At 55.1% G+C, this 56,910-nt stretch carries 50 protein-coding genes and 2 tRNA genes (1 of these 52 only partly in view); 31 read left to right on the top strand and 21 right to left on the bottom strand.

What is annotated here, in order from left to right; translation table 11 throughout:
* The 3 genes from ACT3RP_RS16160 to dctP form a co-directional block, all read right to left on the bottom strand.
* On the bottom strand, positions 1-1,279 hold the 5' portion of the coding sequence (locus tag ACT3RP_RS16160) for a TRAP transporter large permease (RefSeq protein ID WP_483394162.1). It extends 35 nt beyond the left edge of the window; 1,279 of the gene's 1,314 nt are visible here — the first part of the coding sequence; the start codon lies at positions 1,277-1,279; the stop codon falls past the left edge of the window.
* A gap of 4 nt (positions 1,280-1,283) precedes the next feature.
* Positions 1,284-1,820: a TRAP transporter small permease subunit gene (locus ACT3RP_RS16155; protein ID WP_483394161.1), complete on the bottom strand. Its 537-nt coding sequence runs from the start codon at positions 1,818-1,820 to the stop codon at positions 1,284-1,286.
* A 69-nt stretch (positions 1,821-1,889) separates the two neighbouring features.
* A complete protein-coding gene (gene dctP, locus ACT3RP_RS16150; protein ID WP_483394160.1) occupies positions 1,890-2,915 on the bottom strand; it encodes a TRAP transporter substrate-binding protein DctP in 1,026 nt (341 codons plus the stop codon).
* Positions 2,916-3,058: 143 nt separating this feature from the next.
* Between dctP and ACT3RP_RS16145 the strand changes: the two genes are divergently transcribed.
* The 8 genes from ACT3RP_RS16145 to greA all read left to right on the top strand — a co-directional run bounded on the left by ACT3RP_RS16145 (position 3,059) and on the right by greA (position 12,764).
* Positions 3,059-3,730 carry a GntR family transcriptional regulator gene (locus ACT3RP_RS16145; protein WP_483394159.1) on the top strand — a complete coding sequence of 224 codons (672 nt, stop codon included), beginning with the start codon at positions 3,059-3,061 and terminating at the stop codon, positions 3,728-3,730.
* A 32-nt stretch (positions 3,731-3,762) separates the two neighbouring features.
* Positions 3,763-4,875 (top strand): isocitrate/isopropylmalate dehydrogenase family protein, encoded by a 1,113-nt coding sequence (locus ACT3RP_RS16140; RefSeq protein WP_483394158.1) that lies wholly within the window; start codon positions 3,763-3,765, stop codon positions 4,873-4,875.
* Between the two features lie 31 nt (positions 4,876-4,906).
* Complete coding sequence (gene otnK, locus ACT3RP_RS16135; protein WP_483394157.1) at positions 4,907-6,172, top strand: 3-oxo-tetronate kinase; 1,266 nt, start codon at positions 4,907-4,909, stop codon at positions 6,170-6,172.
* Positions 6,169-6,807, top strand: a complete 639-nt coding sequence (gene otnC, locus ACT3RP_RS16130) for a 3-oxo-tetronate 4-phosphate decarboxylase (RefSeq protein WP_483394156.1) — start codon at positions 6,169-6,171, stop codon at positions 6,805-6,807. The genes otnK and otnC overlap by 4 nt, the downstream gene beginning before the upstream one ends.
* A 12-nt stretch (positions 6,808-6,819) precedes the next feature.
* Positions 6,820-7,113 carry a putative quinol monooxygenase gene (locus ACT3RP_RS16125; protein WP_483394155.1) on the top strand — a complete coding sequence of 98 codons (294 nt, stop codon included), beginning with the start codon at positions 6,820-6,822 and terminating at the stop codon, positions 7,111-7,113.
* 703 nt (positions 7,114-7,816) lie between these two features.
* Complete coding sequence (gene carA / locus ACT3RP_RS16120) at positions 7,817-8,962, top strand: glutamine-hydrolyzing carbamoyl-phosphate synthase small subunit (RefSeq protein WP_444672411.1); 1,146 nt, start codon at positions 7,817-7,819, stop codon at positions 8,960-8,962.
* Positions 8,963-9,060: 98 nt separating this feature from the next.
* Positions 9,061-12,291, top strand: coding sequence for a carbamoyl-phosphate synthase large subunit (carB, locus tag ACT3RP_RS16115; protein ID WP_096276251.1), 3,231 nt, complete (start codon positions 9,061-9,063; stop codon positions 12,289-12,291).
* Positions 12,288-12,764, top strand: coding sequence for a transcription elongation factor GreA (greA, locus tag ACT3RP_RS16110; RefSeq protein WP_096276249.1), 477 nt, complete (start codon positions 12,288-12,290; stop codon positions 12,762-12,764). Before carB ends, greA begins: the two co-directional genes overlap by 4 nt.
* Before the next feature lie 118 nt (positions 12,765-12,882).
* Here the strand turns inward: greA and yhbY are convergent, their stop codons facing one another.
* Positions 12,883-13,209, bottom strand: coding sequence for a ribosome assembly RNA-binding protein YhbY (yhbY, locus tag ACT3RP_RS16105; RefSeq protein WP_096276247.1), 327 nt, complete (start codon positions 13,207-13,209; stop codon positions 12,883-12,885).
* A gap of 114 nt (positions 13,210-13,323) precedes the next feature.
* On the opposite strand from yhbY, the gene rlmE reads away from it, so the two are divergent.
* From rlmE to ACT3RP_RS16010, 19 genes are all read left to right on the top strand, one after another.
* Positions 13,324-13,971 carry a 23S rRNA (uridine(2552)-2'-O)-methyltransferase RlmE gene (rlmE, locus tag ACT3RP_RS16100; RefSeq protein ID WP_096276245.1) on the top strand — a complete coding sequence of 216 codons (648 nt, stop codon included), beginning with the start codon at positions 13,324-13,326 and terminating at the stop codon, positions 13,969-13,971.
* 254 nt (positions 13,972-14,225) lie between these two features.
* Positions 14,226-16,229, top strand: coding sequence for an ATP-dependent zinc metalloprotease FtsH (gene ftsH, locus ACT3RP_RS16095; protein WP_096276243.1), 2,004 nt, complete (start codon positions 14,226-14,228; stop codon positions 16,227-16,229).
* A 103-nt stretch (positions 16,230-16,332) separates the two neighbouring features.
* Positions 16,333-17,259: a dihydropteroate synthase gene (gene folP / locus ACT3RP_RS16090; protein ID WP_483394154.1), complete on the top strand. Its 927-nt coding sequence runs from the start codon at positions 16,333-16,335 to the stop codon at positions 17,257-17,259.
* The gene (gene glmM / locus ACT3RP_RS16085; RefSeq protein WP_483394153.1) at positions 17,256-18,605 is read left to right on the top strand and encodes a phosphoglucosamine mutase; all 1,350 of its coding nucleotides are present in this window, start codon (positions 17,256-17,258) and stop codon (positions 18,603-18,605) included. Before folP ends, glmM begins: the two co-directional genes overlap by 4 nt.
* Positions 18,606-18,698: 93 nt before the next feature.
* The gene (tpiA, locus tag ACT3RP_RS16080) at positions 18,699-19,448 is read left to right on the top strand and encodes a triose-phosphate isomerase (protein ID WP_483394152.1); all 750 of its coding nucleotides are present in this window, start codon (positions 18,699-18,701) and stop codon (positions 19,446-19,448) included.
* Positions 19,449-19,452: 4 nt separating this feature from the next.
* Entirely contained in the window at positions 19,453-19,812 is a 360-nt protein-coding gene (secG, locus tag ACT3RP_RS16075) for a preprotein translocase subunit SecG (RefSeq protein WP_483394151.1), read from the top strand.
* Positions 19,813-19,857: 45 nt separating this feature from the next.
* Positions 19,858-19,944 (top strand) — tRNA-Leu (locus tag ACT3RP_RS16070).
* A 162-nt stretch (positions 19,945-20,106) separates the two neighbouring features.
* A tRNA-Met gene (locus tag ACT3RP_RS16065) sits at positions 20,107-20,183 on the top strand.
* A gap of 313 nt (positions 20,184-20,496) precedes the next feature.
* Positions 20,497-20,958, top strand: coding sequence for a ribosome maturation factor RimP (rimP, locus tag ACT3RP_RS16060; protein WP_096276233.1), 462 nt, complete (start codon positions 20,497-20,499; stop codon positions 20,956-20,958).
* Positions 20,959-21,030: 72 nt separating this feature from the next.
* Positions 21,031-22,545 carry a transcription termination factor NusA gene (gene nusA / locus ACT3RP_RS16055; protein WP_096276231.1) on the top strand — a complete coding sequence of 505 codons (1,515 nt, stop codon included), beginning with the start codon at positions 21,031-21,033 and terminating at the stop codon, positions 22,543-22,545.
* Positions 22,546-22,572: 27 nt separating this feature from the next.
* The gene (infB, locus tag ACT3RP_RS16050) at positions 22,573-25,140 is read left to right on the top strand and encodes a translation initiation factor IF-2 (RefSeq protein ID WP_441685308.1); all 2,568 of its coding nucleotides are present in this window, start codon (positions 22,573-22,575) and stop codon (positions 25,138-25,140) included.
* 18 nt (positions 25,141-25,158) lie between these two features.
* Positions 25,159-25,593, top strand: coding sequence for a 30S ribosome-binding factor RbfA (rbfA, locus tag ACT3RP_RS16045; RefSeq protein ID WP_441685309.1), 435 nt, complete (start codon positions 25,159-25,161; stop codon positions 25,591-25,593).
* Positions 25,593-26,513, top strand: coding sequence for a tRNA pseudouridine(55) synthase TruB (gene truB / locus ACT3RP_RS16040; RefSeq protein ID WP_444625808.1), 921 nt, complete (start codon positions 25,593-25,595; stop codon positions 26,511-26,513). The genes rbfA and truB overlap by 1 nt, the downstream gene beginning before the upstream one ends.
* A 192-nt stretch (positions 26,514-26,705) precedes the next feature.
* The gene (gene rpsO, locus ACT3RP_RS16035; RefSeq protein ID WP_007111823.1) at positions 26,706-26,975 is read left to right on the top strand and encodes a 30S ribosomal protein S15; all 270 of its coding nucleotides are present in this window, start codon (positions 26,706-26,708) and stop codon (positions 26,973-26,975) included.
* Positions 26,976-27,289: 314 nt separating this feature from the next.
* On the top strand, positions 27,290-28,090 hold the full coding sequence (locus ACT3RP_RS16030; RefSeq protein WP_483394150.1) for a DUF4886 domain-containing protein: 801 nt from the start codon (positions 27,290-27,292) through the stop codon (positions 28,088-28,090).
* A gap of 163 nt (positions 28,091-28,253) precedes the next feature.
* Positions 28,254-29,177 carry a hypothetical protein gene (locus ACT3RP_RS16025; protein ID WP_483394149.1) on the top strand — a complete coding sequence of 308 codons (924 nt, stop codon included), beginning with the start codon at positions 28,254-28,256 and terminating at the stop codon, positions 29,175-29,177.
* A 57-nt stretch (positions 29,178-29,234) separates the two neighbouring features.
* Complete coding sequence (locus tag ACT3RP_RS16020) at positions 29,235-30,758, top strand: porin (RefSeq protein ID WP_483394148.1); 1,524 nt, start codon at positions 29,235-29,237, stop codon at positions 30,756-30,758.
* A gap of 200 nt (positions 30,759-30,958) precedes the next feature.
* Positions 30,959-33,127, top strand: a complete 2,169-nt coding sequence (pnp, locus tag ACT3RP_RS16015; protein WP_444625810.1) for a polyribonucleotide nucleotidyltransferase — start codon at positions 30,959-30,961, stop codon at positions 33,125-33,127.
* Positions 33,128-33,246: 119 nt separating this feature from the next.
* Positions 33,247-34,416, top strand: a complete 1,170-nt coding sequence (locus ACT3RP_RS16010) for an MFS transporter (RefSeq protein ID WP_441685320.1) — start codon at positions 33,247-33,249, stop codon at positions 34,414-34,416.
* A 75-nt stretch (positions 34,417-34,491) separates the two neighbouring features.
* Here the strand turns inward: ACT3RP_RS16010 and ACT3RP_RS16005 are convergent, their stop codons facing one another.
* The 11 genes from ACT3RP_RS16005 to dksA all read right to left on the bottom strand — a co-directional run bounded on the left by ACT3RP_RS16005 (position 34,492) and on the right by dksA (position 46,892).
* A complete protein-coding gene (locus ACT3RP_RS16005; RefSeq protein ID WP_441685322.1) occupies positions 34,492-35,670 on the bottom strand; it encodes an acetyl-CoA C-acetyltransferase in 1,179 nt (392 codons plus the stop codon).
* A 189-nt stretch (positions 35,671-35,859) separates the two neighbouring features.
* Entirely contained in the window at positions 35,860-36,240 is a 381-nt protein-coding gene (panD, locus tag ACT3RP_RS16000) for an aspartate 1-decarboxylase (protein WP_096276210.1), read from the bottom strand.
* Positions 36,241-36,268: 28 nt separating this feature from the next.
* Positions 36,269-37,141: a pantoate--beta-alanine ligase gene (gene panC, locus ACT3RP_RS15995; RefSeq protein ID WP_441685323.1), complete on the bottom strand. Its 873-nt coding sequence runs from the start codon at positions 37,139-37,141 to the stop codon at positions 36,269-36,271.
* Positions 37,142-37,224: 83 nt separating this feature from the next.
* Positions 37,225-38,016, bottom strand: a complete 792-nt coding sequence (panB, locus tag ACT3RP_RS15990) for a 3-methyl-2-oxobutanoate hydroxymethyltransferase (RefSeq protein WP_444625813.1) — start codon at positions 38,014-38,016, stop codon at positions 37,225-37,227.
* 146 nt (positions 38,017-38,162) lie between these two features.
* Positions 38,163-38,660, bottom strand: coding sequence for a 2-amino-4-hydroxy-6-hydroxymethyldihydropteridine diphosphokinase (gene folK, locus ACT3RP_RS15985; protein ID WP_444625814.1), 498 nt, complete (start codon positions 38,658-38,660; stop codon positions 38,163-38,165).
* 6 nt (positions 38,661-38,666) lie between these two features.
* Complete coding sequence (gene pcnB, locus ACT3RP_RS15980; RefSeq protein ID WP_483394147.1) at positions 38,667-40,055, bottom strand: polynucleotide adenylyltransferase PcnB; 1,389 nt, start codon at positions 40,053-40,055, stop codon at positions 38,667-38,669.
* An 873-nt stretch (positions 40,056-40,928) separates the two neighbouring features.
* The gene (locus ACT3RP_RS15975; RefSeq protein WP_096276200.1) at positions 40,929-42,317 is read right to left on the bottom strand and encodes a sigma-54-dependent transcriptional regulator; all 1,389 of its coding nucleotides are present in this window, start codon (positions 42,315-42,317) and stop codon (positions 40,929-40,931) included.
* Complete coding sequence (locus tag ACT3RP_RS15970; RefSeq protein ID WP_441685330.1) at positions 42,295-45,243, bottom strand: ATP-binding protein; 2,949 nt, start codon at positions 45,241-45,243, stop codon at positions 42,295-42,297. The genes ACT3RP_RS15975 and ACT3RP_RS15970 overlap by 23 nt, the downstream gene beginning before the upstream one ends.
* Entirely contained in the window at positions 45,233-45,409 is a 177-nt protein-coding gene (locus ACT3RP_RS15965; RefSeq protein ID WP_007111811.1) for a hypothetical protein, read from the bottom strand. Before ACT3RP_RS15965 ends, ACT3RP_RS15970 begins: the two co-directional genes overlap by 11 nt.
* A gap of 42 nt (positions 45,410-45,451) precedes the next feature.
* Positions 45,452-46,345: a tRNA glutamyl-Q(34) synthetase GluQRS gene (gluQRS, locus tag ACT3RP_RS15960; protein ID WP_441685332.1), complete on the bottom strand. Its 894-nt coding sequence runs from the start codon at positions 46,343-46,345 to the stop codon at positions 45,452-45,454.
* 109 nt (positions 46,346-46,454) lie between these two features.
* Positions 46,455-46,892: an RNA polymerase-binding protein DksA gene (gene dksA, locus ACT3RP_RS15955; RefSeq protein WP_007111809.1), complete on the bottom strand. Its 438-nt coding sequence runs from the start codon at positions 46,890-46,892 to the stop codon at positions 46,455-46,457.
* A 196-nt stretch (positions 46,893-47,088) separates the two neighbouring features.
* Here dksA and ACT3RP_RS15950 point away from each other — a divergent pair, with 196 nt between their 5' ends.
* Together ACT3RP_RS15950 and sfsA are read left to right on the top strand one after the other, a co-directional pair.
* On the top strand, positions 47,089-48,249 hold the full coding sequence (locus ACT3RP_RS15950; protein WP_483394146.1) for an aminotransferase class I/II-fold pyridoxal phosphate-dependent enzyme: 1,161 nt from the start codon (positions 47,089-47,091) through the stop codon (positions 48,247-48,249).
* Complete coding sequence (gene sfsA, locus ACT3RP_RS15945) at positions 48,246-49,034, top strand: DNA/RNA nuclease SfsA (protein ID WP_483394145.1); 789 nt, start codon at positions 48,246-48,248, stop codon at positions 49,032-49,034. Before ACT3RP_RS15950 ends, sfsA begins: the two co-directional genes overlap by 4 nt.
* Here the strand turns inward: sfsA and metW are convergent.
* The 5 genes from metW to ACT3RP_RS15920 form a co-directional block, all read right to left on the bottom strand.
* On the bottom strand, positions 48,981-49,574 hold the full coding sequence (metW, locus tag ACT3RP_RS15940) for a methionine biosynthesis protein MetW (RefSeq protein ID WP_441672411.1): 594 nt from the start codon (positions 49,572-49,574) through the stop codon (positions 48,981-48,983). The two genes, sfsA and metW, sit on opposite strands and share 54 nt — an antisense overlap.
* Positions 49,574-50,785, bottom strand: coding sequence for a homoserine O-succinyltransferase MetX (gene metX / locus ACT3RP_RS15935; protein WP_096276188.1), 1,212 nt, complete (start codon positions 50,783-50,785; stop codon positions 49,574-49,576). Before metX ends, metW begins: the two co-directional genes overlap by 1 nt.
* An 84-nt stretch (positions 50,786-50,869) precedes the next feature.
* Positions 50,870-51,463, bottom strand: coding sequence for a YggT family protein (locus tag ACT3RP_RS15930; protein ID WP_096276186.1), 594 nt, complete (start codon positions 51,461-51,463; stop codon positions 50,870-50,872).
* Positions 51,464-51,501: 38 nt separating this feature from the next.
* A complete protein-coding gene (gene proC, locus ACT3RP_RS15925; RefSeq protein ID WP_483394144.1) occupies positions 51,502-52,326 on the bottom strand; it encodes a pyrroline-5-carboxylate reductase in 825 nt (274 codons plus the stop codon).
* Positions 52,327-52,401: 75 nt separating this feature from the next.
* Entirely contained in the window at positions 52,402-53,118 is a 717-nt protein-coding gene (locus tag ACT3RP_RS15920) for a YggS family pyridoxal phosphate-dependent enzyme (RefSeq protein WP_483394143.1), read from the bottom strand.
* Positions 53,119-53,150: 32 nt separating this feature from the next.
* Here ACT3RP_RS15920 and ACT3RP_RS15915 point away from each other — a divergent pair, with 32 nt between their 5' ends.
* Positions 53,151-54,194, top strand: a complete 1,044-nt coding sequence (locus ACT3RP_RS15915; protein WP_483394142.1) for a type IV pilus twitching motility protein PilT — start codon at positions 53,151-53,153, stop codon at positions 54,192-54,194.
* Between the two features lie 47 nt (positions 54,195-54,241).
* On the opposite strand, the gene ACT3RP_RS15910 is transcribed toward ACT3RP_RS15915, so the two are convergent.
* Complete coding sequence (locus tag ACT3RP_RS15910) at positions 54,242-55,384, bottom strand: anhydro-N-acetylmuramic acid kinase (RefSeq protein ID WP_483394141.1); 1,143 nt, start codon at positions 55,382-55,384, stop codon at positions 54,242-54,244.
* Positions 55,385-55,513: 129 nt separating this feature from the next.
* Here ACT3RP_RS15910 and tyrS point away from each other — a divergent pair, with 129 nt between their 5' ends.
* Positions 55,514-56,713, top strand: a complete 1,200-nt coding sequence (gene tyrS / locus ACT3RP_RS15905) for a tyrosine--tRNA ligase (RefSeq protein ID WP_444672345.1) — start codon at positions 55,514-55,516, stop codon at positions 56,711-56,713.
* Positions 56,714-56,910: the final 197 nt, after the last annotated feature.

The raw sequence follows: 56,910 nt of genomic DNA, 5'->3' as shown, positions 1-56,910 counted from the left end.
GCGGAAAGATGATCACCAGTGCTAGGCCGACCAGTTGCAGCCCGATAAACGGTAGTACGGCGAGAAAAATCTCCTGCAAAGTAACATCCTTGGGTGCGACGCTCTTCAGATAGAAGCAGGCCGGGCCAAATGGTGGTGACAGCATGTAGATCTGGATATTCATTGCGAACAGAATGCCGAACCATACGGGATCATAGCCGAGATCGATGACTACTGGCGCGAATACGGGAACCGTAATGAAGACGATCGCGATCCAGTCCATGAATGTCCCAAGCAACATAATGATTGCCATCATGATAAGAATTACTACGATCGGAGGTACATCCATTCCTGTCAGCAGGTCGTTTAGGAAACGCCCTCCTCCCATGAGGTTATACATGCCGACCAAGCTTACAGCGCCGACGATCAGCCAGACAATAGAACCCGTTGTCACCGTAGTGCTCCACAATCCTTGGCGTAGCCCAGCCATCGTCATCTCTCCGCGCAGTATCGCAATAAAGACCGCGCCGGCCGCGCCGAGGGCCGCGGATTCGGTGACTGTCGCGACGCCAGTATAGATCGATCCGAGAACGCCACCTATTAGAATCAACGGCATGATCAGACCCTTCATATAGGCTAGGCGCTGGAGGAAGGGGAGTTGCGCTTCCGGGGCGTCATAGGCCGGGCCGAGGTTCGGGTTGAGCTTACAACGGATCAGAATGTAAGCAACGTAGAGCGACGCAAGTAGTGCGCCCGGTAGGAAGCCCGCAGAGAATAGATCCTTGACCGACACCCCCGCTTCGGAGGCGTAAACAATGAGTACTACCGATGGCGGAATCAGTGTCGCCAGCGATCCCGAAGCGGCGATTATGCCGATAGACAGTTTTCGGTCGTAGCCGAGCCGAAACATCTGCGGTAGAGCGACCAAAGCGAGTAGTACGATTTCGCCGCCGACGATGCCACTCATTGCGGCGAGTACAACCGAAACGAAGACAGTCTGCACAGCGATGCCCCCGCGCATGCGTCCACCCAAAATTGCCATGGAATTAAACAGGTCACGGGCGACCCCGCCTCTCTCCATAATGTTTGCCATCAGTATAAAGAATGGAACGGCAATCAGTTCGTACTTTTCGAAAACATGCAGAACATTGGATGAGATGAGAATCAATCCTGAAGTGCCGAAATTCAGGAGAGTAGTCACGATGGCAACGAGTAGGGTCGAGGTGCCCAAAGGAACTCCGGCCGCCATCAGGCCAAAGAGACTGACGATGATCAGAAAAGTAATGACTTCTATACCCATGGTGTCAGTTCCTATTCTCGGGGGGGAGGTTGGCATCGCATGTGCCATGATCCGGCGGGGCATCTCTCGTATCGAGTAGATTCGCGATGAGCTGGGCGGTATAGAGTAGCAGCGCTACGACGATCATAACCTTGAGGTAAGTGGGAAGAGGAGGATTAAAGGCGCTGCCCGAACGTTCAATCGAGGTGATCGCATGTAGGAACGGGTTGACGTTCGTCCAGAGCAGACCCAGAACCGCCACCAAACTGAGCACTATGGAGATGACACGCATTCGCGCCCAAGCCCGGTGTCCGACCAGCATCTCCATCACGGTGACGGTGATGTGGCGATGTTGTTGTGTGACCGCACCCACCGACAAAAGCCATGCGGTCGCACAGAGGGCGGTGATCACTTCGGTCGTCCAGACGGTCGGTGTGCCCATCGCATAGCGGGTGAAGACTTCGTAGACGGACAGCATGATAGCCACAGCGTAGAAAACACCGCATGCCTGTCCGACAAACACACTGAACCGACCGATATGTTCGACGATGATCCGTCGCATTGGGCTTCCCCTTGGTTTGAAAATTGTGAGTGATGCCGGGCTTCTCTGTGAAAGGTCACACTCAGGGTGCTAGTCCAATAAACCGATCGACTTCATGAAGGCCAGCTGCGCATCCAGCGCTTGGCGCGCCTGGGGCGACTTGGCAGCGGTTGCTTCCCAGACGTCCGCTGCAATTTCTCGGAAAGCATCGCGGTCTTCCTGGCTCCAGTCGATAACTTCAATATCTGGGTTCTCCTGGTCGCGGGCGACTAGTTTCTGATCCTCCTCATAGAGTGCTTTCATAAGATCGTCGTAGGCGGCGTAGTACCATTCCTGCAGCCCTTGTTGTGCCTCAGACGAAAGGTCATCCCAAATCCGCTTGTTGACGGTGAACTGATGCACTGCCATCGAGTGGATGCCCGGGTAAAGAGGATAAGGCGCGATTTGGTGAAATCCATTCTGGTCGTTGTTGACGTATGCCGACGCGTCGGCGGCATCAACAACACCCTTTTCAAGGGAAGTGAAGACTTCCGAGAAAGAAATATTTACAGGACTCGCGCCAGCGGCCTGAAAAACTGTAGCGGCGAGACCCTCTGGCGAGCGTATCTTTATCCCCTGTAAATCGGCCACGCCACGGATCGGGACTGCGGAGACAAGTGCTTCCTTGGAAACCGCACCGCATCCGACGACATGGATCATGTTCGGCAGCGTCGAGTCCCAGAGTTCCTGCAACGCCTCCGAGCCGCCACCCTCGTCGCAGAACTGCTGCACCTGCGCCGGCGTATCGTAGCCGGCAATCAAGTCACCAAGGATTGCGAATGCCGGGTTCCTTCCAGCGAAATAAGCGACTGATGTAAGGTCTCCACCAAGCACTCCAGCGGCAACTGCCTCAGGTGTGTCTTTGGCGGGCACGATCGAACCGATCGGCAGGAATTCCACCGTCACCTCTCCATTGGTCATCTCAGACAACTGACTGACCCAATTGTCGTTGAGATATCGAAACGAAAAGCCACCTGACTGAGTCGACGTCTGTACGCTCAGCTCTGTTTGCGCGCTGGCAATGTTGGCAAAACCGATAGCGGCAGTGGCCGCCAGAACCGTGGTTCGTGCAAGCATATTTTTCCCCTTGTCTCTTTTATTAACGGGCGAATGACTTCAGTAAAACTACTTCCTCGCAATGCATCTGTCAATGTATACATTGTTAAATTTGACAATGAATTCATTGTAAGCTAGTTTGCTAGATTAAGGAGAAAATAGCGATGCCTGAAAAAGTCAAATCGACCCGAGTTGATGACGCCTACGAACAGCTCAAGGACGAGATACGATCCAATAGGATGCCGCCAGGTTTTCAGGCGCCGGAACCCGAAATCGCCGCACGTCTGGGGATGAGTAGAACACCGATACGCGAGGCATTGATCCGGCTTGAGTCAGAGGGTCTGGTCAAGATGACGCCCCGCCGTGGGGCGTATGTGCTGCCAATTCGATTGGATGACATGAAAGAGATCTACGAGATACTGACATCCCTGGAGCCTGATGCCGCGGCGAGTCTCGCGGCTAGGCGGCCCACGGACGATGAACTTGCACCACTGGTGAAGGCTACTGAAGAGATGGAGGCGGCACTCCTGATTCCGGATCTGGAGGGATGGGCGGCAGCCGACGACCGCTTCCACAGAAAACTGCTTGATCTGCAGGGCAATCAGAGGCTGAACGCCATTATTTCAACACTCAACGACCAGGCACATCGTGCGCGTATGATTACCCTGCGAATGCGGACGTTGCCGATTCGCTCCACTGAGGAGCATCGAGAGATTCTTGAGCATCTTCGCAGTGGTGACGCCGAGGCGGCCCGATCGGCATTTCAGAAACACCGGCGTCGCGCTTCCGAAGAACTACTCGCCATTCTTCGCAACACCGGACTTTCACAGCTCTGACTACTTGACCCCAAAACAGGAGAAACTGATCTATGATCAGAAGACTGCGTGTGGCCCTCATCAAGGGCGATGGAATAGGCATTGATGTGGCCGAATCCGCTGTAAGCATAGTTGACGCCGCCCTAACTCAAGTCGGCGCGCCTGGGCTCGAATATTTCGAGGTGCTGGCCGGCGCGGGTTATTTTAGTGAGACAGGTCGCGACATCGAGCCGAACGGCGAAGAGAAGCTTCGTGAAGCTGATGCGATCTTCCTCGGTGCCATCGGTCTGCCGACAGTCCGGCACCCCGATGGTACTGAAATTTCGCCGCATCTGCGCATCCGTGATCAATTCGGTCTTTATGCTGGCGTTCGTCCAGTCAAGGCCTATCCCAATGCGCCACAGCGGCTCGCCGACCCACGAGCATCCGGGATCGACATGGTGATCTTGCGCGAATCGACCGAAGGATTGTTCTACTCCGCTGCCGCACACGGGCGGAGTGAGGTAATCGACGATAGTGAAGTGCGGGAGACGCTTAGGATCACACGCGCCACTACTGAGAAGCTGCATCACTTTGCGTTCAAGCTAGCCGAGAAGCGCAAGGCTCGCGGACGTACTGGTCATGTTGCTTGCGTCGACAAGGCCAACGTATTTTTGTCAATGGCCTTCTTCCGAAAGATTTTCGACGAGATCAAGTCAGACTATCCCAGCATCAAATCCACCTACAATTACGTAGATGCTCAGGCTCTAGATTTGATCCGGCGCCCCTGGGATTTCGACGTTATGGTGATGGAAAACATGTTCGGCGATATTCTATCTGACCTCGCAGCGGGCCTTGTGGGCGGTATGGGCATGGCTGCATGCGGTGAATATGGCGATAAGACTGCTATGTTCCAACCCGCCCACGGTAGTGCTCCCGACATCATGGGCCAAGACAAGGCCAATCCGCTTGCAGCCATCCTTAGCGGCGCGCTGATGCTTGATTACTTGGCCGATAAATCCGGCGATACGAAGTTTAGCCAAGCGGCGATGCTCATCGAGTGTGCAGTCGAGAGCGGTTTTGCCAGCAACCGGTTACGCCCGATGGAGTTCGGCGGAGATATGGGCACTAGTGCCGTGACGAACGAAGTTTTGTCACAGTTACGGTCCGGCGGACAGGCAGCCTAGAGCTAAAATTGGAATAATAGGAGAAAAATTCATGGGCATCGTGCTGGGCGTAATCGCCGATGACTTCACCGGGGCTACGGATATCGCCAACACTCTGGTTGGCGAGGGAGTACGTGTTACTCAGGTCATCGGTATGCCTAGTAAAAACACTGATATCAATGACGCCGAGGCTGTAGTTATCGCGCTGAAATCTCGCTCCTCTCCGGTCAATGAGGCTATCGATCAGTCTCTGGCCGCGCTGCACTGGCTCCGTGCAAGGGGGGCGCGACAGATACTTTTCAAATACTGTTCGACTTTCGACTCGACGCCACAAGGCAATATCGGACCGGTTGCCGATGCCCTTGTGGAGGCCCTAGGCGGAGAGTTTGTATTTGTTTGTCCGGCCTTTCCCCAGAACGGTCGGACGATCTACAAAGGCAATCTCTTCGTTGGTGACACCCCGCTCTCAGAAAGCTCGATGCAAGGTCATCCGCTGACCCCGATGCGTGACTCGAACTTGATGCGGTTGATGGCAGCACAAAGCCGCAAAACCGTAGGATTAATCCCTCTCGAAGTGGTACGCCAAGGCCCGGAAGCCATCTCAGCGCGCATGGAGAAAATCAAGGCCCTTGGGGTAGTCTACGGGGTGATAGATGCACTCACCGATGAAGATCTACGGGTGATCGGTAGCGCAGCGGCAGGCCAGCCCTTGGTGACTGGCGGCTCGGGCGTGGCGATGGGGCTGCCCGCCAACCTACGTGAGGCAGGGTGGCTGGGGAAGGCAAAACCACCGGAGTATCCAATGGTATCGGGGCGAGACCTGGTTCTGGCCGGCAGCTGCTCCGTGGCAACCCGTGCCCAGATCGCACGAGTCAAGCAGAAATGGCCGTCGACTAGAATCAATCTCGACCAGCTGGCAGCGGGCGATGATGTGATCGAAAAGATATCCCAGTGGGCTGTCGGGCAATCCGCGAAGACGCCCGTGATGATCTATGCGTCTGCCAACCCATCAGAAGTTAAGACAATGCAGGAGCGTTATGGTGTAGCCAAAGCCGGAGAAATGGTGGAAATGGCGATGGGCGATCTCGCTCGTATACTACATCGCTCAGGTTTTAACCGTATCGTCGTGGCGGGCGGAGAAACCTCCGGGGCAGTGGTTTCCGCCCTTGATGTGCGGGCGCTGCGCATAGGGCCAACCATCGCACCAGGTGTTCCCTGGACCGAAGCGGTCGGACAGGGTTCGCTCGCAATTGCGCTGAAATCAGGCAATTTCGGCTCCGATAGCTTCTTTGAAGAAGCCTTCGCGGTGCTACCATGAGCGAATACAAGATCCGTGACGATATTGTGCGCTTGTCACGCTCGCTCTTCGAGCGTGGGCTGACCTTCGGCGCATCGGGCAATATCTCTGTCAGGCTCGATGATGGTTGGCTGATGACACCAACGGGGGTGTCAATGGGAAACCTGAATCCCGCACGGCTATCCCGACTCGACAATACGGGGACCCATATTGGCGGTGACGCACCGACGAAAGAGGCTTTCCTTCACATGGCGATGTACGATGAGCGTCCGCAGGCGCGGGCGATTGTGCACCTGCATTCTACGCATTCAGTTGCGGTAAGCTGCTTGTCTAACATCGACCACAGTGATGTTCTGCCACCACTGACAGCCTACTACGTGATGCGGGTAGGGATTCTACCGCTTATCCCGTATTTTCCGCCTGGTGACCTTGATCTAGCTCTAGCTGTACGCGAGATGGCAGGTCGCCACCACGCAGTTCTGCTAGCCAACCATGGTCCAGTCGTCGCAGGCAAGAGTCTCTCCGATGCTGTTTACGCGATGGAAGAGCTTGAGGAAACCGCTAAGCTCTTTCTAGCGCTTCAAGCAATGAAGACAAGCCCGCTGAACGAAGAGCAGATCGCGGAGCTTAAACGTCGTTTCCCTAGTACTATTTGAGGAGTAGAAAAGATGTTTGCCGTCTGTGTTCTGTTTTCTGTCAAGCGCGAGTCCATGGCTAAGTTTCTGCAGCTGATGCGGACACAGGCTCATGACTCACTCAAACTGGAACCATCTTGCCACCATTTCGACATATGCTCCGGCGGGGAGGATCCCTGTGAAGTGTTTCTTTACGAGCTTTACGCAGATGCAGCAGCCTTCGATCACCATCTCGCCACCCGCCACTTCCAGGCTTTCAATGCCGCGACAAAGACAATGATTGCTCGTAAAAAAGTTTGGACCTATCCGGTAGTTCGAACCCCATAGCTATCAACTGCACTAGAACTGAGTTGTCTTCCTACTTATAAGAGCTATGAGCTTGTAGAAAATTGATTTTTCGATAGTTTATCTTTTTTTTAAAAAGAATCATTTTGAGGCCGGATATGCTCGTTTTTTATCAAAAATCGCGCGTCATTATCTCAGCAGAGCTCGTCTATGCCTGCTTGGGTGCGTTCTAAGCTATCAGGGCTTCAGCCAGTTTGAATCGACCCAAGAGTCCTAGGCGTTATGCTCTGAATTCAAAAAAACATTGCACCTCATAGCATTGAGGGTCGCTGGTCTTGCTTGGGGCGATATATATGCTACCTGCACCTCCTCTACGGTCTATCCCCGGCGTACTCAGCAAGAATTAAGCTCAATCTCAAGCCCGAGTGCTTATAAGGGCTAGTCTTTGGGCATAAATTCCTGTAACATTTCAAAAATTTTGGCCGGGTGGCTAAGAAGACTCAAACGGCGCGCTTGTTGCGTTGGCCAGCCCAAAGCCTGCCCGAGTCCGCTTTCATATTTATGTTAAGTGAGCGGCTCTGCAAGGGCATCGAACAACAAGCGGGATGAAACCGATTCTTTTTATCGGCTTCGTCCCGCTTTTTTACGGCCCTTATTTCAAAGAAGTTTTAATGCAGAAATTGCTGAGCCTGCGCCCAACAGGCTCCCACCAGCATGGGAGGATCTTGTTTTGAATAACACCGCATTGAGCAAACCCGCAATATTGGCTCTGGAAGATGGTAGCGTTTTCCATGGAATCGCCATTGGCGCGGATGGACTAACAAGCGGTGAGGTGGTGTTCAATACGGCCATGACCGGCTACCAAGAAATCCTCACTGACCCTTCCTACACTCGCCAAATCGTTACGCTCACCTATCCTCATATCGGCAATACCGGCATTAATGCCGAAGACATCGAGTCTGGGTCGATTGCGGCGGCGGGCTTGGTGATTCGTGATTTGCCGTTAATGGCCAGCAGCTTTCGCTCTGAGCAATCGCTATCGGATTATCTGAAAAGTCAGAACGTGCTGGGCATTGCCGATATTGATACTCGCCGCCTAACGCGCATTCTGCGCGATAAAGGTGCCCAGAACGGGGCGATTTTGGCGGGTGCTGACGCCGAAGGCGATGACGCGGTAGCGCGGGCGCTAGACGCCGCCAAGGCATTTCCTGGCCTGAAGGGAATGGATCTGGCTAAAGAAGTGTCGTGCAAGGCCCCTTACGAATGGACAGAAGGCGAGTGGACGCTGGGCCAAGGCTACGCGGATACCACGCAAAGCGAGCGCCCTTACCACGTGGTGGCGTTTGATTACGGCGTTAAATTCAACATCCTGCGCATGTTGGCTGCGCGCGGCTGCCGGCTTACCGTGGTGCCGGCGCAAACGCCCGCTGCTGACGTGCTGGCCATGAACCCTGATGGGGTCTTTTTGGCCAATGGCCCGGGCGACCCAGAGCCCTGTGATTACGCCATTAAAGCCATTCAGGACGTGTTGGAAGCCGATATTCCGTTGTTTGGAATTTGCCTGGGCCATCAGTTGCTGGCGCTCGCCTCTGGTGCGAAAACGCTCAAGATGAGCCATGGCCATCACGGCGCTAACCATCCGGTGCAAGATCTAGACACTGGCAAGGTGATGATTACCAGCCAAAACCACGGTTTTGCGGCAGATGAAGCGAGCCTACCTGCCAATCTGCGGGCAACGCATCGTTCGCTGTTCGACGGCACCTTGCAAGGTATTGAGCGCACTGACCGCTCAGCGTTCAGCTTTCAAGGTCACCCAGAGGCGAGCCCCGGTCCGCGAGACGTAGCACCGCTGTTTGATCGCTTTGTGGCCATGATGCAGGCGCGTCGCTAAGGCAGCGGGTTGCTGCTGAAAGCTTTCGCCTAGCACCGCTGCATCACTTTATCGCCGTCTTTTGTCGCTCATCGTCATTATTTTTTGTGGGAACCGTTATGCCTAAGCGTACCGATATCAGCAGTATTTTAATCATTGGCGCTGGACCGATTGTGATCGGCCAGGCCTGCGAATTTGACTACTCCGGCGCTCAGGCGTGTAAAGCGCTGCGCGAGGAGGGTTACCGCGTTATTTTGGTTAACTCCAATCCCGCGACCATCATGACCGACCCGGCGATGGCCGACGCCACCTACATTGAGCCGATTACCTGGCAGGCGGTGGAAAAAATCATCGAAGCCGAGCGTCCGCAGGCTATTTTGCCCACCATGGGTGGTCAAACGGCGCTTAACTGCGCGCTGGAATTGGACCACCATGGCGTGCTCGCAAAATACGGCGTTGAGATGATCGGTGCTAACGCCGATGCGATCAATATGGCCGAGGATCGCGATCTGTTTGATCAGGCCATGAAGCGCATCGGTCTAGAGTGCCCCAAGGCCAAAGTCGCGCACAGCATGAGTGAGGCCTGGGAGATTCAGGCTGAGCTGGGCTTTCCAAGTATTATTCGCCCCTCCTATACCATGGGTGGCTCCGGCGGCGGTGTGGCGTACAATAAAGAAGAGTTTGAAGAGATTTGTACGCGCGGCTTTGAGCTTTCTAACAACCATGAGCTGCTCATTGATGAGTCGCTGCTGGGTTGGAAAGAGTATGAAATGGAAGTGGTGCGCGATAAAAACGACAACTGCATCATCGTCTGCGCGATTGAAAACTTCGACCCGATGGGCGTGCACACCGGTGATTCCATCACTGTAGCACCAGCGCAAACGCTGACCGATAAAGAATATCAGATCATGCGTGACGCCAGCCTGGCCGTACTGCGCGAGATTGGTGTGGAAACCGGTGGCTCCAACGTGCAGTTCGGCATGGACCCGAAGACTGGGCGCCTGGTCGTTATCGAGATGAACCCACGGGTCTCGCGTTCCTCGGCGTTGGCCTCTAAGGCGACCGGATTCCCGATCGCGAAAATCGCCGCTAAGTTGGCGATTGGCTACACGCTGGACGAGCTGCAAAACGATATTACCGGTGGTCGTACGCCGGCGTCGTTTGAGCCGTCGATCGACTACGTGGTTACTAAAATTCCGCGCTTCACCTTTGAAAAATTCCCACAGGCCAATGACCGTTTAACCACGCAGATGAAGTCAGTGGGTGAGGTAATGGCGATTGGCCGCACCTTCCAGGAGTCGCTGCAAAAAGCATTGCGCGGCCTGGAAACCGGTAACGATGGCCTAGACCCGATCATCACCGATTTCACGCCGGAAAACATGGCGATTATTCAGGGCGAGCTTCAGGCCGCCGGCGCCGAGCGTATTTTCTACGTGGCAGACGCGATGCGCGCTGGCATGAGCGTTGATGAAGTCTTTGCACTGACCAATATCGACCCTTGGTTCTTAGTTCAACTTGAAGATTTGGTGCTGACCGAAGCCGCTGTTGCTAAGCGCTCGCTGCCCGATCTTTCTGCCCGTGAGCTTTACCAGCTTAAGCGCAAAGGCTTTGGCGATGCGCGTCTGGCAACGCTGCTGAGCGTGAGCGAAAAAGACTTCCGTCAAACGCGTCAGGCCGCCGGTATTCGCCCTGTCTACAAGCGGGTTGACACCTGTGCCGCTGAGTTCGCGTCGGACACCGCCTATATGTACTCCACGTACGAAGAGGAGTGCGAGGCAGATGTATCTGATCGTCAGAAAATTATGGTGCTGGGCGGTGGCCCCAACCGTATCGGCCAAGGCATTGAGTTTGATTACTGCTGTGTACATGCCGCTATCGCGATGCGTGACGACGGTTATGAAACCATCATGGTCAACTGCAACCCAGAAACAGTGTCTACCGATTACGACACCTCTGATCGTCTCTATTTTGAGCCGGTGACGCTGGAAGACGTGCTCGAAATTGCTGATAAAGAGAAGCCGGTCGGCGTTATCGTGCAGTTTGGCGGCCAGACGCCGCTGAAACTCGCGCGTGAGCTGGAAGCCGCTGGCGTACCGATCATCGGTACCACGCCGGATGCTATTGACCGTGCAGAAGACCGCGAGCGCTTCCAGGTGATGATCGATAAGCTTGGCCTGAAGCAGCCGCCTAATGCGACAGCGCGTAGCTTTGCAGAAGCGTTTGATAAAGCCGAGGTGATTGGTTATCCGCTAGTGGTGCGCCCAAGCTACGTACTTGGCGGCCGTGCTATGGAAATCGTTTACGACGCCTCTGAGCTTGAAAACTACATGACTCACGCGGTGAAAGTCTCCAACGACTCTCCGGTATTGCTGGATCACTTTCTGAGCGCGGCGATCGAGATCGATATCGATGCGGTGTCAGATGGCCAGCAGGTTGTGATTGGCGGCATTATGCAGCACGTCGAGCAAGCGGGCGTTCACTCCGGCGATTCGGCCTGTGCTCTGCCGCCTTACTCGCTACCTGCCGATGTGCAGGACAAAATGCGCGAGCAGGTGAAGCAAATGGCCGTCGAGCTGGGCGTTAAGGGCTTAATGAACGTGCAGCTGGCTTGGCAGGATGGCGAGATTTATGTAATTGAAGTGAATCCGCGCGCCTCACGTACCGTGCCTTTTGTGTCTAAGTGCATCGGTATTTCGCTGGCCCAAATTGCCGCTCGTTGTATGGCGGGTAAAACGCTAGCGGAGCAGGGCTTTGAACACGAAATTATCCCGCATTTTCATAGCGTGAAAGAGGCCGTCTTCCCGTTCAATAAGTTTCAGGGCGTGGATCCGATTTTATCGCCGGAAATGAAATCAACCGGTGAGGTCATGGGCTCTGGCGATACCTTTGCTGAGGCTTTCTTTAAAGCGCAGTTAGGGGCGGGTGAGGCGATTCCTACGCTTGATGGTTCGCGTAAAGCATTCCTTTCCGTGCGTGAACCGGACAAGGCGGGGATTATCGAAGTAGGGCGTTCTCTGTTAGCATTAGGTTTTACGCTATGCGCAACACGAGGAACAGCGGCTGCTTTGGAAGCTGCTGGGCTTGCCGTGGAGCACGTCAACAAAGTCTACGAAGGTCGTCCCCATATCGTCGATCTGCTCAAGAACGACGAAATTGCCTACATTGTGAACACTACTGAAGGTCGTCAGGCGATTAACGACTCTTCGGTCATTCGCCGTACTGCTCTCTCGCGCAAGGTGCCCTATGCGACCACCTTGGCGGGCGCTAATGCTGTTTGCATGGCGCTTGAGTACGGTAGGGAAATTACGGTGCGGCGCCTTCAGGATCTGCATGCAGGAGCAAATAAATGAACAAGGTCCCGATGACAGTTGCGGGGGAAAGAAGCCTTCGTGAAGAGCTTGATCATCTGAAAAGCGAAGCTCGCCCTCAGGTGATCGCGGCCATCGCTGAAGCGCGTGAACACGGTGATCTGAAAGAGAACGCCGAGTACCATGCCGCTCGCGAGCAGCAAGGATTTATCGAAGGGCGAATCCAAGAGATTGAGGGCAAGCTCTCCGTCGCCCAAGTGATTGATGTCGCTAAATTGCCAAACACGGGCAAAGTGATTTTTGGCGTCACCGTGTCGATGCAGAATCTAGACACCGATGCCGAAGTCACTTACCGGATCGTTGGCGAAGACGAGGCCGATATTAAGTCTGGGCGCATTTCGGTAACATCCCCTATTGCTCGCGCCTTAATCGGCAAGGAAGAGGGTGATATTGTGGTGGTGAAAACACCGGGCGGCGATGTCGAGTACGAAATAGGTAGCGTCGTATATATTTAATAAAAAAACGCCCCTCAGCGAACGAGTGCGCTGAGGGGCGTTTGATGTGTCTTTACGAACTATATTTTTTCAAACATAGCCAGCGGCGCGTCAATTTAACGCACTGCCCGTTTCGTGATTAATAGCGACCGTGGTGGTTCTCAAAGCGGGTGACATTAGACAGCTTCGGATTTACCTGTGGATTCCTGCGATAAAGCAGGGCCATTTTACCAATGGTTTGCACAAGGTCAGCACGGCTGTTGGTGATCAGTTCGGCTACCATGGCAGCACGTTCATCACGTTCAGGAAGGGCGAGCTTCACTTTGATCAGTTCGTGATCGGTGAGCGCGCGGTTAAGTTCTGCTAGCAAATTTTCGGAGACGCCGTTCTCAGAAACGGTGACCACAGGGTTAAGGTGGTGGCCAATGCTACGAAATGCTTTCTTTTGTGCCTGTGACAAGCTCATGGTATCTTGCGGTATCCCGGTTAGCGCTTAACGCACCATCTTACGGTGAAACGCCATCGAGTGAAAGCGATCGCGTAAACGCGCCCCTCTCTTATTCTAGTGTTAGATTTTCACATGCAGCAAAAGCCCCCAAGTCGTAAGCATTCAGTAAGCAAGACTAGTAATAACTGGAAGAAGGAGCATTTTGACGACCAGTACGTCAAGCAGAGCTGGCAGGATGGGTATCGTTCTCGCGCTAGCTACAAGCTGCTTGAGTTGGATGAAAAGGATAAGCTACTGCGTCCCGGTATGACGGTGATCGATTTGGGCGCTGCGCCCGGAGGCTGGAGCCAGATTGCTGCGGAGAAAGTAGGGCCTGAGGGTATTGTTATCGCCTCCGATATTCTGGAGATGGACGCCTTGGCCGGTGTAGACTTTATCCAGGGCGATTTCACAGAAGAGGCGGTGCTTGAAGCGATACTAAAACGCCTCGATAATCGTCGTGTAGACCTTGTGATGTCAGACATGGCCCCCAATATGAGTGGGATGGCTGCGATAGATCAGCCCCAGGGGATATATTTAGTGGAGCTGGCATTAGAGCTGGCGCGCGAAACGCTGTCACCCGGTGGTCGGTTTTTAGCGAAGGTATTCCAAGGTGAGGGGTTTGACGCCTACTTGAAGGAGCTGCGCGGTAGCTTCAGCAAAGTGGTGACTAGAAAGCCAGATGCGTCGCGGGCGCGCTCTCGTGAGGTGTATTTCCTGGCAGAAGGTTTTCGCGGGTAGCTGACCTTGTGAGCGTTCTTATGACAGGGGCAAATAACCGCGTGGTTCATAGCCAAGATTTATTAGCGCAATTGCCAGACAGGCAAATGCAATGCGTGTCACATTAGACGCAGCCAATGCGCGTGACACAGATGGCCCGAGGCAGAACACGCTTTGGCAATGGTTGAGTACTTGATGCTGATGTGCGGTCTTAACGGCAGCGTTTATTTGGCATCAGGGTTTAACTGACGGATTCTTGTAATGAGGGTAGCCCCTTGAATGATATGGCGAAGAACCTGATTCTGTGGTTGGTCATCGCGGCCGTCTTACTGACAGTGTTCAATAATTTCAGTACGGAAAGCGCACCGCAAAGCACAAATTATTCCCAATTTGTGCAGCAGGTGCAAAACCAGCAGGTGCGTAGCGTGACGATTGATGGTTACACCATCAGCGGTGAGCGTACGGACGGCTCTGAGTTTCAGACGATTCGCCCTTCGGCGGAAGACCCTAAGCTGATGGACGACCTGCTAAGCAATAACGTCACGGTTGTGGGTAAGGCGCCAGAGCAGCAAAGCATCTGGACGCGCCTGCTGATCGCTAGCTTCCCGATTCTGCTGATTTTGGGCATCTTCATGTTCTTTATGCGCCAAATGCAGGGTGGGGCCGGCGGTGGTAAAGGCGGCCCAATGAGCTTTGGTAAATCAAAGGCTAAGCTGCTCTCTCAGGATCAGATTAAAACGACCTTTGCCGATGTGGCGGGTTGTGATGAAGCCAAAGAAGAAGTGGAAGAGCTGGTCGACTTTCTGCGTGATCCGACTAAGTTTCAGCGCCTAGGCGGTATGATTCCGCGCGGCGTGCTGATGGTGGGGCCGCCGGGTACCGGTAAAACGCTGCTGGCAAAGTCGATTGCAGGCGAAGCCAAAGTGCCTTTCTTCTCTATCTCAGGCTCTGACTTTGTTGAAATGTTCGTCGGCGTAGGTGCGTCTCGAGTACGCGACATGTTCGAGCAGGCTAAGAAGCAGGCGCCGTGCATTATCTTTATCGATGAAATCGATGCCGTGGGCCGCTCGCGTGGTACCGGTATGGGTGGTGGTAACGACGAGCGTGAGCAGACGTTGAACCAGCTGCTGGTCGAGATGGATGGCTTTGAAGCTAACGAAGGCATCATCGTGATTGCGGCCACCAACCGTCCAGACGTGCTTGACCCCGCACTGATGCGTCCAGGTCGCTTTGACCGTCAGGTAACCGTGGGCTTGCCAGATATTCGTGGTCGTGAGCATATTTTGGGTGTTCACCTGCGCAAAGTGCCGCTTGCCGATGATGTTAAGCCACAGCTGATTGCTCGCGGTACGCCGGGTTTCTCCGGGGCCGATTTAGCTAACCTGGTCAACGAGTCTGCACTGTTTGCTGCGCGCCGTAACAAGCGTGTTGTCAGCATGGAAGAGCTTGAGCTGGCCAAGGACAAGATCATGATGGGCGCTGAGCGCAAATCGATGGTTATGACCGATAAAGAAAAGCTCAATACGGCTTACCATGAAGCCGGTCACGCCATTATTGGTTTGGTCGTGCCGTCTCATGACCCGGTTTACAAGGTGACGATTATCCCCCGTGGCCGAGCGCTGGGCGTGACGATGTTCTTGCCTGAGGAAGATCGCTATAGCCTTTCACGCCAACAAATTTTGGGCCAGATTTGCTCGCTGTTTGGTGGTCGTATTGCTGAAGAGATGACGCTAGGCCCGAACGGTGTGACTACCGGTGCCTCTAACGACATCAAGCGTGCTACCGAGCTGGCGCATAATATGGTCGCTAAGTGGGGTTTGTCGGACGCCATGGGGCCGATCATGTATGACGAGGACGAGTCGCATCAGTTCCTTGGTGGCCCAGGTCAGGGTGGTGGCAAGATGAAGTCTGGCGATACCACCACGCGTCTTGATAAAGAAGTGCGCAAAATTATTGATGACTGCTATGAGCAGGCACGTCAAATCTTGGCCGATAATCGCGATAAGCTTGATGCGATGGCTGAGGCGCTGATGAAGTATGAAACTATTGATGCCTCGCAGTTGAAGGACATCATGGAAGGCCGCGATCCGCGTCCGCCGGAAGGTTGGAATGATGGCGACTCGCCGGGCGGCGGCACGCCTGCCGGTGGTGAAAAGTCTAACGTTCAGGCCGGAGATAACGTTGCTTCTGGCCCACCTGACAGCGATGCTGAAGAGGATGACGACGATACGCCGCGCCGTCGCCCCTCAGACCCGCTGGGCGGTCCGGCAGGGCCATAGTGACAGCGTTGAATGAGCCAAAAGGCGCCCCGTCAAGGGGCGCCTTTTTTGTTATGCTGTGCACATACGACTGCCACGTTTTTCTTCTTGACTAGGCTGCAGCATGAAATCAACTTTGGACACATATCCTCAGCGCGTCGCTGGCAGTGATTCACAGCTGCGCTGTGGGCGTCATCTGCTGGATTTATCCTTCCCGCGTGTGATGGGTATACTAAATGTGACGCCGGACTCTTTTTCCGATGGCGGGCAGCACGTGGCGCTAGATGACGCGTTACGGCATGCCGAGCAGATGCTGGCAGAGGGGGCGGCGATCATTGATGTCGGTGGCGAATCGACACGCCCCGGCGCTCTAGCGATTGGCTCCCAAGAGGAGTTGGATCGAGTGGCTCCAGTGGTAGAGCGCTTGGTGCGCGAGCTGGATGCGCTGGTCTCTGTGGATACCAGCTGCCCGGCCGTGATGCGGGAGGCAAGTGGGCTGGGCGCCGGGATGATTAACGACGTACGTGCGTTAGAGCGCGAAGGAGCGCTGTTGGCGGCGCTGGGCAGTGGCTTGCCGGTGTGTTTGATGCATCGCCAGGGCGAGCCTCAGGATATGCAGCAGGCGCCGAATTATCAGCAGCCTGTTGAGGTCGAAGTGGCCGAGTATTTGGCGCGGCGAGTGGCCGAGTGTGAAGCGGCCGGTCTGCGTCGGAATAGACTGTTAATCGACCCGGGCTTTGGTTTTGGAAAGACCGTTGAGCACAACTTGCGCTTGCTGAAGTACATGGCGTCTCTTCAGGCACTGGGGCTTCCGCTGTTGGTGGGTATGTCACGCAAAAGCATGATTGGCAAGGTATTGGGCCGCCCGGTAGAAGAACGCCTGTTTGGCGGCGTGGCGCTGGCGGCGATGGCAGTGGAGCGGGGTGCGAATATTCTTCGCGTGCATGATGTCGCTGCAACGGTTGATGCGGTCAATATGACCTGGGCGGTGCTGCAAGAAGGCTGCGAGCCACCGTTTGAGCTGTCTATGATTAAGGGGTTTGGTGCATGACAAGGCGCTATTTTGGTACGGATGGTATTCGCGGCACCGTGGGTAAAGCCCCCATTACCGCTGATTTTATGCTCAAGCTGGGGTGGGCCGTCGGTCAGGTGCTGCGCCGTGATAAGGGCCGAACGCGAGTGCTCATCGGTAAAGACACGCGTATCTCTGGCTATATGTTTGAGTCCGCGCTTGAGGCAGGGCTTTCTGCCGCGGGAGTCGATGTGTCGCTGCTGGGGCCCATGCCAACGCCGGGTATTGCCTACCTAACCCGCACGTTTCGTGCGGATGCGGGAATTGTTATTTCAGCATCGCATAATCCTTTTGATGACAACGGCATCAAGTTCTTCTCGGCAGAAGGCAAAAAGCTGCCTGATGAAACGGAAGATCGTATTGAGGCGATGCTAGAGGCGCCATTAACCACGGCGGAGGCCGCTCAGCTGGGTAAGGCAACGCGTATTGATGACGCGGCGGGCCGCTATATTGAATTTTGCAAATCGACGCTTCCCGACCGGCTGAGCCTGCATGGCCTGAAAGTCGTGTTGGACTGTGCTCACGGCGCTACTTATCATATCGCACCCAATGTTTTCCGTGAGTTAGGAGCTGACGTCTCGACGATTGGCGCCTCGCCTAACGGGCTAAACATTAATCAGCTGGTGGGTTCAACGCATCCTGCTGCGCTGCGTGCGGCGGTCATTCAGCAGAGTGCTGATTTGGGCATTGCGTTTGATGGCGACGGCGACCGCTTGCTGTTGGTCGACGCTGACGGTCGTGAAATTGATGGCGATGATATTCTTTATCTTATTGCCCGAGACCGCCACGAGCGCGGTTTGCTCGAAGGGGGTGTTGTTGGCACTCTGATGTCCAATTTTGGATTAGCCATGGCGCTAGATAAGCTAGGCATACCCTTTGAGCGTGCTAACGTCGGTGATCGCTTTGTGATGGAGCGCATGGCCACGAATGGCTGGGAGCTGGGCGGCGAGTCTTCGGGGCATATTGTCTGCGGCCATGTGCAAACGACCGGCGACGGTATCGTATCGGCGCTGCAAGTGTTGGCGCTGATGATGCGAGAGCAAAAGAGCCTGCCAACGCTGTTAAGAGAGCTAGAAAAAGTCCCGCAAGCGCTCGTCAACGTGCGCCTGCCCGCTGATACCAATGCCAAAGAAGTGATGGCATCGGCGCCGCTTCAGCAAGCGGTTGCTGCATTGGAGCAGGCGTTGGGTGATGAGGGTCGCGTATTGCTCCGGCCTTCCGGTACAGAGCCTTTAATTCGCGTGATGGTAGAGGGTCGTGCCCATCTGGATGTGGATCGATTGGCGAACGACCTGGCCGCTCAGGTGAAGGCTTTACTGGATTAATGGTGCTGTAAACTGAGTCTGTGCTTGTAACAGCGGTTGTCTTGATAAGGCCGCTCCTATACCATTTCGCTCCACCTTGAGTGAGGACAGTCGATGCGTACGCCTTTAATTGCCGGTAACTGGAAAATGAACGGTTCCGTGGCGTTGATCAATGAGTTCGGTCAAGCCTTCTCCGCCGCCGTGTCGCCAGCGAATGTAGATGTCGTTATTATTCCGCCGTTTCCTTATTTGGATGCGGCGCGTCATGCGTTCGAAGGAACAGTGCTGGCACTAGGCGCGCAAACATTGAACCCTCTTCACTCAGGGGCACATACCGGTGAAGTCAGTGGTCGTATGCTCAAAGAATTTGCGGTGTCCTATGTGTTGGTAGGACATTCGGAGCGCCGCCAGCTCTATAAAGAAAGCGACGAGCAGATTTTTGCCCGTCTGCTGGCAGCCTTAAATGTCGAGCTTACGCCGATTCTCTGCGTGGGTGAGTCTCTTGAAGAGCGCGATGCAGGGCGTACGATGGATGTCGTGCTTCGTCAGGTCGGGCATGTGATGTCGCGTTTAGAGCCCGATCAGCGCCAGCAGGTAGTCATTGCCTACGAGCCCGTTTGGGCAATTGGTACGGGGCGCACGGCGTCGCCTGAGCAGGCACAAGAGGTGATGGCGGGCATTCGCGCCTACCAGGCCGGTTTTGATAAAACGCTCGCCGAGCAGCTGCGGCTGTTATACGGCGGCAGTATGAATGCAAGTAATGCGGCGGAGCTGCTTGCTCAGCCGGATATAGACGGCGGTCTAGTGGGCGGAGCCTCACTTAAGATCGATGATTTTTATGCCCTTTGTCAGTCAGCAGGATAACGCCATGCAAGTTGCAATACTTATGATCCATGTGGTGATTGCGATCGCCCTAGTGGTACTCATTCTGCTTCAGCAGGGTAAAGGTGCCGAAGCCGGTGCTGCCTTCGGAGGCGGTGCGTCGCAAACGGTCTTCGGCTCGCGCGGTAGCGGCAACTTTTTGTCGCGTGCGACGGGGCTGCTTGCTGCCGGGTTTTTCGTCACCTCAATGGCGTTAGCTTACTTTGCTACCCAGGCTGGCCAAGCACCGGAAGCAGGCATCCCAGACTCGCGTTTGATCGAGCAGCAGCAAAGCGTGCCAACGCTTGACGATAGGCCTGCAGGTGTGGATAATACCGCGCCAGTGCTAGAGGAAAGCAGCGACTAAGTGGTTGATGACTTAGCAGCAAACGTTTCTTTAGCCTCCCCTGATGCCGAAGTGGTGGAATTGGTAGACACGCTATCTTGAGGGGGTAGTGACCGTATGGTCGTGCGGGTTCAAGTCCCGCCTTCGGCACCATCTGTTAGGCTGATTTATCAGCTTCCCAGAATGTCTGTTTTGTTCTCAGAGTGCACAGTTTGGTGCCTGAGTCGGAAAAGGCAGTTTCAAGTAAGTGGTTCTTGGAGCAAGTAGTTCTTGACGTAAGTAGATTAAGTGTCTATTATCGTCGACCTAGATTGATGCGGGGTGGAGCAGTCTGGTAGCTCGTCGGGCTCATAACCCGAAGGTCATCGGTTCAAATCCGGTCCCCGCTACCATTTTCTAGTAGCATGTAAATAGGATAGATTGTTTTCTCATGTTGTTATTTGAATGCAGTCAGACTTGGCAGGTTTAACCCGGCCGCATGTTGTTAAGATGGTACCCAAGGTTTCTTTTAAAAAGCCCCTTCCAGTGAAGGGGCTTTTTGTTAGTAGCTTTTGGTTAGCCGGCGCTTTTGCGAACAAGAGTGCTTTAAAGCGGATGCCGCCCGGGTTGCCGGAGGCACATTTCCGAGTAACGCCAATCAGTCACCTCGCTTTTCTTATAACTCCTGGCCAGGTGTCTGACTCAACGGCTATAGGAGCTTTGTCTGTGGCCACTAAACACGCTGCGCTTCATGCGCTGATCGAACCTGTCGTTGCCGCCATGGGCTTTGAGCTATGGGGCATTGACCATCTTTCCCAGGGCAAAAACTCGCGGCTGGTGATTTATATCGAAAGCGAGAATGGCGTCAGCGTGGAAAATTGCGCAGATATTAGCCGCCAGGTCAGTGCCGTCATGGATGTAGAAGACCCCATTGCCGGTGAGTATCGGCTGGAAGTTTCCTCGCCAGGCATGGCACGTCCCTTGTATTCCCTGGATCAGTTTACCCGCTTTCAAGGTCACCACGTCGCGCTGAAACTGCGCACTGCCTTTGATGGGCGGCGCAAGTATCAAGGGCTGCTGGTGGGTGTTGAGGGAGATGAGGTGCTGCTACAGCTGGATAGCGAAGAGTACTGCTTTCCAATTGAAAGTATTGATTCTGCTCACATTGTACCGCAGTTCGACAATTGACCGAGTGGCGGCGCTGCCGGCAGGCTGCCGGGGTGATGCACATAAGGATAGGTTTTCTGGCGAGGCATACGCATGAGTAAAGAAATTTTAATGGTCGTTGACGCGATCTCCAATGAGAAGGGCGTCCCGCGTGATGTCATCTTCGCAGCGGTAGAAGCCGCTCTTGCGAGCGCGTCACGCAAGCGTTTTGATAAAGAAGAAGCCAATGTGCGCGTGCATATTGACCGCCGCACCGGCGAATACGAAACCTTCCGCTTCTGGACAGTCGTGGAAGATGACGAATTCGAAACGCCTGATTACGAAATTAAAGAGACCATCGCCGAGCAGCGTGACCCGCCGCTTAAGCTAGGCGACGTGGTTGAAAAAAGCATTGAAAGCGCGTCTTTTGGCCGTATTGCTGCGCAAACCGCCAAGCAAGTGATCGTGCAAAAAGTGCGCGAGGCTGAGCGTGCAGAAGTGGTGCGTCAGTACGCTGATCGTGAGGGCGAGCTGGTTGCCGGTATTGTTAAAAAGACCACTCGAGATGGCCTAATCATTGATTTGGGCGAAAATGCTGAAGCATTTTTACCGCGCAATGAAATGATTCACGGCGAACGCTACCGCATGAACGAGCGGGTGCGTGCGCTGTTAGTTAAAGTGGATCCTGAGGCTCGCGGTGCACAGCTTCAGCTTTCACGCACATGTCCTGAGTTCATTATTGAACTGTTCAAAATTGAAGTGCCTGAGATCGCTGAGCAGCTAATTGAGATCAAAGGGGCTGCGCGCGATCCCGGTTCACGCGCTAAAATTGCGGTAAAAACGAATGACCGCCGCATTGATCCCGTGGGTGCCTGTGTCGGCATGCGCGGTTCACGCGTTCAAGCCGTTTCATCTGAACTGCAAAATGAGCGTGTCGATATCGTGCTTTGGGACGACAATCCCGCTCAATTGGTGATCAACGCCATGGCGCCGGCTGACGTTGGGTCGATCCTGGTGGATGAAGACGCCCACGCGATGGATGTGGCGGTGGCGCAAGATAATCTTGCCCAGGCCATTGGCCGTAGTGGTCAGAACGTGCGTTTGGCCTCAGAGCTAACCGGCTGGCGTATCAATGTCATGACCGAAGAAGAAGCTGAGACCAAGCGCGATCAAGAAATTGATAGCCTGGTCGACTCTTTTGTCCAGCACCTTGAAGTGGATGAAGACGTTGCCCGCCTGTTGGTGGAAGAAGGGTTCACAACCCTAGAAGAAGTCGCCTACGTGCCGCTGGAAGAAATGCTCGAAATCGAAGAGTTTGATGAGGATTTGGTCGAGGAACTTCGTGCACGTGCGAAAGACGAGCTGCTGACGATGGCGATTGCCTCGGAAGAAGCGCTAGACGGTGCCCAACCAGCGGCCGATCTGCTGGAAATGGATGGCATGGAGCGCCATCTGGCCTTCATTCTGGCCAGTCGCGGCATTGTTACCATGGAAGATCTCGCCGAGCAGTCTGTCGACGATCTGGTCGATATCGAGGAGTTGGACGAAGCGCGCGCAGCGGCATTGATCATGACTGCCCGTGCGCCCTGGTTTGAAGTCGATGACGCATCGGATTCGAACACACAGTAAACAGGTCTCGGGCTGAGGAGGGTCACTATGTCAGATATGACAGTTAAAGATTTCGCAGTAAAGGTGGGCCGTGATGCGCCCCGCCTATTAGAGCAAATGAAAGAAGCGGGTTTGAAGCACGCTTCTGAAAGCGATGCTGTATCTGAAGAAGATAAGCAAAAGCTGTTGAGTTTTTTGCAGAAAAGCCATGGCGGTAGCGATACGGCCGAGGCAGGTAAAAACCGCATCACGCTGACGCGTAAAACACGCAGCCGCATCAATACCGGCGAGCGCGGTAAAACCATCGAAGTGCAGGTACGTAAAAAGAAAACTTACGTTAAAAGCGCTGAAAATGAAAAGCCGAAAGCTGCCGAGCCAAGCTACACGGGCCCGCGCCAGCTGGTAGGCGATATGGCTGAAGCCGAAGCTGAGCGTAAAGTGTTGGACGCTCGCCAAGCTGAAGAGAAAGCCGCTGCGCAGAAAGCCCAGGCAGCTAAAGCCACTGAAGAAGCTGCTAGTAAGAAGGCTGCTGACGCTAAGCCGAAAGCACCTGCTGCAGCGAAAGCGCCGGCGACGCCTGATATCGAAGTGCCTAATCTTGAAATCGACGATGCACCGTCGGGTGAAGATATGCCGCCAGCGCCGCCGAAAGAAGGCCGCACTGACCGTCGTACTGCTCCGCCTAAGAAAGCGGCAGCTAAGAAAGGTCGTCGTGACGATGAAGATCGTGGTGATCGAGAAGAGCGTAAACGCGGTGGCGCGGGCAAGAAAGTAAAACGTGCCGAGCAGCGTCGCGGTGGTCGCCGTGGTGGCAACCAGACCGGCAATGGCAAGCACGCTTTCCAAAAGCCGACCCAGCCGATCGTGCGTGAAGTATCGATCCCTGAGTCTATCAGCGTGGCGGAATTGGCCGACAAAATGTCGATCAAGGCCAACGAAGTCATCAAGGCCATGTTTAACATGGGCGCGGCGGTCACCATCAACCAAACCATTGATCAAGATACAGCAGCGATCGTGGTAGAAGAGATGGGCCATACGCCGAAGCTAGTCAAAGATGATGCGCTGGAAACGGAAATGCTGGAAGGCATCTCCTATGAAGGCGAAGAGATTACGCGTTCGCCCGTCGTTACCGTAATGGGTCACGTTGACCACGGTAAAACCTCGCTGCTGGATTATATCCGTAAAGCGAAGGTCGCAACCGGTGAAGCGGGTGGTATTACGCAGCACATCGGTGCCTACCATGTGGAAGATAACCACGGCGGTGTGACCTTCCTGGATACTCCTGGCCACGCAGCGTTTACCGCTATGCGTGCCCGTGGTGCCAAGGCAACGGACGTCGTGATTCTCGTGGTCGCAGCGGACGACGGCGTTATGCCGCAAACCGTTGAGGCGATTGAACACTCCAAAGCTGCTGGCGTACCGATGGTCGTCGCGGTCAATAAGATTGATAAGCAAGGCATCGATCTGGATCGCATTAAGAATGAGCTTTCCCAGCACGGCGTTATCTCTGAAGAGTGGGGCGGTGACACGCAGTTTATTCACGTGTCTGCCAAGACCGGTGAAGGTATGGAAGAGCTGCTGGAAGCGATTCAGCTGGCCTCCGAAGTGCTTGAGCTAAAAGCCGTGCCTTCCGCACCGGGTAAAGGTGTTGTCGTTGAGTCACGCCTTGATAAAGGTCGTGGCCCGGTCGCTACTGTACTGGTTCAGAACGGCACGCTTAAAAAGGGCGATATCGTTCTTGCTGGCCTGCACTACGGCCGAGTGCGTGCACTGACCAACGAACTTGCCCAGCAAGTTGATGCGGTTGGCCCGGCCATGCCGGTCGAGATTCAAGGCTTGGGCGGTACGCCGGATGCCGGTGACGACTTTATGGTTGTCGCGGACGAGAAGAAAGCGCGTGAAGTCGCTAACTTCCGTCAAGGCAAATACCGCGAAGTGCGCCTAGCGCGTCAGCAGAAGGCCAAGCTGGAGAACATGTTCAGCCAGATGGGCCAAGACGAAGTGGCCAAGGTCAACATCGTCCTCAAAGCCGACGTTCAAGGTTCACTGGAAGCGATCAAAGGTGCCTTGGAAGAGCTCTCGACGGAAGAAGTTGAAGTGGCCGTGGTGTCCTCGGGTGTTGGTGGTATCACCGGTACCGATGCCAACTTGGCGCTAGCATCTGAAGCCATCGTTGTTGGCTTTAACGTCCGTGCTGACGCCGCTGCCCGCGAGATTATCGAGCGTGAAGGCTTGGATCTGCGCTACTACAGCGTCATCTACCACTTGATCGATGAGGTCAAACAGGCGATGAGCGGTATGCTCGCACCTGAGTGGAAAGAAGAAATCGTGGGTATTGCTGAAGTGCGCGATGTATTCCGTGCACCGAAGATTGGCGCGATTGCTGGCTGTATGGTTATTGAAGGCAGCGTACATCGTAATAAGAAGATTCGCGTACTGCGTGATGACGTCGTTATTTACGAAGGTGAACTCGAATCGCTGCGTCGCTTCAAAGATGATGTACAAGAAGTGCGCAACGGTATGGAGTGTGGCATCGGCGTGAAGAACTACAACGATGTTCAAGTCGGTGACAAGATTGAAGTCTTCGACCAAGTGAAGGTCGAGCGTAGCCTGTAAGGTTACGAGGAGCTAACCATGCGCGAATTTAAGCGTACCGACCGGGTAGCCGACCAGCTCCAAAAGGAGCTGGCGGTACTTATTCAACGCGAAGTGAAAGACCCGCGCTTAGGCATGGTCACGGTAAGCGGTGTCACCGTTAGCCGCGACCTTGGCTACTCCGATGTGTATGTCACCCTGCTGGGTGAGCAGGAGCCTGAGCGTATTAAAGAGAATCTCCAGGTGCTTAAACGTGCCGCTGGTTTTCTAAGAAGCCAAATTGCTAAGCGTATCAAGCTGCGTCATGTCCCGGAGCTACGCTTTCATTTCGATGAAAGCGTGGTTCGGGGTCAGCATCTCTCTTCATTAATTGATGAGGCGGTGACGACTGACCGCGCGCGCTATCAAGACGATAGCGATGGCGATTATCAGGACAGTGACCCAGACGCCGAGCAAAGTGAGGAAACTCGCTAGTGGCACGTCAACGTCGCGGCTTGCCGGTTAACGGCGTACTGCTGCTGGATAAGCCCAAAGGGCTTTCCAGCAATCATGCGTTGCAGCGTGTTCGCCGTTTGTTTCAGGCCCAAAAAGCCGGTCATACGGGCACGTTAGATCCGATGGCAACCGGCTTGTTGCCGATTTGCTTAGGCGAAGCCACCAAGTTTTCATCGCACTTGCTGGAAGCCGATAAGGTATATCGCACTCGTGTAGAGCTGGGTGTGATGACCGATACCGGCGATGCAGAAGGCAGGATTATCGCGCAGCATGACGTACCCAGTTTAACCATTGATGACGTGGAAGCAGTGCTAACACGCTTTCGTGGTGAGATTGACCAAGTGCCGCCCATGTATTCTGCTCTCAAGCATCAGGGAAAAAAGCTTTATGAGCTGGCCCGCGAAGGCAAGCACGTAGAGCGTGCAGCGCGGCGAGTAAGCGTGTATGATGCGCGCCTATTATCGTTTGACGGCACCGCTTTTGAGCTGGAAGTAAGCTGCAGTAAAGGCACTTACATCCGCACGTTAGCCGAAGATATTGGCCAGGCACTGGGCTGTGGTGCGCACATTAGTCAGTTAAGAAGGCTTAAAACAGGGCCTTTTTTAGCCGATGCAATGTGGACACTAGAGGCGCTAGAAGCGTTGGCCGATCAAGCCGCTTTAGAAGCTGAGCTAATGCCGGTGGATGTGTTGGTCAATCACCTGCCGTCATTAACGGTCGATGACATCGCGCATTCGCGTTTGGCCTATGGCCAGCCCGTTACGCTCGAAACCGGCGCCTTAGGGCCGGACGACGTAGCCAGACTTTATTATGCCGAGACGTTTATCGGCCTTGGTGTAGTGAAAGGCGCCCAGGAAGTGGCGCCTAAGCGACTGTTAAGTACCGTCGCTATCTCGTAAACAGCGTTGCAAGGATGCCGCCGTCTACGTAAAAATGGTAAGACGAAGATAGTAAGACGAAAATAGTACGAGCAAGAACGTAAGGCGAGCATTGCAATTCGTAAATTGTAAGTCGCAAATAGCAGATTGAGACTGCAAATATGCGTGGTCTCACCCATTCATTTTTAGGCATATTGCTTACTGGAGATACAGATGGCTTTAACCGCTGAGAAGAAGGCCGAGATCGTCACCGAATACGGCCGCGGCGATAACGATACGGGTTCCCCTGAAGTGCAGGTTGCACTGCTGAGCGCCAACATCAATGGCCTGCAGGATCACTTCAAGACCAACAAGCAGGATCACCACTCACGTCGTGGTCTGATCCGCATGGTTAACCAGCGTCGTAAGCTGCTGGACTACCTAAAGCGTAAAGATTTCGAACGCTATCAGTCTCTGATTCAGCGTTTAGGTCTTCGCCGCTAAGCATTACTGGCAAAGATTGAGAAACGGGCAGCTCCTTGTGAGCTGCCCGTTTTGCGTTGGTGGATAGGCCATTGAGTACAAGTGTCAGTGAGCGGAAATCTGCACAAACGTCTATTTTAATTGTGCGGATTTCCATCCATCGGTGGGTCTGGGCCTTTCGACTTTTGTCGCGTGCGAAATTTTTAACTGTTTGAAATAAAGAAGTAAAGCAGTGAGCGGAATGTAGTTTGCTAAAGTATTTGTGAGGTACTGAGGTGCCTGGACTTAATACGCCTTAGATTTTACAAACGACTCCTTGGATGGAACTAACACCAATGAAAACATCCCTCGCCAGCATTGGCATTCTCGCCATAACCGCGCTACTCCCAGTTTCAGCCATGGCCGAAGCTGAAGACGAAACACAGTCCAATGCCCTTGGCTCACCAAACCCGCAGCAAATCCTCTATGTAGGCAATAGTTATCAGTACTACAACAATAGCCTGCACAACTACGTTAAGCGTATGGCGGAAGCCGCCTACCCGGACACTGCCGATCAGCTCAAGAGCAAGTCTGTGACCATTTCAGGCGCTTCTTTATCGCAGCACGAAGTCAAAAACTATCTGTTCCCAGGGGCCTTGGGGTTTCCTAACCCGTTTGATGTTGTTGTCCTTCAGGGGCACAGCGCGGCTGCATTGAGCGACGAGCAGCAGCAGGAATTTCGTGATGCTGTTCTGCGGCATCATAATGCCATTGAGGCGACGGGGGCAGAGACCGTCCTTTACATGACGCCTGCCTACAGTGAAGATCATGATAGTTACGATGCTGGCATGATCGATAAGATCGAAGAGCTATATACCTCTGTGGGTAATGAGATCGGCGCCCCGGTGATTCCCGTTGGTCTTGCTTTTCAAAATTCCTACGAGCAACGCCCAGAGTTGGCCTTGCATGTTGATTACGATGGCAGCCACCCCTCTCCAGAAGGCACCTATCTAGCCGCCGCCACCGTGTTTGCCACACTCTACGACAAATCGGTCGTCGGTAATCCGTACACCTATTACGGCCGTATCGATGAAGATACGGCGGCTTTTTTGCAGCAGGTCGCCGAAGACACGGTAGCCGAGTACAACCGCCGCTAACGCGCTAAGACCCAAGTCTGGTTGAGTGAGTTGTCTACTGCCAGCGCAGTTCGACTGTCGGCCTGCGCTGCTAGGCGCGCGTGTAACCGTGATTTGTACACGCCAGGTAGAAGGTTCTGAGCAAGGCTATCCACATCTGAATAAATAAAATAAGAGAGCAAAAATGAGAATCCTATGGTTCGCATTAATGGTGCTGTGCCTGCCATTGTCGACGGTCGCCGCTAATGAGCGCGTGGCAAGCCTGGAGGCCGGTGCTGGGCGCTATGTATTTGAAGACCCCTCTACACGCCAGGAGGTGGGGGTCTATTACTATCAGCCGAGCAACTATACGTCGGATACGCCGATAGTTCTCATTCTGCACGGGCTGCGACGCAACGCGAAGGAGTATCGTGACAACTGGGCCGAACTTGCTGAGCGTGAGGGGCTGATGGTCTTGGTGCCTCGGTTTAGCGCGCAGGCCTATCCAGGCGGAAATGGTTTCAACTTGGGTAACGTATTCAAGGCCGGGTCAGCAGAGCAAGCGCGTGGTTTTACTCAGTTAGAGGAGATGAACCCGCCAGATCAGTGGGTCTTCACTCTTGTTGAGAGAGTGTTTGCTGACTTCAGAACGCACCGCAGCCATAGTAATCGTGAAACCTATTATCTGTATGGCCACGGCGCCGGTGCACAGGTAGCCCATCGCTTCGCAATGTTCATGCCCGAGTCTAATGTAGAGGAAATTATCGTCGGTGCAGCAGGCTGGTACACGATGCCTGATGAGACGATTGCGTGGCCGTATGGGACCGGTGGTGTACCGATGCTGAATGCCACCGCGATAGAAGCTTTTTTTTCTCAGCCGATGCTGTTGCTGGCAGGTGGAGCGGATACGGCCACACTTCACACTGTTATGCGCCAGACGCCTGAGACCAATGCGCAGGGCGAGACTCGCGTGGAACGAACTCGCCACTATTTTGAATTTGGTGAAAGCCAAGCCCGGTCTTTGAACACCACATTCAATTGGCGGCATTGGGTTTTACCCGGCGTGACACACAGCCCCAGTCAGATGACGCCCTTTGCGGCTCGCTATATTGCATCGCGAGCACGCTAGTCGAGCGGTTTGCACAACAACAATCAGAATCCGATCCTCAAGGGTCATGGGACAATCATGCTAAATAAAACTAATTCAGGCCGCAGTGTCTTGCTATCTGCGGCCACCCTCGGGTTATTTGTTTTACCTGTCTTTAGTGGTAGTGCATTGGCCAGTGAGGCGACACCTGCCGAACTTGCTGAACTGATTGCGCGCCAGTCTGAGCTGCTGGCTCGTCAGGCGCAGCAATTGGAGGCTATGCAGGCCCGTTTAGGACAGCTGGAGTCTTCTCGGGATACAGTTCCCGTAGCATCAGCGCAGAACCAAACCACGGCGTCTACACAACCCAGCGCTGAGGCGACAGCGTCGGGAGATAGTGCGGCCATTGCAGAGCTACAAAGCCAGGTCGCATTGCTAGAGGCATCCCAGGTTGACCAGTCGCGTATTGACTGGTCGGGTGGTGGGCCCGAATTTATCAGCGCCGACGGCAGCCGTCGTCTGGAGATAGGGGGGCGGCTACAGTTTGACACCTCGGCCACGCGTGGCTCTGATTTTGAAGATCGTAATATCAGCGGCTCAACGGCAAGGCGCTTGCAATTGGATCTTGCTGGTCAGCTATCTGAACGCGTTGGTTACAAGCTGGGCTACGACCTGTCCAACAACTCTGTCAGCATGCGTGATGCCTATATATCTAGCCTATTTAACTGGGGCGGAAGAGATGCAGAGCTGTATGTCGGCAATAAATATGACGACCGCACGATGGATGGTGCTACTTCATCCAACAATACTTGGTTTATGGAGCGAAACTTCGTTAATGAAGCAGTTGCTCCAGACCGTGGCTCATACGGGCTGGGGGTGAAAGGCAAAGTATTCGGCAACAACCGTGACTGGCATGCATCTTTAGCAGTGACCAATGGCAGGCTCGGCGGCAACACCGATCGCTCTGATACGACCACCTACATGAGCCGAGCCCACTGGAATCCCTGGCATAGCGGTGGTGATATGGTCCACTTAGGTGGCTGGGGATTCTATGAAGATTTTGATAGTAGTTCAGGTAATGTGACCAACAACATCAATGCCGCCGATGATTTCAATGACAACGTTACTATTCGTAGTCGTGCTGTCACTGATCCTGAGTCGAGCACTGCTTATGGACTCGAATTGGCTACATCGCTGGGTTCATTTGCGGCGGCCGCAGAATATGGCCAGCGCACCGTTGATCAGCGTGAAGTTGCTGGAGGTCAGAGCCTGAGCTATGACGCTTGGGCTGTTCAGGCCAGCTATTTTTTAACGGGTGAGCAGCATGGCTACTCTCGTAAATCAGGCCTCTGGCGGAGCCCGAATATCAAGAGCCCGGTTTCGTCGGGGGGAATGGGGGCATTTCAGTTTGCCGTCCGCTATCAGGAGTTGGATTTTTTCGATGAGCCCAATTATCTCGGTGGCGAGGGGGACGCAACGACACTTGGTCTGAACTGGTATCCGAACGACTGGGCGCGGGTGATGCTTAATTACACGCTCTGGGACACCCATAATCGCTCTGTCTCCTTCAGGGGGCCAGATGATGGTGATACGCTCTCCGCTCGATTGCAGTTAGTGTTCTAATAAGATCGCTTTAGATGTTGTGAAGGGCAGTGTCTGGCACTCAGTTTTATCCGTGTGACAACGGGCAGCTCCTTGTGAGCTGCCCGTTTTTTTATGTTTTGGCTTGCCCAAAGAGGGAACTGGTAGCCCTATCGCGTTCCAGCGCCTAGAATGGTATCGAGTCAAAACGACCTAAACGAATAGACAAGTAGATATTGATAATGCTGAAGGAAGTCGCTGTGAATCCGGTAAAGAAAACGTTCCAGTACGGTCGTAGCACCGTCACGCTCGAAACCGGGCGTATTGCTCGCCAGGCTAGCGGCGCTGTCATGGTTACCATGGACGACACTGTCGTGCTGTGTACCGTGGTCGCCAGAAAAGAAGCTAACCCGAGCCAGCCCTTTTTCCCCCTCTCGGTACATTACCAAGAGAAGACCTACGCGGTGGGTAAAATTCCTGGCGGCTTCTTTAAGCGTGAAGGGCGACCCACTGAAAAAGAGACGCTGACCTCGCGTCTGATTGATCGCCCTATTCGCCCGCTGTTCCCAAAAGGCTTTATGAACGAAGTACAGGTCGTCTGTACCGTTCTTTCCACCGATCGCAACCACGATCCGGATATTGCTGCACTGCTGGGTACCTCTGCGGCGCTGAGCATCTCTGGCGTGCCTTTTAAAGGCCCAATCGGTGCTGCGCGCGTTGGCTTTAATGAAGAGCAGGGCTACTTCCTCAACCCGACGGTTGAAGAACGGGCGACCTCTGAGCTTGACATGGTCGTTGCCGGTACTGAAAAAGCCGTATTGATGGTTGAGTCTGAAGCCAAAGAACTGCTTGAAGATGAAATGCTCGGCGCCGTGCTGTTTGGCCACCAGGAAATGCAGGTCGCCATTACGGCGATCAATGAACTGGTCGCTGAAGCGGGCAAGCCACGCTGGGAGTGGCAGGCCGCTGAAGAAAATGCGGAATTAAAAGCTGCCATGAGCGATGCTTTTGAAGCCAAGGTAGGCGATGCTTACCGCATTACCGATAAAATGCAGCGTCAGGATGCGCTGGCGGCGCTGAAAGATCAGGCGGTTGAGCAACTAGTCGCCGTTGAAGGCGAGCCCGTTAACGATAAGTTTACTAAAGATGAAGTGAAAGGTGCTTTCGCGGGTCTTGAAAAACGCGTCGTGCGTTCACGTGTGGTCAAGGGCGAGCCGCGTATTGACGGCCGTGATAACCAAACAGTGCGCCCGCTAGCCATCGAAGTGGGTGTGTTGCCGAAGACTCATGGGTCGGCCGTGTTTACTCGCGGTGAAACGCAGGCTATTGCCATTGCCACGCTGGGCACGCTGCGTGACTCTCAGCTGATTGAGTCTTTAGAAGGCGAGCGTAAAGACCGCTTTATGCTGCACTACAACTTCCCTCCTTATTCCGTTGGTGAAGCTGGCTTCATGGGTGGTCCGAAGCGTCGCGAAATCGGTCACGGCCGCTTAGCGCGCCGCGGCATTCAGGCAATGCTGCCTTCCGCTGACGTTTTCCCGTATACCATTCGCGTAGTATCTGAAATCACCGAGTCTAACGGCTCAAGCTCAATGGCTTCAGTCTGTGGCTCTTCATTGGCCCTGATGGATGCAGGCGTACCGCTGAAAGCGCCGGTAGCCGGTATCGCCATGGGCCTGGTGAAAGATGCTGACGGCTTTGCGGTATTGACCGATATCCTGGGTGACGAAGATCACCTCGGCGACATGGATTTTAAAGTCGCCGGTTCTGAAGAGGGCATTACCGCCCTGCAGATGGACATTAAGATCGAAGGCATCAACGAAGAGATTATGGAGCTCGCACTGCAGCAAGCACTGGCTGCGCGACTGAGTATTCTTGAGCAAATGAATGTCGTGATCAGCCAGAGCCGCACCGATGTCTCTGACAACGCACCGTCCATGGCGACGATCAAAATCGATCCTGACAAAATCCGTGATGTCATTGGTAAAGGTGGTGCGACGATTCGCAAAATTTGCGAAGATACCGGCGCCTCGATCGATCTTGACGATGATGGCACCGTACGTATTTACGCGGAAGACAAAGCCGCCGCGAAGCGAGCCATTGATACCGTATTGGCGATTACCGCTGAAGCGGAAATTGGCAAGCTGTACAACGGTAAGGTCGTACGTATTGCTGACTTCGGCGCCTTTGTGAACATCATGCCGGGTACCGATGGTCTGGTGCACATCTCGCAGATCGTTGCCGAGCGTGTTAATAACGTGCGCGACTTCTTGAACGAAGGCGATGACGTGATCGTGAAAGTGCTCGATATTGACAACCGCAATCGCGTGAAGCTGTCGATGAAAGAGATCACCGAAGAAGAAAAGACTGCTTTCGCAGCGCAAGAAGCGGAAACCGACACCACGATTTAACATGCAGGTCGTTAAATCGTAATTCGGTTTCTGATACCGCCCTCGTAGCCTCTGGTTACGAGGGCGGTGTTGTTTGATAGGCACGCTTATATTGTCAGCAGCAGTAAGAGAGAGTCGCTATGGAGCAGGAACAAGCGCCGCGGTGGAGAGCGGTGGTGGCCGTGATGATCGGCATTTTTTTATTGGTGACCGCTGAGCAGTTGCCTATCGGGTTATTGTCTCAAGTGGCCTCGGCGATGGGCGTGACGCCAGGCACGGCGGGGTTAATGGTGACCGTGCCCGGCGTCATTGCGGCTTTTTCAGCCCCGCTTTTGCCGGTAGCCGTGGGGCGCTTGGATCGGCGCATCATGCTCACGCTGCTGATGATGGTGATGGTGCTGGGCAGTGTGTTGACGGCGCTGGCAAGCAGCTTTGCACTGCTGCTTGCCGCGCGCGTGCTGGTCGGGTTGAGTATTGGTGGATTTTGGGCGGTAGCTGGAAGTATTGCGCCACGCCTAGTGCCCGAAGCTAAGGTGCCGAAGGCGATGACGCTTATTTTTGGTGGCGTAGCGGCGGCGTCAGTACTGGGTGTACCGCTTGGCACGCTGCTGGGAGATCTTAGCAACTGGCGAGTCGCCTTTGGTGCGCTAGGCGGGTTCAGCCTGCTAACGGCCATCGCGCTATGGTGCTGGCTACCCCCTTTGCCGCCGAGAGAGCCGGTGCGTTTACGCGTGCTAGCGCAGCAGCTAAGTAATCGTGGCGTGCGGGTGGCCGTGCTCACAACGGGGTTTGTGGTGGTGGGGCACTTCGCGGCCTATACCTTTATTAGCCCTATTCTGCAGGAAATAAGCGGTATTTCTCAGCGCCATGTGGGCAGCCTGCTGCTGCTTTACGGCGCAGCGGGTATTTTGGGCAATATAGCGGCAGGCGTATTTGCCGGGCGCCACCCGTACCGTGCCGTGCTGGCCATTCCTAGTTTGCTACTACTGGTTGTCGCGGCCTTCCCATTGCTGGGCATTCAACCGCAAAGCGGCGTTATCTTGCTGATGATTTGGGGGGCGGTTTTCGGCAGTGTATCGGTGAGTATTCAGACCTGGATTCTACGCACCGCGCCGAATACGGAAGCCGCCACGGCCTTGATGGCCTTTGCGTTTAATATGTCGATCGGCCTGGGAGCGATGCTGGGCGGGCGAATCGTCGATGGCACTAGCTTGCCCATTGCCATGTGGGCTGCATCGATATTCTTTCTGATGGGCGCGTTGCTAGTGTTGAGGACACCACCTAGGGTGGTGGGTGTAAAGACTCGCTGAAGGCATGGCATTAAAAAAGCCCTCATCTACTGATGAGGGCTTGTTGAGGCTAGCTAAATAACGCAGGCGAGGCCGTTAAGGACGCTCAATGGCAAGCGCTACACCCTGACCGCCGCCGATACATAGCGTCGCTAGGCCTTTCTTGGCGTCTCGGGCGATCATTTCGTGTAGCAGTGTGACCAACACGCGACAGCCTGAGGCACCGATAGGGTGCCCGATAGCAATGGCGCCACCGTTAACGTTTACCTTGCTGACATCCCAGCCTAGCTCTTTATTAACAGACAGGGCTTGGGCAGCGAAGGCTTCGTTGGCCTCGATAAGATCAAGGTCATCCAGGCTCCAGCCAGCTTTTTCTAAACAGCGGCGGGTGGCCGGTGCCGGGCCGATGCCCATAATCGCAGGGTCTACCCCAGCGTTGGCATAGCCTGCAATGCGCGCCAGCGGCTCAAGGCCTAACTGCTTGGCTTTTTCAGCGGAGCAGAGCATAACCACCGCCGCGCCGTCGTTCAGCCCCGACGCGTTACCGGCGGTGATCGTACCGTCTTTCTTAAACGCAGGGCGCATGCCGCTGAGTTTATCGGCCGTGACTTCTCGCGGATTTTCATCGGTATCAAAGACCAGCGGATCGCCTTTACGCTGGGGAATTTCCACCGGCACGATCTGGCCCTTAAACTTACCTTCTTTGATCGCTGCTGCGGCTTTCTGCTGGGAAGACGCCGCGAATTCATCCATCGCTTCGCGGGTGATGCTGTATTTCTCGGCTAAATTCTCGGCGGTAATACCCATGTGATAGTCATTGAACGCATCCCACAGGCCATCGTGGACCATGGAATCAATGGCTTTCCAGTCACCCATGCGTTGTCCGGTGCGTGAGTTGGGTAGCACGTGAGGTGATGCGGACATATTCTCCTGGCCGCCTGCCAAAATGATGTCAGCGTCGCCACAGCGAATCGCCTGAGCCGCTAGGTGAAGCGCTTTAAGACCTGAGCCGCAGACTTTATTGATGGTCATGGCCGGCACCGAGTTTGGCAGGCCTCCTTTAATCGCCGCTTGGCGAGCCGGATTCTGACCTACGCCGGCGGTGAGCACTTGGCCTAGCAGCACTTCGTCAATTTGATCAGGGGCAACGCCGGTAGATGCGAGGATATCTTTGATCACCAGCGCACCAAGGTCGCTGGCTGGAATGCCCGCGAGAGAGCCTCCGAATGCGCCCACGGCGGTGCGGCGTGCCGCAACAATGACTACGTCTTGCATAAAATGACTCCTGGAGTAAATAACAGACAGGCTGATGCCAGATGCCCGGTAGGCGTACTCTGTCAGCCGACACTCTCAGCCGTCCTTTCAGGATAGAGGAAGGGTATGCGTTGCGGCAATACGCATTTATAAGCAAATAAAAGCGGGCCACGTCAGGGCCCGCTGCTTAATCTGTCTAGCGCCTTCTACTTAGGCTAACTGCACTGGAATAATGTTGCTGGTGTGGCTAACGTCATTACCTTCTTGTAGGTAGACCAGCGCGGGCTGATGGCAGGCCAGTTCGGCTTGTGAGTAGTGAGCATAGCTGCAGATAATGATGCGATGACCGGGAGCCGCCAGGTGGGCAGCCGCACCGTTGATCGAGATTAGTTTGGAGCCTTCCTCTCCGCGAATGGCGTAGGTCGTGAAGCGCTCGCCATTTTCGACGTTATAAATCTGAATCTGTTCATTTTCACGAATGCCGGCCAGATCCAGCAGGTCGCCGTCGATGGCGCAGGAGCCTTCGTAATTAAGTACCGCGTGGGTGACGCGGGCCATGTGCAGCTTGGCTTTGAGCATAATGGTATGCATGTGAGCTCCTTTATTTCCCTGTATTTTTTTATTTTGTAGCGGTGTTGATGGCGCTAGCCGGTAGCTCAACGCGGAGATTGTCGATTAAACGTGCCGGGCCGAGCTTGGCTGCCGCCAGCAGCACCGAGTGATGAGTAGCACCGCTGATCGGGCCGAGCATGAGCTCACGTAGTTCAAGATAGTCCGGCGTAAAACCAGCGTCGCTGAGCTCGGCTGTGCCTTGCTGCAAGGCGGCCTCTACCGGGGCGCCGCGCTCCAGGGCATCGCGCAGCGAACACAGAGTGCGATAAAGCGCCGGTGCTGCAGCGCGCTCTTGCTTACTCAAGTAGCCATTGCGCGAGGAGAGCGCTAAGCCATCATCAGCACGCACAATCGGCACACCGATGATGTCGATCGGCATGTGAAGATCGCGCACCATTTTACGGATTACCGCGAGCTGCTGGTAATCTTTCTCTCCAAAGCAGGCAATGTCGGGCTGTACGAGATTAAACAGCATGCTGACGACGGTGGAAACGCCGTCAAAATGCCCGGGACGCGAGCCGCCACACAGCCCTTCGCCCACGACGGGCACATGGACACGCGTCTGGGCATCTAACCCGTTTGGGTACAGCGCGCTGACGGTCGGGGAAAACAGGACGTCGCAGCCTGCATCGCTCAGCTGCGTTTGGTCAGCGCTGAAGGTCCGCGGGTAGCCGTCTAAATCCTCACCTGGGCCAAACTGCATCGGGTTCACAAATAGGCTCGCAACCACAATGTCGGCGTGCTTTCGGGCACAGGCGATCAGCGCTAGGTGGCCGGCATGAAGATTACCCATTGTGGGTACCAGGGCGATGCGCTGGCCGCGTAGGCGATGCTCTCGCAGGATGCTACGTAACTGATCAATATCTCGCAAAGTGCGCATAGTCGTTTCGCGTTATTAACAAAATAAAAGAGATGGCGGGCTAATCGAGCCGGCTTCTAAAAATGTTCTTTTAAAAAAATGTTTTAAAAGCAATGCTCTGGCGCTGGGAAGGTGCGGTTTTTAACGGCCTCATGATAGTGCTGGAAAGCCGTTTGGATGCTATCGGCCTCTGCCATAAAGTTCTTCACAAAGCGTGGCGTACGGCCATGAGTTACGCCAAGCACATCGTGCATGACGAGAATCTGGCCATCGGTGTCCGGTCCTGCACCGATGCCAATTACCGGCACATCCAGTGCTTCTGTTACTGCTTTGCCTAGGCTGGCGGGCACGCACTCAAGCAAAATGACCGCAGCGCCCGCATCGGCAAGCACCTTGGCATCATTGATGATTCGCTCAGCGTTAGCGGCGTCGCGCCCCTGTACTTTATAGCCGCCGAGCTGGTGAACGGTTTGCGGTGTTAGGCCAAGGTGCGCGCATACCGGCACGCCGCGGCGTGTGAGTTCACGAATGCCTTCGGCCATCCACGCTTCGCCTTCAAGCTTCACAAGTTCGGCTCCAGCGCGCATCAGCGCACCGGCATCTACCAATAGGCGCTCGGTTGAAATGTTGCTCATAAAGGGCAGGTCAACCATCAGCAGGCTATGGCCTTTACCGCGAGCGGCACAGCGCGTGTGATAAATGATGTCTTCCATGGTGACAGGCAAGGTGCTGTTGTGGCCTTGTAGCACCATGCCTAGCGAATCGCCGACCAAAAGCACGTCAATACCGGCTTGGCTTGCCGCATGGGCAAAGGAGGCATCGTAAGCAGTCAGGCAGCTAAACGTTTCACCCGCCTGCTTATAGGCTTGCAGCGTGCTTAGGGTAACGGTTTTCATGGCATGCTCTCATCGTGTGCGTGAGGCCAGCGCTGCATAGGCGACCGACCATTATTAGCGCAGTCTTAAATAGTTGCGTGCTGCGATACCGTGATTGTTACCTGATTGCGCGCGCGCTGTCGAGATTTGGGTAAAAAAGTAACAGTTTACGAGGGCGCGTCTTCAACTAACCGCTGAATGCCGGGGTTGGATATCTGGCCAAGCCACGCAGTGAGCGGCTTATGATGCAGTAGGAGTGCAGGCGCAATTTCTGCCAGCGGTGCCAGCACAAACGCTCGCTGGGTCATCTGTAGATGTGGAACGCATAGGCGCGGGGTTTCGATGTGCTGATCGCCGTAGACGAGCAGATCAAGATCCAGCGTGCGTGGGCCCCAATGACGCTGGCGACGGCGTTGGTGCTGCTGTTCTAGCGCTTGGAGCTGATCAAGCAGCGCCAGTGGCGAGAGGCTGGTTTCCAGCGCCGCCACGGCGTTGATAAAGTCCGGTTGATCTTGCGGTCCAACGGGGCGGCTGGCGTAGAGCGATGAAGCTATCACTAACCGGCTCAATGGCAGCCCAGCGAGCCCGTTCAGCGCTTGGCGAACCTGTTCAACGGGTGACGCTAGATTGCTGCCTAGGCCAATATAGGCGAGTTGGATCGGCATTGCTGGCTACTCTGGATCTTGGCTGCGCGGTTTCCGCCGTTTTTTACGGCGACGATCACCCTGGCTGGCCGGATCGCCACCCACTTTTTGCAGCAAGCGGCGCTGTTCATGTTCATCGCCGCGCTGGAAGGCAGTCCACCAGTCGCCTAAGCCACGCGGTATTTCGCCAGCCTGTTCACGTAGCAATAGTAGGTCGTAACCCGCCCTAAAGCGCGGATGCTCGCGGGTCTGGAAGGCTTTCTTGCCGCGTCGTTGGGGTAGGCGTTGCTGTAGCTCCCAAATTTCGCGCATGGGGATGCCGAAGCGCTTGGGAATCGAGGTGTGCTCTAACTGGCGAGATACCACCTGTTGAGCGGCCGCCTGTAGTGCGGGAATGGCCGCCATGCCCTCTTGCTCTAGCTCTTCCATACGATGCTTAACCGGCGCCCAAAGGAAGGCCGCCAGCAGAAATGCAGGCGTAACCGGGCGCTCTTCAGCAATCCGCTTGTCGGTATTGGTGAGCGCTTGCTCAATCAGCTCTTCTGCCCAGGCAGCATCGACCATCGCTTCTTCGGCTTCGGGGAACAGCATGCCGAACAGGCCGTAATGACTGAGCAGACGAAACGCGACTAAGCCGTAGCCCGACATAAACAGCTTGAGTACTTCATCGAACAAGCGTGCGGGAGGAATCTGTAGCAGCAGCGATGCCTGTTCATACATCGGGGCTTCAGTGGCTGGGTCTATCGTGAAGTCCAGCTTGGCCGCAAACCGTACCGCGCGCAGCATCCGCACCGGGTCTTCACGATAGCGTGTAGCCGGGTCGCCAATCAGGCGCAGGGTGCGGGTTTCAATGTCACGCACGCCGTTGGCAAAATCGGTGATACTGAAGTCAGCGATGTTGTAGTAGAGCGCGTTCACGGTGAGGTCGCGGCGCACCGCATCCTCTTCGATATTGCCCCATACGTTGTCGCGCAGCAGTAAGCCCTCATCGGACTGATGGGCAATATGGTCGCTATGCTCGTCTTGGGGTTTGCCACGGAAGGTGGTGACTTCAATGACCTCGCGGCCAAAGCGCACATGGACAATCCGAAAACGGCGGCCGATCAGGCGCGAGTTACGAAACAGATCACGTACCTGTTCGGGTGTAGCGTTGGTGGCCACATCGAAGTCTTTGGGCATCTTGCCCAGCAGCGCATCGCGAATGCATCCGCCTACCAGATAGGCGTCATAACCTGCGCCGCTCAGCCGATAAAGCACTTTTAGTGCGGCATCGCTAATTTGCTGGCGAGAAACAGGATGCTCGGACCGAGGAATATGGTGTGGAGAGAGGGCAGTGGTAGAACTCTCTTGGGGATCGAGCAACGTTTTCAATTGCTCCCCCGGACTGTGTAGGAAACGGGTAAATCCTTTAAACATGCGATGATTTCAACTCGCAGGGTACGAAGAAATGGTCGTCAATAGTTGCTACAAAGCACTTCAAATAAGTACTCAATAAAAACAGTTAGTGGATGAGTGTAGCCGACCCCTTTGAGCTTGCAAAGCACTTGACGCTAGCGTGTGCTAACTCAATCCTCAAATACGGAAAGGGGAGGCTAAGAGAGCCTCCCCTATAAAGCAGTGAATCAGCGTCCATGCTGCTGTTTTTATTCATGATGGCACATCGCTCTGAATACGCACCGCAGTCGGTAGGCGTAAGGATCACGTTAGTTCCGACCGCCTCGTATTCAAAACAATAATCCAACCGCGAACTTTTTCTTACCCCGGGGAATTATTGTTGGCGCCGGGGTGTACACCTGACTGCTATTGTTATTGTTAGTATGCAAGCTGCTGTGTACGTCGCGTCCTTTCGGGCTACTTACTGTGTTTATTATTGTTCTCAGCGCCTGTCTTGCCTGCGCTAGCAAGTGATGAGATTCAAGCCTGTTGTTGTTATTAGTGCCGTTATCTCTACCTGGCCCTGTTGTATTTGTTATGGCTCAGGTGGTGGCAAGGTCATGTTGTTTTTGTTGGTGACCTACCGCTATGCCCAGTTTGTTTTTCTTACCCAGTAATATTGCAGTCGCTGTGCCACCTCTTAGATAAATGATAAGTTTCAGAAGGTTGGCATTTTTTAAATTGTCGAGGAACTTTTTCTAGCAAGAAGTGTTACCCCTTTTGCTCCCGTTTGTGGGCGACGTTGTGTGGGAAGGTAACAGTGTTAGCAGCGTATAAAGTTAGATATTTCTTATTTAAATCAGAATATTAGACAATAGTCGTAAGGAGGCTGGCGTCAAGCCAATGCCCAGGTGGTTAGCCTGGGCGACGAGCGGTCTTTTTGCGCGGAATGCCAAGCCTTTGGCGCCGCTCCCAAAGGTTTTTCCGGCTAATGCCAAGTTTTTGCGCCAGCTCGGTTTCGCTCATTTGGTCCTGGTGCTCTAGCACAAAGTGCTGAAAATAGTCCTCTAAAGAGAGATCGTCTTCATTCTCTTCAACGCTTTTATCTACCTCACCGTTGGCCGCTGAGGCAATAGCGGATGGTGCATGGACGCGTGCGGAGGTCGGCGCTAGCCCAAGATCATCAGGATGAATAAGGTGCCCTTCAGCGAGAATAACGCCGCGTTCAAGCGCATTTTCTAGCTCGCGCACGTTGCCGGGCCATGGATAGTCGCGCAGATCTTGTCGGGCAGCGCGGGACAGCCGCAGGCCCGTGCGCTCATGGCGTTTACATGCCTTGTCGAGCAGGATGTCGGCGATTTCGAGGACATCATCTTCTCGCTCGCGCAGCGGCGGCAGCTCTATCTGCATGACATTCAATCGGTAGTAAAGGTCGAGGCGAAACTCGCCGGTTTTCGACAGCTCCCGTAGGTCGCGGTGAGTGGCGGCGATTAAACGGACGTTAACGTGACGGGTTTCCACCGAGCCAATTTTGCGGATTTCACCCTCTTGAAGCACGCGAAGTAAACGTGCCTGGGCGTCTAGCGGCAGCTCACCAATCTCATCCAGAAACAGGGTCCCGCCGTCGGCAGCTTCTACCAGGCCGGTGCGCGCAGCACTGGCGCCGGTAAAGGCACCTTTTTCATGCCCGAATAGCTCAGATTCGATCAGCGTTTCTGGAATCGCTGCACAGTTAACGCTGATCAGCGGCGCTTTGGCACGTTTGCTTTGCTGATGAATGGCCCGCGCTACCAGCTCTTTACCAGTGCCTGACTCGCCTAGAATCAGCACGGTGACATCGGCGGGTGCGGTTTTTCGAATGCGGGTATACACCTGCTGCATGGCAATGCAGTTGCCAATCATGGTTTGTCGACCGCCGCCTGCGTCAGTGATGTCGGGTGGCGGGCTCTGCTGCATCGCCTGCTGGTGGAGGATGCGCTCGACGGTTTCGAGTAGCTCAGCGTGGTCAAATGGCTTAGCGACGTAGTCGATGGCACCCAGTTTCAGCGACTCTACCGCTGAGCGCATGCTTGCGTAACTGGTCATAATCAATACCGGCACAGGCGCCGCTTTGGCAATCAGAGTGATGCCTTGTTCGCCGGGCAGACGCAGGTCGCTGATGATGAGATCGAACCCTGTGAGCTCAAGCTTGCAGGCTTCCTCAGCGCTGCCTGCTTCGCTGACCGTATAGTCGTTGCGTTCTAGCAACCGCTTCAACGCGCTGCGAATAATCGCTTCATCTTCAACAATCAGAATCCTGGGCATGGGCTGGCTGATCATCCTGTTGGTAAAGCGGCAACCATAACGTAATGGCAGTGCCGCGAGGCTGTCCGGGCGGTGGCGAGGCCACGTCTATTTTACCCTGGTGTTCATTGATAATTTGATACGCCAGTGACAGGCCCAAGCCGGTGCCTTCACCTGCTGGCTTGGTGGTCGTAAACGGTTCAAATAAGTGGTCGCGTACCCTGGGGTCGATACCCTGGCCGTTATCGGTTATTCGCCACCAGGCAAGCTGTTGATGGGCGCCTGCATCAATATTGACCTGCCCGCCTTGGTCGCAGGCATCTCGAGCATTGCTGAGCAGGTTGACCATCACCTGCGTCAAGCGCTGCGCATCACCACGGACCACTACGTTCTCGGGCGTATCATTAGACAAGGTGACATCCTCTCCCGAGCGGGCGAGGTGGATCAAGTGCAATGCATCTTCGCTAATCGATGACAGCGTCACCGGTGAAGCGGGGGGCGGTGTTGCTTGGCGCCCGCCGTGGGCAAAGCCAACCAGGGAATTGACGATTTTAGTCACTCGCTGGGTCAGCTGTTGGATTTGGTCCGCCGTTTCCAGCAGCGCCGGGTCGTTGGTGTCGTAGCGAAGATTCTGCGCCAATGATGAAATGCCGGTAATCGGATTGCCGATTTCATGGGCGACGCCGGCGGCTAGCTGGCCGATCGAGGCCAGGCGTGCCGCATGTACCAGCTCATCTTCCAGCCACTTCATTTCAGTATGATCTTCTATCAAAATAACGCTGCCACCACGGCTATCGTGGCCGCTGAGAACGGCTTTATGCAGGGTTAAAAAGTAGTCTTTTTCGTGCAGCGTGACGGCCTGTTTGTAGAGTGGGCCTGGCGTTGCGTCGAGCACGCTGCCCAGCAGGCTTGGCCAGGGGGCTGGGAGACTATCGCGGCGCGAACCTATCACGCTTTCACCGCTAATGCCTGAGAGCTGTGAAAGCGCCTGATTCCACATTAGCAGCTCGTCGTCATCGCCCAGCACACAAAGCCCAACGGGCAAGTAGGCCAACGTTTGACGATGGTGGCGGCGCAGGCCGTCGAGCTCGCGGGCTAGCCCCGTTAGCCGCGAGCGATAAGCCTCCAGGCGGCTTTCGACAAAATGAATGTCGTCGGTTTCTGGGGCGTCGTCATGGCGATAAGGCAGGTAGCGATCAACGATGTCTCGCGCGACTGATGGCCCCATGAGGCCTGAGAGATTCGCTTGAATGCGATCGCGTAAGCGGCGCAGCGCGTAGGGTCGACGCTCTTGAGGCGTAAAGTTGAGTGCCTTTAAAGCACGGGCAACTTCGCGCTGCGCCGCTTCGTCGCCGATCGCCTGCGCCAAATGGGTGGCAAAGTCGTTAGCCGTGGCGGCTTCTAATGGAGAGCGCTTAGAGCGGATAACCGCATCGACCGAACATGCTTCGGCGGCAGAGCGCTCGCCTTCAGAGATACGTGTAAAGAGTGATATGACGATTAGCAGCAGAATATTAACGGCTAAAGAAAGCAGCGTAACGTTATACCACAGCGGCGAATCAGCAGTCGTGAGGGGCGTTGAAGGCAGCGGTGGTAAGGGCAGTGAAAGAATGAGAGGTAGCCAAAGGCCCCAAAGCCATACGCTGACGCCAGCGACCAGCCCTACAATCATGCCTTTACGATTAGCGCCCGGCCAATAAAGTAGTGCCAGCATGCCTGGCAAGCACTGGGCCATGCCCACAAACGCAGCTAACCCCAGTCCAATTAAGCCGTGGTGGCGGCCTATCCACTGATAGAACAGCCAGCCACTGATAATCACCGCGACCACCAGGCCACGCCGCAGCCATAGTAGCCAGCCGTAAAGATCACTGCGTGCTTCAGGGGGTCTTGCCACTAATACAATGTGGTTGAGCACCATGCCGGAGAGCGCCAGCGCGATCATCATCATCGTGCCGGAGGCGGCGGCTAGCCCGCCGATAAATGCAAGCGCGCCGACCCACCAGTGTTCCGTCATCAAATAGGCGGCATAGGCCGTTATGGGGATGTCGGGATTGACCGACTGTGCGGCCCACCAAATTACCGGTACGGGTAGCGCCATGAGCAATAGAAACAGCGGTAACGCCCAGCTGGCTTGTAGCAGGGTGTGCCGCGATAAGCTTTCTGAGAAGCTGATATGGAAAAGATGCGGCATCATAAACGCCGCGGCAAAGAACAGCAGCAGCAGGGTGCGCCACTGCGCAGGATCAAGCTGTGGGGTTTGCTGTTGAAGTATCGCGCCGGGCCCTTCCAGCCACAGCTGCAGATCGCCAGGGCCGTCGAAGACCATCCATAGCGCCACTGCCCCTAACCCCAGCATGGCCAGCAGTTTGACGATGGATTCAAACGCGATGGCGCTGAGCAGGCTATCGTGGCGGTCATGCGCTTGACTATGACGTGCGCCGAAAATTACCGCAAAAGCGGCAATGAGCGCGCAAAAAAGCAGCGCAACGCTACTCCCTGCCTGGCTGGCCGTCATAATATTAATGGCATTGCTCAGCGTTTGTACTTGAATACCCAGCAGCGGCAATACTGCCAGCAGACTGACGACCGTGACCAGCGTGCCCGCCCACCGAGAGCGAAAGCGAAAAGCAAATAGGTCAGCTAGTGACGTTAACTGATAGGTACGCGTAATGCGCTGGATGGGCACCAGCAGCACGGGCGCGAGCAGGAAAGCGCCAGCGGCGCCTAGGTAATAAGCAAGAAAGCCAAACCCCGCGCTGGCCGCCATTTCCAGGCTGCCGTAAATTGCCCAGGCGCTGGCATAAACGCCTAGCGCAAGCGTGTAAACAACGGGATGGCGGGTAATGCGCACCGGCACCCAGCCGCGCTCAACGGCAAAACCGCAGCCGAACAGCAGGGCCAAGTAGCCCAGGCCGAGCGCTAATACTCCGATTAACTCAGCGTTCATCAAGCTTTCTCTTTTGCTCTAGCCAGAGCGTCAAGGCAATTAGCCCGCCCCAAATTGCAAACGGCCGGTACCAGGCGGCCTCTGGATCGCTCCAGCCATTCATCAGCAGCGGAGAGAGTAAATAACCGCCAAACACCAAAAACAGCATGATGCGATAGACGTACATGTCACTCTCCTGTGGGTATTGGAAAAGATAGTCACAAGGGTATTAAGCTGGCGTTCGGCGATGAGCCGTGGGGCGCAGCTGCGCCGGTGACCAGTTTGCTACTGCCCAGTGTAACTGAGTCGACGGTGGTTCATCGCTAAGCGCCTTAGGTGGTGCTTGGTCAAGTGCTTGTAGCGCCTGAAAGAGCTGCAGGCGGACACCGTGGTCATCCGTTGCCAGCGAGGGGGCTAAGTTTTGTTTTGAAAGCTTTTGGCCTTCAGCGGTCACGATTAGCGGCAAGTGCAAATAGCGAGGCCGTGGTAGCTGAAGGGCGATTTGCAGCTGGCATTGCCAAGGAGTGTTATCCAGAAGATCTACTCCCCGTACAATGTCAGTAATTTGTTGCTCGGCGTCATCGACGATAACGGCAAGCTGATACGCCCACAGGCCATCTTTGCGCTTTAATACCACATCGCCTAGCGTGATTGGGTCAAGCTGCTGTTCACCAAATAGCCGGTCATGCCAGCGGATAGGGCGTTCGCCGCGGTCGCTACGCAGCCGCCAGGCCGCTGGCTTGGTGGGGGCGCATACGCCGTTGCGACACCAGCCGGGGTAGATGTCGTGCCCTTGCCACTGCTTGCGAGAACAGCTGCAGGGATAGGCCTGGCCTAGCTTGAGAAGCTGCTCTAGCCCATGTTGATACGCCTCGCCACGGGCGTGCTGCCACATGACCGCTTCATCCCACGCCAGGCCGAACGTTTCTAGTTGGCGCAAAATAGTACTCGCTGCGCCCTGGGGGCAGCGGGGAGGATCGATATCTTCAATGCGCACCAGCCACTGTCCGTGAGCCGCACGGGCGTCTAAGTAGCTGCCTACGGCGGCGACGAGTGATCCAAAGTGCAGCGGGCCTGAAGGCGTTGGGGCAAAGCGGCCACGGTAGCGAGCAGAGGAGGGCATATCAGCATTGTCCTAGGGGGTACAGGCAAGCGCCTCGTCGTTAACAAAAACGGGCACCCGAAGGTGCCCGCGTTCACGTAGAGCATTCTTTAAAACACCGCTCTAGAGATCAGCCGCCGAGCTGCTTCTCTTTGAGTTCCGCCAACGTTTTGCAATCCACGCAAAGCGTGGCAGTGGGGCGGGCTTCAAGACGGCGAATACCAATTTCAACGCCGCAGGCTTCGCAGAAGCCATAATCGTCGTCGTCAATATTATCCAGAGTCTCGTTAATTTTTTTGAGCAACTTACGCTCGCGATCCCGAGTGCGCAGTTCCAGGCTAAAGCCTTCTTCCTGAGTCGCGCGGTCCGCGGGGTCGGCGTAATTGTTAGCATCTTCTTGCAGGTGGCGTACTGTGCGATCCACCTCTTCCATGAGATCCTGTTTCCAATCCAGCAGCAGCTGTCGGAAGTGCGCTAGCTGCTGCTCGTTCATATACTCTTCACCCGGTGCTGGCTCATACGGAGTGAAGGACTTGGACGCTTCCGGTTTCTTTTCTGCTACTGGCATGGGACTGCCCCTTACATATGTGACTACTGATCGACCATGAGCCTATGTCACGATCTCACGCCAAAGGGATGCTTGTTTATCTGAAAAATGGCGACGTTGCAAGCATAATAGTGATTTTGCGACCATGGTCTTGCATAGAATGTGGCGAGTGCCATGTTTTAAGTGACGTTAATAATAGCTTGGTGAAGGAGCCGTTATGGCCTGGAATTCACGTGTCGATCACGTTGCCCCTTTTCGGGTCATGCATTTGCTGGAAATGGCTCAGGCGCGAGAAGCCGCTGGCCACGATGTGATTCATCTGGAAGTTGGCGAGCCGGATTTCGCTACTCCGGAGCCGATTGTGGCCGCCGGGCAGCAAGCGCTTGCCAATGGCCAAACCCGCTACACGCCGGCGGCTGGGCTGCCCGCCCTGCGTCAAGCGATTGCGGAGCATTACGCTGAGCATTTCAATGCCGCGGTTGACCCTGCGCGCATATTGGTAACGCCCGGCGCATCGGGGGCGCTACTGTTAGCCAGTCAGCTATTAGTTGAAACCGGCTCGCGAGTGCTGATGGCCGACCCTAACTATCCCTGTAACCGCCACTTTATGGCGTTAGCGGGCGCTGAGATTGATGCGGTGTCGGTGGGGCGCGAGAGTGGCTGGCAGCTAAACGCCGCGCTGGTTGCCGAGCACTGGCGCAAGGAGACGAGCCTAGCGATGCTGGCCTCGCCTTCTAACCCGACTGGCCACACCCTGAGCGCTGAGCAGCTTTGTGCCGTGCTGGCCGCGGTCGCCGAGCGTGAAGGTGAGGTGATTGTTGATGAAATTTATCAAGGCCTCAACTATGACGATGCGCCGCTGTCGGCGACCTCGCTTTCAGCAAATGCTTTTGTGGTGAACAGCTTCTCAAAATATTTTGGGATGACCGGCTGGCGCTTAGGCTGGCTGGTGGCGCCCGAACATGCCATAGAGCCGCTCACCCGCTTGGCGCAGAATATGTTTCTTGCCGCCTCAACGCCTGCCCAGCATGCGGCGTTGGCAGCTTTTACCCCCGAGTGCCGGGGTATTCTTGAACAACGCCGAGCAACCTTGAAGCAGCGCCGAAAAGTGTTGTTAGAGGGCTTAGCAAGATTGGGGTTGGCGCCGGATCTGCCACCCCAAGGGGCCTTCTATGTATGGCTGGATATTTCCCGCTACAGCCGAGATAGCCAGGCGTTCTGCGAGCGCCTGTTGCAGGAAGAGAATGTGGCCATCACCCCCGGCATTGATTTTGCCGTGCGGGGTGGCGAACACCATGTGCGCATTGCCTTCACTAATGACGTTGCCCGTCTTGAAGAAGCCATAGCGCGCATCGCGCGTTTTGTGAGCCGACTATGACGCTTAACTATCCCGCGCTTGTGCCGGGCATGCTACTCAAGCGCTACAAGCGATTTCTTGCCGATGTTCGTTTAGATGATGGTCGTGAGGTCGTGGCGCACTGCCCTAATACGGGGTCGATGAAAGCGGTGAGCGTGCCGGGCTGCCGCGTGTGGCTTTCACCCAGCGATAACCCTAAGCGTAAGCTTGCCTGGACCTGGGAGTTTATTGAGCTACCGCAAGCCGATGGGCAGGTGGCGCTTGCTTCTGTGCATACCGGCCGTGCTAACCGAATAGTGGAGGTGGCACTAAACGCTGGGGGTTTAGTGCCCTTGGCGGGCTACGCCACGCTGCGTCGTGAGGTGAAAGTGGCCGATGCACGGCTTGATTTTATGCTTGAGGATCCTGAGCGGGGGCGGGTGTATATCGAAGTTAAGCAGGTCACTCTCAAAGAGCCGGACGGCCACGGCTACTTTCCTGACTCGGTGAGCGTGCGCGGCACCAAGCATCTGCATACCTTGCGGGCGATCGCTGAGCAGGGCGAGCGAGCAGTACTGCTATTTTGCGTGGCTCACGAAGGTATTGCTGACGTGGCCGCCGCTGCGCATATTGATGCGACCTATGCAGCGGCACTGGCGCAGGCCTCGGCCAGCGGAGTGGAGGTGCTGGCCTATGGTATTGACGTGGTACGGGAACAGGGTTGCCCCAGCGGGGTGAGGTTAAGCCGTGATCTGCCCGTGCGGATTGAGAGGCTAGCGGCGCCGAACTCGGAAGATGGCAATTTCACCAAACAGATTGGGCCATAGCCGTGATTTCCAGTGCCCCTGATGGTCCCCAACGCCCACGGCGCGATCAACAATGACCAAGCCTTTCTCGCGACATAGGTGCTCAAAGTCATTGAACGTCGAGAGGTGGATGTTGGGCGTGTCGTACCAGGCGTGAGGCAGCGACTTCGATACCGGCATATAGCCGCGCAGGCCTAAATGGATGCGGTGTCGCCAATAAGCAAAGTTGGGAAACGTAATAATCCCTTCTTCGGCGACCCGCAGCATTTCATCCAGCATCTTGTCTGGGCGACGCAGCGCCTGTAGCGCTTGAGTCATGATTACTTGATCGTAGCTGTTATCGCAGAAGCTGCTTAAGCCATCGTCTAGGTTGTGCTCTATGACGCTAACGCCGCGCGCCACGCAGGCGTTGATGCCGTCATGATCAATCTCTAACCCATAGCCGGTGACGCCCTTATTGCGCGCTAGGCTCTCGAGCAAATCGCCGTTGCCACAGGCAAGATCAAGCACGTGTGATCCTTCGGGCACCCAGTCGTAAATCAGTTCAAGATCGGCGCGCATTATGGCGTCTCCTCTTTGCCCAGCACATTGATGCCCAGCTCGTTGAGATGAAGCTCGCCGGCAGCGCGGCTCATGAAGGCGCTTAAAATGGCATCGTAACGTGGCTCTGAGAGTAAGAAAGCATCGTGGCCATGGGGCGAGTCAATATTGGCATAGCTGACTGATTTACCCGCCCGAGTAAGCGCATCCACCAGCTCGCGCGAGCGCGACGGCGGAAAGCGCCAGTCGGTGGTGAAGCTAACAATCAAAAACGGACACTGCACAGGCGCCAAGGCTTTGGCAAAGTCGCCCCCTTGGGTGGCGGCAGGGTCAAAGTAGTCGAGTGCTTTCGTCATCAGCAGATAGGTGTTGGCGTCAAAGGCGGTGGAGAACGTATCGCCTTGATAGCGCAAGTAGGACTCCACCTGGAACTCAACGTCAAAACCGAAGTTGAGATCATCACTACGCAGGTCGCGCCCAAACTTGCTGCCCATGGCGTCTTCTGACAAGTAGGTAATATGGCCCACCATGCGTGCCAGCTTCAGACCACGCTTAGGCACCGTGTCATGCTCAGCGTACCAGCCGTCGAAGAACTCAGGATCAGAGCGAATCGCCTGGCGAGCCACTTCGTTAAAGGCAATATTTTGCGCCGAGAGTCGGGGCGTTGCGGCAATCACCACCGCGTTGGCGACGCGCTCTGGGTAGGTCATGGTCCACTGCATTACCTGCATCCCGCCAAGGCTGCCGCCCACCGCTGCCGCCCAGCGCTCAATGCCCAGATGATCGGCAAGCTGCGCCTGGCTGGCGACCCAATCGCTAACGGTCACCATGGGAAATTCCGGCCCCCACTGGCGGCCGGTTTCGGGGTTGTGGCTCACGGGACCGGTGCTACCATGGCAGCCGCCTAAGTTGTTGAGCGATACAACAAAAAAACGGTTGGTATCGATCGCCTTGCCGGGGCCGATATGGGCATCCCACCAGCCGGGTTTACGATCTTCCTCGCTATGGTAGCCCGCCGCGTGGTGGTGGCCGGAGAGCGCGTGGCAAATCAATACTGCGTTACTGCGCTCAGCGTTCAGCGTGCCGTAGGTTTCGTAAATCAGCTCGTAAGCAGGCAGTACTTTGCCGCAAGCCAGGGCGAGCGGCGTGTCGAAGCGTGCCACGTGCGGAGTAACAAGGCCGACGGAGCCCGTCGGCCGGTCTGCAAACGCAAGCGTATCTGAATCAGGCATTGAAGGCGCGAGTCCTGCTAATTAAGAGTGCGGCTGAATAGACCCTGCTGATCGAATCCATGATGAAAATGGGTTGGGCCGCTATCACAGCCCGACTAGCGCGCCGGAAATGCCGGCAGCACGAATCATCGAACCAACGATCAAGCTATCGATTAGGTTAATGGCAATAAACACGACGATAGGCGAGAGGTCGATCATGCCAAGCGCAGGAACGACTTTGCGCACCGGTGCCATAATCGGTTCTACCAACTGCATTACCAATAGAGCACCCGGGTGGCTGGCATTGGGAGCTACCCAGCTCAAGATAATCATCACAATCATGGCGAAGAAGTAGATTTTTAAAATCGCATTCGCCAAGGCGGCGATACCCGCTATTAATAGCCCTGGAATAGGCGGCATGCCGATACCGATGACCATGAAAATAGCGATGATACTGACTACTTTTAACACGAAGCCAGCGGCGAGCGTTGCAAGATCAAAGCGACCGGCCACGGGGCCTAAAAAGCTCTGAAATAAGCCGACCAGCGGCTGAGTGATCTTAACCACCGACTGACTTAGCGGGTTGTAGTAATCCGCCCGTGACGCCTGCAGCAGAAAGCGCAGCATGAGTAAGAACAGATAAATATTGATCAGTGTGTTGACCAACATTAACCCTGCACTGCCTAATCCGTTGCCCATTATGATGTCTCCTTGGTGATTCGTTGCTGAGCGGTTCTTTAGTCGCCGTTAAGTTCTTTGGCCATAGCCTGAGCGCGATCGGCACAGGCCTGCATAGCATCGGCAATGGTGGTGCGCAATTGTGCCGTTTCCATGTGCGCAATGGCACGCTCGGTGGTGCCACCGGGCGACATGACATTTTGCTTCAACGTCGCCGGGTCTTTGTCACTCTGCTGTGCCATGGTGGCGGCACCCAGCGCTGTTTGAATAGCGAGCCGGCGCGCGGTGGCGGCGGGTAGGCCGAGCTTAACCGCCGCCTCTTCCATGGCCTCGAACATCAAAAAGAAGTAGGCCGGTGCACTGCCCGAAACGGCGGTGACGGCATCCAGCAGCGCTTCTTCTTCAACCCATTCCACAATGCCTACCGCTTCCATAAGCTGAGTAGCCACGTCGCGCTGCGCGTCGCTTACCTTGGCATTGGCATAAAGACCGCTGGCGCCGTAGCCCACCAGCGATGGCGTATTGGGCATGCAGCGTACCATGGCATTGTGATCGCCTAGCCAGCGGTCGATAGTGCCTGCATCAAGGCCGGCTGCAATCGAGATAACGAGCGGCTGCTGACGCTGAACGCTGTCGCGCAAATTTTCGCATACGCTGCGCATAATTTGAGGCTTTACCGCTAATACCACGACGTCTGCATCGGCGACTGCCGCATTGTTATCTGTCGTTGTGTGTATGCCCAGACGCTTTGCCAGCGTTGCCAGCTCTTTTTCATGAGGTGCAGTGGCGGTGATGGTAGAGGGCGCCGCGCCGCTGTCGATTAGTCCGCCGATAATGGCACTCGCCATATTGCCGGCTCCAATAAAGGTAATCTTACTCGCCATTCTAGGTGTCCTTTAATAAACGTTGGCTCAGTGAAAGAGTGGGCTGCAGCAGGCAGCCGGATAGTTGTGGTTCGCCTAAGCCCTCTGGCGGGCGCCAAAAATGGAGGTGCCTAAACGCACCAGCGTAGCGCCCTCCAGTACTGCCGCTTCTAAATCGTCGCTCATGCCCATCGAAAGCGTATCAAGGGGCGTCTCGGGGAGTTGGCTCTGTAGAGCCGTTAACGCCTCACGCAGCGCGGCCAATGGCTGGCGCTGGGCGGCTAGCGTTTCCGCCGGGGCAGGAATCGCCATTAAACCGCGCAGGCGCAGGTTTGGCAGCGTGGCAACGTCGCGCGCTAGCGCTTCCAGTTCTTCCGGCAGTACACCCGCTTTGCTATCTTCGTGGCTAATATTAACCTGTAGGCAAATATTGAGGGGTGCAAGGTGCGCCGGGCGCTGTTCGTTAAGGCGCTGGGCAATTTTTAATCGGTCGACGCTGTGCACCCAGTCAAAATGCTCGGCGACGGCGCGGGTTTTGTTGGATTGCAGTGGCCCAATAAAATGCCATACAAGGCCTTCAAGGTCCGCCAGCTCGGCCTGTTTTTCTAGGGCTTCTTGCAGGTAGTTTTCACCAAATTCACGCTGGCCAAGCTGCCAGACCTGACGAATCATCGCTGCCGGTTTCGTTTTGGTGACGGCCAATAGCGCTGCAGCGTTCGGAGCCCGCTCTGCGTCCTCTAGCGCTTGGCGCAGGCGTTCACACGCTTGTTCATATGAATGGGCGAGCGACTCGTTAAGCGCGATGTCTGACATACTCAAGCACCTTACCGCAGCTGGGAGGAGAGATGGATATTACCGAACTGCTAGCATTCTCGGCAAAGCAGAATGCCTCTGACGTGCATCTTTCGGCAGGTTTGCCGCCCATGATACGTGTTGATGGCGACATTCGTCGGCTCAATGTGCCCGCTATCGATAATAACGGTGTGCGCAAGTTGATTGACGACATCATGAATGATCGCCAGCGGCGCGACTACGCTGAAAGGCTGGAAACTGATTTTTCGTTTGAAATGCCGGGCATCGCACGCTTTCGCGTTAATGCGTTCACTCAAGCCCGCGGCGCGGGAGCCGTGTTTCGTATTATCCCAAGCCAGGTGCTTTCTATGCAGGCTCTGGGGCTGGGTGAGATGTTTGAGCGCTTAGCCATGCTGCCGCGCGGGCTGGTATTAGTCACCGGGCCGACCGGGTCGGGTAAAAGTACGACGCTTGCGGCGATGATTGATCACATTAATGACCATCGATATGGGCACATCCTGACCATTGAAGATCCGGTTGAATTTGAGCATTCAAGCAAGCGCTGTTTGGTTAATCAGCGCGAAGTGCACCGCGATGCGCATAGTTTTGCAGATGCGCTGCGCAGCGCGCTACGCGAGGACCCAGATGTGATCCTGGTCGGTGAGTTGCGCGATTTAGAGACTATTCGCCTAGCGCTGACCGCGGCAGAAACGGGGCATCTGGTGCTGGGTACGCTGCATACTACCTCGGCGGCTAAAGCCGTTGACCGCATTATCGATGTTTTTCCTGGCGACGAAAAAACCATGGTGCGTTCGATGCTTTCTGAATCGCTCCAAGCGGTAGTGTCGCAAACGTTGCTTAAGCATCAGGACGGCGGGCGCGTAGCGGCTCACGAAGTGCTCGTCGCCACGTCGGCAGTGCGCAACTTAATTCGGGAAGACAAAACGGCGCAAATCTATTCGGCTATTCAAACTGGCGGAAGTCTGGGTATGCAAACGCTAGACTTTGCGCTCGCTCAGCTAGTAAAAAAAGGCTTAGTGAGCGCAGAAGAGGCGCAATTGCAGGCCAAAGGAGCGCACGCTCTGCAGGTGTCATAGCGCAACAGTGCGCGCACTTTCGTCACGGTGTTTACGTGTGGCGGGAATCAGCCTGCGTAAATGCCGCCGAGTATCCGTGGGCCTGCCGCACCGGTGACCGATGGCAAGTTGCCCGGCAAATGGTGTAACCGCTGGTGGGCCAGCCAAGCAAAGGCGCCTGCTTCGATCCAATCCTCAGGCCAGCCGTGTGCAGCGGGCGATGTGAACGTTGCCCCCGGTAGGTGATAGGCAAGGCGCTGCATCAAGTAGGTGTTATGAGCGCCGCCGCCAGCGGTGATAAGCGTGAGCGGGCCGTCATGGATTTTTAAGTGGTTAATGCCCTGGACAACGCTAACCGCAGTGAGCTCGGCTAATGTCGCCTGTACATCTTCGGCGGCTTCCTGACCGCTGAGATGTTTTTCTAACCACGCCATATGAAATAGCTCGCGCCCCGTGCTGCGCGGCGGCGGCTGCTGGAAAAAGGGTTCTGAGAGCAGCCGAACCAACAGCGCGTTATCTATTGTTCCACTTGCGGCCCAAGCGCCGTCCTGATCAAAGCGCCCGCCTTGGTGCCGCGCAAACCAGCCGTCCAGCAATGCGTTGGCAGGGCCGGTATCAAAGCCAATCACCGGGTCTGTCGGCTGGCTGGATAGCCACGTTAGATTGGCAAAGCCGCCTAGGTTAAGCACCAGCTGATGTGCGCTGGCTCTGCCAAATAGAGCCTGATGGAAGGCGGGGGCTAGCGGGGCAGCCTGGCCACCGGCGGCTAAGTCGCGGCGCCGAAAGTCAGCAACAACGGTGCAGCCGGTAAGTTCAGCCAGCAGGCTCGGATTATCCATCTGGAGGGTGTACGCCGGGCCGCCGTTGTGACCTAGAGGCGCATGCTCAATGGTTTGGCCGTGGCTGCCAATAGCACTGATCTGCGCATGGCTTATCGAGAGTGGCGCCAACAAACGTTGAACGGCTTGGGCCTGTGACTGGCAGAACGCATGCTCAGCGGCTGCAAGCTGTGCAAAGCTGACCTGCTGGGCATGACAAAGCGAGAGCAGCAGATGATGCAGCGCGTCAGGCATGGGTTCGGCATGCGTTGCCACTAAGTGTGGTGGTGAATCACCTTCGATAGCGATCAGTGCGGCATCAATCCCGTCCAGGCTGGTGCCGGACATCAGGCCAATATAATAAAGCGGCGACGAAGCAGTAGGCGTTTTCATAAGCTAACTCGTGCAAAGCAGGGCGAAGTCTCAGCCAAGGCTCAACCAAGGCGAGCGAGCATGGTAACATCGTCGGCTATTTATCACCTGAGCCCGGCAAGGGCGGTTTTTTTATAGTGGAGAGAGGCAATGAGTGAGGTGGATCAGGCTTTAGCGCTGCTGTCGCGCGGTACGCAAGAAATCCTGGTAGAGGACGAGTTAAAACAGAAGTTAGCCTCAGGCCGCAAGTTGCGTATTAAAGCGGGTTTTGATCCCACGGCCCCTGACCTGCACTTGGGGCACAGCGTTCTGCTGACCAAAATGCGCCAGTTTCAGGACTTAGGACATACGGTCATCTTTCTGATTGGTGACTTCACCGGGCGTATCGGTGATCCCACTGGGAAGAACGTTACCCGTAAGCCGCTTACCGAAGAGGACGTTAAAGCCAACGCTGAAACGTATAAGGCGCAGGTGTTTAAAATCCTTGATCCCGAAAAAACGGAGGTGCGCTTTAACGCCGAGTGGTTTGGCGAGCTGACCGCCGCCAAAATGATTGAGCTTGCCGCTCAGAGCACCGTTGCGCGCATGCTTGAGCGTGATGACTTTGAGAAGCGCTACAAGGCCAATCAGCCGATTGCTATTCACGAGTTCCTTTACCCGTTGGTACAGGGCTATGACTCAGTGGCGCTTGAGGCCGATATTGAGCTTGGCGGTACCGATCAGAAGTTTAACCTGCTGATGGGTCGTGAGATACAAAAGCATTTCGGCCAGGAGCCTCAGGTGGTCATCACCATGCCGCTGCTTGAGGGTTTAGACGGCGTGCAGAAGATGTCGAAGTCGCTGGGCAACTACATTGGTGTCGATGAAGCGCCTGGTTCTATGTTCAATAAGCTGGTTTCCATGCCAGATAGTTTGATCTGGCGCTACTTTGAACTTCTTTCGTTAAAATCTAACCAAGAAATTCAGGCGCTGAAAGACGCCGTTGAGCAGGGCGCCAACCCCCGTGATGTGAAAATGGAGCTGGCGCGTGAGTTAATTGCCCGCTATCACGGTGAGGAAGCTGCGGCCAATGCTCACAAATCAGCGGGTAATCAGTTGGCGGATGGTGAGCTGCCAGACGATCTGCCAGAAGTGACGGTGGATTTTGAAGGCAATGAGCATGCACCAATAGGCGCGATCCTAAACAGAGCAGGGCTGGCCAATAACAGCGCCCAGGCTAAAGATATGCTGGGTAACGGGCGCGTTAAAGTCGATGGCAACGTCGTTGCTAAAGACGCAATGCTGGCCACGGGAAGCAGCTATGTGATCCAGGCGGGCAAGAAGCGTTACGCCCGTGTGACGCTTGTGTGAACTTTTTGTGCTTATTTTCACCAGAGCCCTTGCCAAGGCGTTAGCGAGTCCGTAAAGTACGCATCCGCTGCCGGGGACGCCTAGCGTTACCAGCGGTGGATGAAGGTGAAAACCTTCGGTTTGTCAGCAGGTTAGCGTTTTCAGGTCATCGAAAAATGTTTTCCGAATCGGCCCCAGAAATTGCCGATTGACAAACG

This window comes from Halomonas sp. AOP5-B2-8 (assembly GCF_052376475.1).
GTDB classification, from domain to species: Bacteria; Pseudomonadota; Gammaproteobacteria; order Pseudomonadales; family Halomonadaceae; genus Vreelandella; species Vreelandella casei.
This window is presented reverse-complemented; position numbering and strand designations above follow the sequence as displayed.

Excerpts from the sequence above, each read along its gene's own strand:
- ACT3RP_RS16155 (WP_483394161.1), bottom strand. The coding sequence starts at position 1,820 with ATGCGACGGATCATCGTCGAACATATCGGTCGGTTCAGTGTGTTTGTC.
- dctP (WP_483394160.1), bottom strand. The coding sequence starts at position 2,915 with ATGCTTGCACGAACCACGGTTCTGGCGGCCACTGCCGCTATCGGTTTT.
- ACT3RP_RS16145 (WP_483394159.1), top strand. The coding sequence starts at position 3,059 with ATGCCTGAAAAAGTCAAATCGACCCGAGTTGATGACGCCTACGAACAG.
- ACT3RP_RS16140 (WP_483394158.1), top strand. The coding sequence starts at position 3,763 with ATGATCAGAAGACTGCGTGTGGCCCTCATCAAGGGCGATGGAATAGGC.
- otnK (WP_483394157.1), top strand. The coding sequence starts at position 4,907 with ATGGGCATCGTGCTGGGCGTAATCGCCGATGACTTCACCGGGGCTACG.
- otnC (WP_483394156.1), top strand. The coding sequence starts at position 6,169 with ATGAGCGAATACAAGATCCGTGACGATATTGTGCGCTTGTCACGCTCG.
- ACT3RP_RS16125 (WP_483394155.1), top strand. The coding sequence starts at position 6,820 with ATGTTTGCCGTCTGTGTTCTGTTTTCTGTCAAGCGCGAGTCCATGGCT.
- carB (WP_096276251.1), top strand. The coding sequence starts at position 9,061 with ATGCCTAAGCGTACCGATATCAGCAGTATTTTAATCATTGGCGCTGGA.
- greA (WP_096276249.1), top strand. The coding sequence starts at position 12,288 with ATGAACAAGGTCCCGATGACAGTTGCGGGGGAAAGAAGCCTTCGTGAA.
- yhbY (WP_096276247.1), bottom strand. The coding sequence starts at position 13,209 with ATGAGCTTGTCACAGGCACAAAAGAAAGCATTTCGTAGCATTGGCCAC.
- rlmE (WP_096276245.1), top strand. The coding sequence starts at position 13,324 with ATGCAGCAAAAGCCCCCAAGTCGTAAGCATTCAGTAAGCAAGACTAGT.
- folP (WP_483394154.1), top strand. The coding sequence starts at position 16,333 with ATGAAATCAACTTTGGACACATATCCTCAGCGCGTCGCTGGCAGTGAT.
- glmM (WP_483394153.1), top strand. The coding sequence starts at position 17,256 with ATGACAAGGCGCTATTTTGGTACGGATGGTATTCGCGGCACCGTGGGT.
- tpiA (WP_483394152.1), top strand. The coding sequence starts at position 18,699 with ATGCGTACGCCTTTAATTGCCGGTAACTGGAAAATGAACGGTTCCGTG.
- secG (WP_483394151.1), top strand. The coding sequence starts at position 19,453 with ATGCAAGTTGCAATACTTATGATCCATGTGGTGATTGCGATCGCCCTA.
- nusA (WP_096276231.1), top strand. The coding sequence starts at position 21,031 with ATGAGTAAAGAAATTTTAATGGTCGTTGACGCGATCTCCAATGAGAAG.
- infB (WP_441685308.1), top strand. The coding sequence starts at position 22,573 with ATGTCAGATATGACAGTTAAAGATTTCGCAGTAAAGGTGGGCCGTGAT.
- rbfA (WP_441685309.1), top strand. The coding sequence starts at position 25,159 with ATGCGCGAATTTAAGCGTACCGACCGGGTAGCCGACCAGCTCCAAAAG.
- rpsO (WP_007111823.1), top strand. The coding sequence starts at position 26,706 with ATGGCTTTAACCGCTGAGAAGAAGGCCGAGATCGTCACCGAATACGGC.
- ACT3RP_RS16030 (WP_483394150.1), top strand. The coding sequence starts at position 27,290 with ATGAAAACATCCCTCGCCAGCATTGGCATTCTCGCCATAACCGCGCTA.
- ACT3RP_RS16025 (WP_483394149.1), top strand. The coding sequence starts at position 28,254 with ATGAGAATCCTATGGTTCGCATTAATGGTGCTGTGCCTGCCATTGTCG.
- ACT3RP_RS16020 (WP_483394148.1), top strand. The coding sequence starts at position 29,235 with ATGCTAAATAAAACTAATTCAGGCCGCAGTGTCTTGCTATCTGCGGCC.
- pnp (WP_444625810.1), top strand. The coding sequence starts at position 30,959 with ATGCTGAAGGAAGTCGCTGTGAATCCGGTAAAGAAAACGTTCCAGTAC.
- ACT3RP_RS16010 (WP_441685320.1), top strand. The coding sequence starts at position 33,247 with ATGGAGCAGGAACAAGCGCCGCGGTGGAGAGCGGTGGTGGCCGTGATG.
- ACT3RP_RS16005 (WP_441685322.1), bottom strand. The coding sequence starts at position 35,670 with ATGCAAGACGTAGTCATTGTTGCGGCACGCCGCACCGCCGTGGGCGCA.
- panD (WP_096276210.1), bottom strand. The coding sequence starts at position 36,240 with ATGCATACCATTATGCTCAAAGCCAAGCTGCACATGGCCCGCGTCACC.
- panC (WP_441685323.1), bottom strand. The coding sequence starts at position 37,141 with ATGCGCACTTTGCGAGATATTGATCAGTTACGTAGCATCCTGCGAGAG.
- panB (WP_444625813.1), bottom strand. The coding sequence starts at position 38,016 with ATGAAAACCGTTACCCTAAGCACGCTGCAAGCCTATAAGCAGGCGGGT.
- folK (WP_444625814.1), bottom strand. The coding sequence starts at position 38,660 with ATGCCGATCCAACTCGCCTATATTGGCCTAGGCAGCAATCTAGCGTCA.
- pcnB (WP_483394147.1), bottom strand. The coding sequence starts at position 40,055 with ATGTTTAAAGGATTTACCCGTTTCCTACACAGTCCGGGGGAGCAATTG.
- ACT3RP_RS15975 (WP_096276200.1), bottom strand. The coding sequence starts at position 42,317 with ATGCCCAGGATTCTGATTGTTGAAGATGAAGCGATTATTCGCAGCGCG.
- ACT3RP_RS15970 (WP_441685330.1), bottom strand. The coding sequence starts at position 45,243 with ATGAACGCTGAGTTAATCGGAGTATTAGCGCTCGGCCTGGGCTACTTG.
- ACT3RP_RS15965 (WP_007111811.1), bottom strand. The coding sequence starts at position 45,409 with ATGTACGTCTATCGCATCATGCTGTTTTTGGTGTTTGGCGGTTATTTA.
- gluQRS (WP_441685332.1), bottom strand. The coding sequence starts at position 46,345 with ATGCCCTCCTCTGCTCGCTACCGTGGCCGCTTTGCCCCAACGCCTTCA.
- dksA (WP_007111809.1), bottom strand. The coding sequence starts at position 46,892 with ATGCCAGTAGCAGAAAAGAAACCGGAAGCGTCCAAGTCCTTCACTCCG.
- ACT3RP_RS15950 (WP_483394146.1), top strand. The coding sequence starts at position 47,089 with ATGGCCTGGAATTCACGTGTCGATCACGTTGCCCCTTTTCGGGTCATG.
- sfsA (WP_483394145.1), top strand. The coding sequence starts at position 48,246 with ATGACGCTTAACTATCCCGCGCTTGTGCCGGGCATGCTACTCAAGCGC.
- metW (WP_441672411.1), bottom strand. The coding sequence starts at position 49,574 with ATGCGCGCCGATCTTGAACTGATTTACGACTGGGTGCCCGAAGGATCA.
- metX (WP_096276188.1), bottom strand. The coding sequence starts at position 50,785 with ATGCCTGATTCAGATACGCTTGCGTTTGCAGACCGGCCGACGGGCTCC.
- ACT3RP_RS15930 (WP_096276186.1), bottom strand. The coding sequence starts at position 51,463 with ATGGGCAACGGATTAGGCAGTGCAGGGTTAATGTTGGTCAACACACTG.
- proC (WP_483394144.1), bottom strand. The coding sequence starts at position 52,326 with ATGGCGAGTAAGATTACCTTTATTGGAGCCGGCAATATGGCGAGTGCC.
- ACT3RP_RS15920 (WP_483394143.1), bottom strand. The coding sequence starts at position 53,118 with ATGTCAGACATCGCGCTTAACGAGTCGCTCGCCCATTCATATGAACAA.
- ACT3RP_RS15915 (WP_483394142.1), top strand. The coding sequence starts at position 53,151 with ATGGATATTACCGAACTGCTAGCATTCTCGGCAAAGCAGAATGCCTCT.
- ACT3RP_RS15910 (WP_483394141.1), bottom strand. The coding sequence starts at position 55,384 with ATGAAAACGCCTACTGCTTCGTCGCCGCTTTATTATATTGGCCTGATG.
- tyrS (WP_444672345.1), top strand. The coding sequence starts at position 55,514 with ATGAGTGAGGTGGATCAGGCTTTAGCGCTGCTGTCGCGCGGTACGCAA.